This is a genomic window from Ralstonia sp. RL (assembly GCF_001683835.1).
GTDB classification, from domain to species: domain Bacteria; phylum Pseudomonadota; class Gammaproteobacteria; order Burkholderiales; family Burkholderiaceae; genus Ralstonia; species Ralstonia mannitolilytica.
In genome coordinates this window covers 1-44,081 of the sequence record NZ_LWRX01000116.1, presented here as the reverse complement: position 1 = coordinate 44,081, position 44,081 = coordinate 1, and the positions used below count along the sequence as shown (strand labels likewise).

Below are 44,081 nucleotides of genomic sequence, written 5' to 3'. Positions count from 1 at the left end.
TTTGTCTTGCCAAAGAAAGTAAGCAAAGAAAGGCGCGCCCGAGATGGCGAAAGACTCCTTGAATTTCCGTAACCGGGCGGAGAAGGACCGAAACTCGCTGCGCTCAGACAGCGGTCCTTCTTTTTTCCGCCCGCTTACGAAAATTCAAGGCGCCATCTAGGGCAAGGTACGGCCACACCTTCTGGATGCTCGCGTTGGCGCCAAGGCGAAGTTCTTAGGGCTTGGTCGGGTCGAAATGCTTTTTCAGGCCTTGCCAGCATTCGAAGTACTTGGCTTGCAGTTGCGCGGATTCCGCTGCGAAGCGCGTGGGGCGGATCACGGCTGGCGTTTCGAACATGAAGGCCATCGTTGCGTCGACCTTGTGCGGCTTGGTGGTGTCGCCGTTGCTGGCTTTCTCGAACGTGTCGGCGTCGGGGCCGTGGCCGCTCATGCAGTTGTGCAGGCTGGCGCCGCCGGGCACGAAGCCTTCGGCCTTGGCGTCGTACACGCCCTGGATCAGGCCCATGAATTCGCTCGCGACGTTGCGGTGGAACCAGGGCGGGCGGAACGTGTTTTCGGCGGCCAGCCAGCGCGGCGGGAAGATCACGAAGTCGATCGTGTCCACGCCTGGTGTGGCGGAGGGGCTCTGCAGCACCAGGAAGATCGACGGGTCCGGATGGTCGTAGCTGATCGAGCCGATGGTGTTGAACAGGCGCAGGTCGTACTTGTACGGCGCGAGGTTGCCGTGCCAGGCCACCACGTCCAGCGGCGAGTGGCCGATCTTCGCGGTCCACAGGCTGCCCTGGAATTTTGCGACGAGTTCGAAGTCGCCCTCGCGGTCTTCGTACCACGCGTGCGGGGTGAGGAAGTCGCGCGGGTTGGCCAGGCCGTTCGAGCCGATGACGCCGAGGTCGGGCAAGCGGAAGAGCGCGCCGAAGTTCTCGCAGATGTAGCCGCGCGCGTCGCCATCCGGCAGTTCGACGCGGAAGCGCACGCCGCGTGGGACGACCACAATCTCCAGCGGTTCGACATCGACCACGCCCATCTCCGTCAGCAGGCGCAGGCGGCCTTGCTGCGGCACGATCAGCAGTTCGCCGTCGGCGTTGTAGAAGAAGCGGTCGGTCATGTCGGCGTTGGCGGCGTACAGGTGGATGCCGCAGCCGGTCTGTGCGTCCGGCCCGCCATTGCCGGCGAAGGTGACGATGCCGTCGATGAAGTCCGTGCCGGGCGCCGGTGCGGGCAGCGGATCCCAGCGCAACTGGTTCGGCGAGGGCGGCACCTCGTTGAAGTTGCTGTGCAGGCGCGCTTGCGCAACGGCTTCGAACGGCAGGTGCACGGCGGCCGGCCGGATGCGGTACAGCCACGAGCGGCGGTTGTGCGCGCGCGGCGCGGTGAACGCCGTGCCGGAAATCTGCTCCGCATACAGCCCATACGGCGCCTTCTGGGGGGAGTTCTGGCCGTGCGGCAGCGCGCCGGGCAGGGCTTCGGTGGCGAACTCGTTGCCGAAGCCGCTCTGGTAGGCGGGCCGGTCCAGCGACGCGGGGGTGAATGCGTTCTTGACCGTCGGGGCGAGCATATTCATGGTGAAGTCCTTGGAGAAAAAGTCAGGAGCGTCTTCAGGGAAAGCGTAGTCGTTACCGGGCCATCAGGCGGGTTTGCCGGTTGTGCGACCTGAGGCAAAGCGGGCGGCGTCGGTGCCACTGGCGGCCAGCGTCAACGCCAGCACCATGCCGAAGGACACCAGCGCCGGCACCGCTGCCGCCTGGAACAGCGCCGGCCCGCTCCACTGCATGGCAATCAGTTGTCCGCCGATGACCGGGCCGATGACCGAGCCGATGCGCCCGACGCCCAGACTCCAGCCGATGCCGGTGGCGCGCAGTGTGGTCGGGTAATACGTGGCGGCCAGCGCATTCACGGCAGGCTGCCCGCCGACGATGCAGAAGCCGGCAATGAACACCACCGCCACCAGCATCGGCAGCGCCGCCGCCACGTGGCCGATCAGCGCCACGGTGGCGCAGGCGACGAGGAAGCACACGGCCAGCACGCGCACGAAGCCCAGGCGGTCGATCAGCCGGCCCAGCGTCAACGTGCCGATCACGCCGCCCACCTGCAGCGCGGTCGCCACCAGCACGGAGGTGTCGGTCGGATAGCCGGCATCCCGGATCAGCGTGGGCAGCCAGTTCGACAGGAAGTACAGGTCGATCAGGTTCATGAAGTTGATGACCCACAGCACGAGCGTGACCTTGGCGCGGCCTTCCGTGAACAGCGCGGAGACCGGCATGCCGCGCGCCGGTGCTTCCGGCACCACGAATTGTGTTTGCGCATCGACATGCAGCGTCGGATCAAGCTTGCCCAGCCAGCGTGCCAGCCGTCGATGGCGCGTTTGCGGATCGCCCTTGAGCGCCAGGTATTGCAGGGATTCGGGCAGCCACAGCACCATCATCACGGCAATGAGGAGCGGCACGAGGCCGCCCACCAGGAACACCGCCTGCCACCCGAAGCGCGACAGCAGCGCCGCGCTCACGAAGCCGCCCAGCGCCGCGCCCACGGTAAAGCCGCAAGACACCAGCATCATCCACGTCACGCGCGTGCGCGCGGGGCTGAACTCGCCGGCCAGCGCCATCGCATTCGGCATGATGCAGCCCAGGCCCAGGCCGGTGATGAAGCGCAGCACCAGCAGCGCCCGCACCGTTTCCACCTGCGTGGTGGCCAGCATGCAGGCGGCAAAAAAGAACGTGGCGACGATCAGCACCGGACGCCGGCCGAAGCGGTCGCCCAGCACGCCGAACACCAGCGAGCCGACCAGCATGCCGAAGAGGCCCGCGCCGAACACGGGCCCCAGGCTCGCCTTGGTGATGTTCCAGTCCTTGATGATGGCCGGCGCCACGTAGCCCATGGCCTGCACGTCAAAGCCGTCGATGATGAGGCACAGCCCGCAGATGGCGAGCAGCAGGATCTGGAAGCCGCCGACCTTGCCCTGGTCGATGAGGCGGGCAAGGTCGATCGAGGCTGACGATGCAGCGGGGGCAGGGCGCATGGTGGTCTCCGGTGGCGGCGGCGTCTGGCCGCTCTGTTGTTCTGGCTTGGGTCTGCCGTATTGTCCGGATTCGGTGAAAATTTGGAATATCAATGCGAGAATGCATAACATTGATAACCTGAATAATAAGGCCAGGCCATGCTGAACCTGCGGGATGTCGACCTGAACCTGCTGGTGCTGTTCCAGGAAATCCTGCGCGAGAAGCGCATTTCTGTCGTGGCGGAGCGGCTGGGCCTGTCGCAGCCGGCGGTGAGCAACGCGCTGGCGCGCCTGCGCCAGACGTTCGACGACGAGCTGTTCGTGCGCACCCCACGCGGCATGATGCCGACCGCACTTGCCGAGCAACTCTCCGAACCGGTGGCGATGGCGCTGGACACGCTGCAGCGTGCCTTCGGCCAGCGCGCACATTTCGATGCCGCCACATCCACGCGCAGCTTCACCGTGGCCATGAGCGACGTCGGCGAGGTGTACTTCATGCCGGTGCTGGCGCAACTTTGTGCGGAGCAGGCGCCCGGCGTGCGCATCCACACCGTGCGCGCGGGCGGGTTCGACATGAAGGCAGAGATGGAGGCCGGCGCCATCGACCTGGCCATCGGCGCGTTCGATGACCTGTCGGGCGAGAGCGTGTTCCAGCGCCGGCTGTTTCAGCAGGATTACGTGACGATGTTCCGGCGCGGCCACGCGCTGGCAGATGGGGCACTGACGCTCGAACGCTTTCGCGCCGCATCGCACCTCGTGGTGGCGAGCTCGGCCAGCCCGTACAACGCCATCGGGCCGCTGCTCGACAAGGCGGGGATCACACAATCGGCGCGCTTTTCGGTGCCGCACTTCGTGGCGGTGCCGTACATCATCAGCACGACCGATCTCGTGGTGACGGTGCCGCGCAAGCTGGCCGAGCGGGCAGCGCCGCCGTTCGGGCTGGAATTTGCAGCGCCGCCGCTCAAGCTGCCGGCGCTGCAGACCAACGTGTTCTGGCACCGGCGCTTTCATCAGGACGCCGGCAACCAGTGGCTGCGCAACCTCGTCGCGCAGCGCTTTGCCGAGCTGGACGGCTGATCCTTACGGTGCGGCGACGGTGCGCTGCAACTGCTCGCCGAGGCCGGCGATGCCCAATCGCATGGTCTGCCCGGGCTTGAGATAGACCGGGTTCGGCTTGATGCCCAGCCCCACGCCCGGCGGCGTGCCCGTCGAGATGACGTCGCCCGGCTGCAGGCTCATGCAGCGGCTCAGATACGCGACCAGCTTCGCCACGCTAAACACCATCGTCCGCGTGTTGCCGTTCTGGTAGCGGTGGCCGTCCACCTCGAGCCACAGGTCCAGCGCCTGCGGGTCGGGCACCTCGTCGCGCGTGACCAGCCACGGCCCAAGCGGGCCGAACGTGTCGAAGCCCTTGCCCTTGTCCCACTGGCCGCCGCGCTCGAGCTGCCATTCGCGCTCGGAAATGTCGTTGACGATGCAATAGCCGGCCACGTAGTCCAGCGCGTTGGCTTCGTCGATGTACTTGGCGGGCTTGCCGATCACCACGCCCAGTTCGACTTCCCAGTCGGTCTTGACCGAGCCGCGCGGGATTTCGATGTCATCGTTCGGGCCGCAGATGGCGCTGGTCCATTTGTTGAAGACGACGGGCTCGGACGGTACCGGCAGGCCGGACTCTGCAGCGTGGTCGGCGTAGTTCAACCCGATGCAGATGAACTTGCCGACACGCCCGACGCACGGGCCAATGCGGGGTTGGCCGCTGACGGCCGGCAGCGTGGCAGGGTCCACCTCGCGTAGCCGGGCGAGCGATGCGTCCGACAGCACGTTGCCCGCAATGTCGTCGACGATGCCCGACAGATCACGGAGAGTGCCGGTGGCATCGAGCAGGCCGGGTTTTTCTTGGCCCTGGGGGCCGAAGCGCAGCAGTTTCATGAAAAGCTCAAATCGGTTGGGGGGGAAAGGCATCAAGGTATCAATTTGACCAGCCGCCGTCGATCAGGTGGACTTGCCCCGTCGTAAAGGCGGCCTCGTCAGAAGCCAGATACGCCGCCAGCGCGGCAATCTCTTCCGGCTGCCCGAGGCGCCCCATCGGCTGGCGCGCGACGAACGCCGCTTCGACTTCCGCGCGCGGTTTGCCTTGCGTGCGGGCTTGCTCATCGATGCGCTGGGCGAGCGATGGCGATACCACCGTGCCGGGGCAGATCGCATTGCAGCGGATGCCGCGCGCCACAAAGTCTGCCGCCACGGATTTGGTCAGCCCGATCACCGCCGCCTTCGATGCGCCATACACAAAGCGGTTCGGCACGCCCTTGATGCTCGAGGCCGCGGATGACATGTTGATGATGCTGCCGCCGCCATGCTCGAGCATGGCAGGCAGGAACGCGCGAATCGTCCGATACATCGACTTGACGTTGAGGTCGAACGAGAAATCCCACGCCTGCTCGTCGCATTCGAGCACCGAGCCCGCGTGGACGAAGCCGGCGCAGTTGAATAGCACGTCGACGGCACCAAGCTCGGCGGCCAGCGCGTTGACCTGCTGCGTGCTCCGTACGTCAAGCCGGCGTACTTCGAAGGGCACATCGTTTAGCGCGTCGATGCGGATGTCGGTGGCGATCACGCGCGCACCTTCGCGGGCAAAGCGCTCGGCGCAGGCGCGGCCGATGCCCTGCGCGGCGGCGGTAACGAGCGCGGTCTTGCCGGCCAGTCGGCCCGGGAAAGCGGCGGCGCTCATTCTTTGGGCAGCAGGTAGGCTTGGCGGGCGAACAGGCGCCACCCGTCCGGATGCTTCTTCCAGACCTGCAGGACGCCGATGTGCGCGGTGCTGGTCTTGCCGTCGGCCAGGTTGTTGACGGAGTCGAACACGTGGCGCACCCAGGCGTTGTCGCCGTCGACCTTGACGGTCTGGTTGGACAGCGCAATCGACTGGAATGCGTGCGTGCCGTCCAGGGCCTTGAGGAAGGCCGCGCGGTCTTCGAGCTTGCCGGACGAATGGCCGTAGGTCAGGTCGTTTTCCACGAGCGAGCCGAGCGTGGCGCCGTCGCTGCCGACCATCGCCACGCGCATGCGCTCAACGGCCTGGGCGACCGCATCGGCATCGGTGGCCGCGTGGGCGGCGGCGGTGCCTGCAATAAGAGCGGCGGTCATGGCAACGCGTGCCGTGCGCCGTGCGAGCGTGTGCAGCAGCATGGGGAATCTCCTCTCGGGTCTTGTGTGGCGTGCATTGCCGACGTGGTCAGAAGTGGGCTTCGCGGTGCGCCGCATGCGGTGGCAGGTTCGCGGCCTCCGGCTCGGGCAACGGCGCAGCCCGGCCCACGCGCCGCACCCACATCGCCGTCAGGATCGGCACCAGGATCGCCGTGACGAGGCACGCCGTGGCCACGAGCGCGGTGGCGGCGGGCACCATGGGTTTGAACTTGGGGATCATCTCGCCGATGATCGCGGGGTTGGCCACAGCGGCCCCGGCCGTGGACGAAGCCGCCAGCCCGGCGCCCCCATTGCCGCCTGCGATGAACTTGTCGGCCAGGATGAGCGGCACGCCTGTCACGACGATCACCGTCAGGCCGAGCAACAACCCCGGGAAGCCGCTCTTGGCAATCACATGCAAGTCGATGCCGTTGCCCAATGCAAAACCGAAGAACGGGATGAGCGGGTGCACGCAGCGGCCGAACAGCTCGCGCAGTTCACTGTCGAGATTGCCGAGCGTAAAGCCGATCAGGAAGGGCAGCACCGCGCCCACGAACAGCCGCGTCTCGAACACGGCAATGCCGGTCGCCCCGAGGATCAGCATGCTCACCAGCGGCCCCGATTCGACCGACATCAGCACGAAGGCGCCTGCCTCCTCCTTGGTGCCGTATTGCTGCATGACGGCTGCATAGAGCCCGCCGTTGGTCATGTCCATCGACGTGGTGATCGCCAGCAGCGACAGCCCCGCCAGGATGCCCGTCTTGATGCCGTCGTCCGGAATGAACTGCGCGGCCACCAGCGTTGCCAGCCACGCCACGGCGATCTTGGTGACGAGCAACGTGCCCGATTTGCGCAGCACCACGCCCGTGGCATGCAGGTCGATCGTCGCGCCCATGCAGAAGAACCACACCGCCAGGATCGGCACCGTGCCGGCAATCAGGCCGTTGGTGAACGAGCCGAAGTACTTGCCCGCATCCGGCGCGAATGTGTGCACGCATGCACCGAGCAGCAGCGGCACGAGCATCAGCCCGCCCGGAATGCGGTCAATCGCCTTCTTGATCTTCACGTCTCCTCCAGGGGCGTCTGCGCGCCCGGTTGTTAGGGGTGTTACCTCGTGGCTGACTATAGCAGTTGATATGGAACGATGTTCCATTTTTGTACTTTTTTGCGATTGATCGTTTACCCTAGTGCTGAAATTGAAGCCAAATATAGGCCCGAGTGACTGGTGGTTGGCGTCAACAAAAATTCGGATCATCGTTCCGTATTGATGGGTTTTGTGCTTCAATCCAGAACACGACAGCCGGGGCCGTGCGGCCGGCCGGCGCATCAACCCACGGAGAAACGGCATGGAAGTACGGCAGGGGATTCACAGCGAACACGCAAAAACGCTCGATACGGCGGGCTTGCGCCGCCAGTTCCTGGTGGAGCAGGTGTTTGAGCGGGACGGGCTCAAGTTCACGTACAGCCACATCGACCGCATCATCGTTGGCGGTGCATGGCCGGCGACGCGGCCGGTGGAGGTGCCGACGTCGCTCGCCAAGTCGATGGGCGTGAGCCATCTGCTCGAGCGCCGCGAGCTGGGCGCCATCAACATCGGCGGCCCGGGCTGGGTGGAAGTGGAGGGCAAGCGTCACGCCGTCGGCAATGAAGAGGCGATCTACATCGGCCAGGGCGGGCAGAACCTTGTCTTCGGCAGCGACGATGCGGCGCGGCCGGCGAAGTTCTACATCAACTGCGCGCCGGCCCACACGGCCTATCCGACACGCACGATCACGCTGGCGCAGGCGTCGCCCGAAACGCTCGGCGATCCGGCCACCAGCAACCGCCGCACGATCTACAAGTTCATCGTGCCCGACGTGCTGCCGACGTGCCAACTCTCCATGGGCATGACCAAGCTCGAGCCCGGCAGCCTGTGGAACACCATGCCGTGCCACACGCACGAGCGCCGCATGGAGGTCTATTTCTACTTCAACCTGCCGGACAACGCGGCCGTCTTCCACATGCTCGGCGAGCCGCAGGAGACGCGCCACATCGTCGTGCACAACCAGCAGGCCGTGATCTCGCCAAGCTGGTCGATCCACTCCGGCGTCGGCACGCAGGCCTACACGTTCATCTGGGGCATGGTCGGCGAGAACCAGGTGTTCCACGACATGGACCACATCGCCATCGCAGACCTGCGCTGACACCATGCGCCTCGAGAATCCCTACCAGCAGGGCGCCGGCCTGTTCGACCTGACCGGCAAGGTGGCCATCGTCACCGGTTGCAACACGGGGCTGGGCGCCGGCATGGCGACGGCGCTGGCGGCAGCCGGCTGCGATATCGTCGGTGCCAACCGCTCAGCGCCCGCCGAGACGGCATTGCGCGTGGAGGCCGCTGGCCGCAAGTTTGTGGACGTGCGCGCCGACCTGTCTTCGCTGGCGCCGATCGGCAGCATCGTCGACGCTGCGATGGATGCCTTCGGGCGCATCGACATCCTCGTCAACAACGCCGGCATCATCCGCCGCTGCGATGCGCTGGCCTTTTCCGAGGCCGATTGGGATGACGTGATCGACGTCAACCTCAAGGGCGTGTTCTTCCTGTCGCAGGCGGTGGGGCGTGTGCTGGTGAAGCAGGGGCGCGGCGGCAAGATCATCAACGTGGCGTCGATGCTGTCGTTCCAGGGCGGCATCCGGGTGCCGTCGTACACGGCGTCGAAGAGCGGGGTGCTCGGACTCACGCGGCTGCTCGCCAACGAGTGGGCGGCGCGCGGCATCAACGTCAACGCCATCGCGCCCGGCTACATGGAGACCGACAACACGGCGCAGCTGCGCGAAGACCGCCAGCGCAGCGAAGAGATCCTCGCCCGCATCCCGGCCGGGCGCTGGGGCGTGCCGGACGACCTGGCGGGCGCGGTGGTCTTCCTGGCGTCGGCGGCGTCGGACTACGTGCATGGCCACACGCTCGCGGTCGACGGCGGCTGGCTGGCACGGTAGGCGCGGTGATGGAACGCGGCATCAGACCGGTTATGCTCTCGGCAGATTTCGACATCACGGAACCACGAGAGATGAAAGCCACACCCCGGCCGCGCAAGCCGGAAGACACGTCCGCCAATGAGCCGGGCGAAACCGGCGCAGACAAGGCCGAGTCCGTCTCGGCTGTCGACAAGGTGTTCACCATCCTGGCCGCCATGGGCGAGCTTGGCGCCGTCGGCCCGAGCGAGCTGTCGCAGCGGCTGGGCATGTCCAAGACGACGGTGCACCGCTTCCTGCAGACGCTCAAGAACCTCGGCTACGTGGCGCAGGAAGGTGACACGGATCGCTACCGCCTGACCATCCGCCTGTTCGAACTCGGCGCCAAGGCGCTGGAAAATGTCGACCTCGTCCGCGAGGCCGACACCGAAATGCGCCGCATCGCGCAGCTCACGCGCGAGGCCGTGCACCTGGGCGCCTTTGACGAAGACGCCATCATCTACATTCACAAGATCGACGCCGATTACGGCCTGCGCATGCAGTCGCGCATCGGGCGGCGCAATCCGCTGTACAGCACGGCCATCGGCAAGGTGCTGCTGGCTTACATGCCGCCGGACGAGGCACGCGACGTGCTGTCGAAAGTCGAGTTCAAGAAGTCCACGCAGAAGACGCTGGGCTCCGCCGAAGCCGTGCTGAGCATCCTGCCGCGCGTGCGCCAGCAGGGCTTTGGTGAAGACAACGAAGAGCAGGAAGACGGGCTGCTGTGCATTGCCGTGCCCGTGTTCGACCGGTTTGGCCGCGTGATCGCGGGGCTGTCGATCTCGTTCCCGACCATGCGGTGCGGGGCGGACACCAAGGCGCATTACGTGGCGCTGCTGCAGCAGGCCGGCGCGGCCATCTCCGTCCGGCTGGGCCACCATCCGACGTCTGGGTGATCCGCTGCAGGGCGCTGCCGTCCGTCCTATGCTCGGCGTTGTCGTTTCGCATCTGAGCCGCTGCGCGCGGCATTCCTCATCACCATCGGAGCTGATCACATGCGTTACAACGTGTTAGGGCGGACGGGCCTGTTCGTCTCGGAGCTGTGTCTGGGGACCATGACCTTCGGCGGGTCCGACGGCATCTGGCAGCACATCGGCGATCTGCAGCAGGCGGACGCCGAACGGCTGATCGGCCGCGCGCTGGATGCGGGCATCAATTTCATCGATACGGCCGACGTGTATGCGAACGGTGTGTCGGAGCAGATCACGGGGCAGGCGCTGAAGAACCTCAAGGTGTCGCGCGACAGCGTGGTCGTCGCCACCAAGGTGTTCGGCCAGACGGGCGACAGCGTCAACGCACGCGGCGCCTCGCGCTTTCACATCATGGACGGCGTCAAGGCGAGCCTGAAGCGCCTGCAGCTCGACCACATCGATCTCTACCAGATCCACGGCTTCGATCCGGCCACGCCCATCGAGGAGACCGTGCGTGCGCTCGACACGCTCGTGCAGCACGGGCACGTGCGCTACGTGGGCGTATCGAACTGGGCCGCATGGCAGATCGTCAAGGCGTTGGGCATTGCCGAGCGCCTCGGTTGCGCGCGCTTCGAAAGCCTGCAGGCCTACTACACGATCGCCGGCCGCGACCTCGAGCGCGAACTCGTGCCGATGCTCAAGAGCGAAGGGCTGGGGCTGATGGTGTGGAGCCCGCTGGCCGGCGGCCTGCTCAGCGGCAAGTACACGCGCGAACAGCATGGCGAACAGGACAGCCGCCGCAACAAGTTCGACTTCCCGCCCGTGGACCAGGCGCGGGCGTATACCTGTATCGACGCGATGCGTGTCATGGCCCGTGCGCGCGGTGTGTCCGTGGCGCAGATCGCCTTGGCGTGGCTGCTGCACCAGCGCGTGGTGACGAGCGTGATCGTCGGTGCCAAGAAGGTCGATCAGCTTGACGACAACATCGCCGCGACCCAGGTGGAACTGACAACGGAAGAATTGGCGCAGCTCGATGAGGTCAGCAGGCTGCCCGCCGAGTACCCGGGCTGGATGCTGGAGCGCCAGGGTGAGTATCGCCGTGGTCAACTCGCCGGGACGCGGCAGGGTGGGTGCTAATCCGCTGCGCCCGCCGGCAGGGCCAGTCGCGCAGCCGCCAGCGCCTCCCGCAGCACCGCCATGTCGCCGATATGGTTCGCGAGCAGCAGGATCAGCTGCGCGTTGAGCATCGCGCTGTGCGCGTCGCTCAGCCCGCGGTGCGTGTCGATCAGCGCCTCATAGAAGTCGTCCGGGCGCGGCAGGTTGGGCTGGGTGTTCAACGGCATGGCGGTCAGGCGGTGGCTGTAGCGGGCGATGGCGTGGTGGCGTCGGCATGGCCCATGGCGCGGCGCATGGCGGCCGCGAGCTTGGCGGTATCGACGCTGCGCCAGCGTGCGCAGACGTGCTGGTCCGGGCGGATGAGGTACAACGTGCCGGGCCGTGCGTCATAGCGTTGGGCGACCAGGCCGTCGATGTCTTCGAGCGCCGTGACGCCCGCCGACACCGTACCTGCGCCGCCGGCGGGAAAGATCGCCAGCGTGGGTACCGGCAACGCGTCGATGTGTTCTCCCGCGCGGCAGAAACGCAATGCCATGAAGCCGTCGCGCAGATGGCTGAGCAGCCACGCGGCACGCCCGTCGCGCGTTCGCACCGGCGCGTCGAGCGCGACACTGCCGGGCACCAGCGCACATCCGAAGTCGGCGTCGTCGGGCGTGCTGAGCGGGGAGCCTTCCAGCACCGTTGGCGTGGAAAGCCGCCCGCTGTTGACCAGCGTGCGCGCAAACGGATAGTGCTTGGCCAGGCGCAGCGCGGCATCGCGAAAGAGGCGGCTGACGGCGCTCTTGGGCGTGATGAAATCGGTCGAGCGGGTGGAGTGGCGGATGTTGTCGTCGGCGGCGAATTCGCGCTCGGTGGCGTAGGTGTCGAGCAGCGTATCGGGCGCATCGCCGGCCAGCACCATGCGCAGTTTCCAGGCGAGGTTTTCGGCGTCCTGCAGGCCGCTGTTGGCGCCGCGCGCGCCGAATGGCGAGACGCGATGCGCCGCGTCGCCGATGAACAGCACTCGGCCGTGGCGGAAGCGGTCCATGCGCTCGCATGAGAACGTGTAGACGCTCACCCACTCGAGTTCGAAGTCGACGCCCTCGCCGAGCAGCGCGCGCACGCGCGGAATGACGCGCTCCGGCTGCTTCTCGGCCACCGGGTCGGCGTCCCAGCCGAGCTGGAAGTCGATGCGCCAGACGTTGTCGGGCTGGTGGTGCAGCAGCACCGACTGGTTCGGGTGGAACGGTGGGTCAAACCAGAACCAGCGCTCGCTCGGGAAGGGCGCTTCCATGCGCACGTCGGCGATCAGGAAGCGGTCTTTGAAGGTCTGGCCGTGGGCTTCGAGGCCCATCATGCGGCGCACCGGGCTGCGCGAGCCGTCGGCGGCGACCACGTATTGGGCGCGCTGGGTATAGGCGCCGTCGGGCGTCTCCACGGTGAGCGTCACGCCGTCCGCATCCTGCGTGAGGCCCGTCACCTTGTTCTTCCAGCGCAGCTCGATGTTCGGCAGCGCCAGTGCCCGCTCGACGAGGAACCCCTCGACGTAGTACTGCTGCAGGTTGATGAACGCCGGACGGCGGTGGCCGGTTTCCGGCAGCAGGTCGAAACTGTAGAGCAGCTCGTTCTTCAGGTAGACCTTGCCGACGTTCCAGCTCACGCCTTTGTCGACCATGCAGTCGCCGCAGCCCAGCCGGTCGAAGATCTCCAGGGAGCGTTTGGAGAAGCAGATCGCCCGCGAGCCGGTCGACAGCGTGCAATCGTCATCCAGCACAACGACGGCCACGCCTTGCTGCGCGAGGTCGATGGCCGTGGCCAGGCCCACCGGCCCTGCGCCGACGATGACGACGGGGCGGGCCCCGGCCGTGCAGCCGGGCTGCTGCTCCGCGCAAGGCGCGTACGTGAAGACGCGGTTCTGGAAATCGGGGTTCATGTCTCGCTCGCACCTGCGGCAGTCGTGGCCGCCGCTTTGTCGGTGGATATCGTGGTCGAAGAAAGACGCCGGGGCGGATCAGCCCTGCAGCGCGGCCCACATCTCCTTGTCGCGCTCGGCCGTCCAGATGCGCGGGTGCTTGATGCCGCTGGCTTCGTCGTAGGCGCGCGTCACGTCAAACGGCAGGCAGTGCTCGTAGATGAAGACGTGGCCGAACTTCGGGTCCATGGCGGCGCGGGTGTGGGCCATGGCGGCTTTCAGGTCCATCTTCTGGGCGACGGCTTCCTTGCCGCGCTGGAGCAGCGTCGACACGAAGTCGCGCGTGTAGGCGAGGCCCTTGTCGACTTCCTGCGGGTTCAGCAGCGCCGGGCCGCGGCCGGGCACGAGTTTTTCGGCGCCCAGCGCACGCAGGGCGTCGAGCGTGGCGGGCCATTCTTCGAGTTGGGCATCGCCGCAGTAGCAGGCGGCGTCGTATTCGACCAGGTCGCCCGAGAACAGCACCTTTTGCGATGGAATCCACACGACCGTGTCGCCCTTCGTGTGGCCCGGGCCCAGGTGCAGGATTTTGACCTCGAGCTTGCCCAGGAACAGCGTGAGTTCGCGCTCGAACACCAGCGTCGGCCAGGTCAGGCCCGGCACGGTTTCAACGCCCGCGAACAGGCGCGGAAAGCGCTCGATCTCCGACTTCATATCGGCCTCGCCACGCTCGACGATCATCTCGTACGTGCCGCGGCTGGCGATGATGTTCTGCGCGCCCTCGGCAAAGTAGGCCGAGGCGCCCAGCACGCGCACCGCGTGGTAATGCGACAGCACGACGTGCTTGATCGGCTTGTCTGTGATGCCGCGGATGCGGGCGATCAGGTCTTGCGCCATCGCCGGCGTGGCGGTGGTGTCGACGATCAGCACCGCGTCGTCGCCGATGATGACGCCGGAGTTCGGGTCGCCCTCGGCGGTGTAGGCGTAGGCGTTGGGAGAGAGCTGCGTGAAGGTGACTTGTTTGGCCTCGAGGTCGGCCTGCGAGGCGAAGGCTTTGGCCATTCTGTCACTCCTGGTGTAGTTAATTACGGTGGGTGGAATTTCTTCTGCGGCCGGCTGGTGCCTGCCGTGTACGGTGCAGCGCACGCCATGCAGCAAGGGCCGCGTGCAGCGAATCATAGACCGGGCGGTCGGCAGTCGCGCCTAGGGTATACGAGAATTATGATTAGATTCATGATTTCTACAATGCGTAAGAACGACTGCGCGCCGCCAGGCGTGCGCGGCGTGCTACGCTCGCAGCACTTTGCCGGCCCGCCACGACGCCAAGAACATGGAGACCACTGAAGCAGCGAACGCCCCCCAACCCGATGGCGATGCGGATGACGCTCCGGCCAGCCGCGACCGCTCCGGCATCCAGTCCATCGAGGTCGGCTCCCATCTGCTGGTGGCGCTCACGCGGGCGATGCGCGCGATGGCCCTGGGTGATCTGGCGCGCGCCGCCGGCATGCATCCGTCCAAGGCGCACCGCTACCTGGTCAGCCTGCAGCGCGTCGGCGCGGTTTCGCAGGATCCGCTGACCGGCCGCTATGAGCTCGGCCCCTTTGCACTGCGCCTGGGCCTGGCAAGCCTGAACCGAAGAGAAGCCATTGCGCTTGCACGGCCGCTGCTGGGCGGCCTTCGGGACCAGACCGGCCACACCATCGGCATTGCCGTCTGGAGCGATCGCGGGCCGACCGTGGTGCACTGGGAAAAGGCGGGCGGCGCGCCCGGTGTGAACCTGCGCATCGGCGATGTCATGCCGATGCTCAACTCCGCCACCGGCCGCCTGTTTGGCGCTTACCTGCCGATCGAGCAGACCTTGCCGCTGGTCGAGCGCGAACTCCACGAGCGCGCCGCCGACGATCTGCCGGATCTGCCGCGCTCGCTCACCGACTACTACCGGCTGTGCGAAGAGATCCGTACCGAGGGCGCTTCATGGGTATCCGGTAGCCTGCTGCCTGGCGTGAGCGCGCTGTCGCTGCCGGTGTTCGGCATGCGGGGGCAACTGGCCCTGGTGCTGATCGCATTGAATCTGCATCCGCTGTTTCACGCGCAGCGCGGCGGCGAACTGGAGGCCACCCTGCGCGCATTCGTCAAGCGGCTGTCCACCTTGCTGCAGACGCCGCAGCCAGCGCGCACCAAGGCCAGCGGGCGGCGCGAAAAGGCGGCGCGTTAGGGTTGTCGCCAATTTCACCCTGTCGTAAAAGATTTACCCTCTCGTAACTCGTGGCGCGCCACGACCATCAGAGCAAGGAGACTCATGGACTTGTCGATTGCCGCCATCCTGGCGCAAGACGGCGTGACATCGGGCGCGATCTACGCGCTGCTGGCGCTGGCGCTCGTGCTGGTGTTTTCCGTCACGCGCGTGATCTTCATCCCGCAGGGCGAATTCGTCGCGTATGGCGCGCTCACGCTGGCGGCCATCCAGGCGAACAAGGCGCCGCTGTCTGCGAGCATGCTCGTGACGCTCGGCGTGCTGACCTTCCTCGTCGAGATGGGCCGCACGCTGCTGCAGCCGGAGCTGCGTCTGCACGCGCTGCGCACGGGCGCCGTCTACGCGGGCAAGTATCTGGTCTTCCCGATCGCGATGTATGCGGCGGCCGGCATGCTTGCGCCGATGCAGCTGCCGCAGGTCGTGCAGGTGGCGCTGGCGCTGCTGATCGTCATTCCGATGGGCCCGATGATCTACCGCCTGGCCTATGAGCCGCTGGCCGAGGCGAGCACGCTGGTGCTGCTGATCGTCTCGGTGGGGGTGCACTTCGCGATGGTCGGCCTGGGCCTCGTGATGTTCGGCGCAGAGGGCTCGCGCACGGATGCGTTTTCCGATGCGCGATTCGATCTGGGCGCGCTGTCGGTATCGGGCCAGAGCCTGTGGGTGGTGGCGGTATCGGCGCTGATGATCGCGGCGCTGTATTTCTATTTTGGCCGCACGGTGTCGGGCAAGGCGCTGCGCGCGACGGCGGTGAACCGGCTCGGCGCCCGGCTCGTCGGCATCGGCACCACGCAGGCGGGGCGCCTGGCCTTCACGCTGGCCGCGGCGCTGGGCGGGCTGTGCGGCATCCTCATCGCACCCATCACGACGGTGTACTACGAGTCGGGCTTCCTGATCGGCCTGAAGGGTTTCGTGGGTGCCATCGTGGGCGGGCTGGTGAGCTATCCGGTGGCGGCGCTGGGCGCGCTGCTGGTGGGGCTGCTGGAGTCGTATTCATCGTTCTGGGCGTCGGCGTTCAAGGAGGTGATCGTGTTCACGCTCATCATCCCGGTGCTGCTGTGGCGATCGCTCACCACCAGGCATGTCGAGGAAGAGGAGTAAGCCGATGAACACGCTCGCCAAATCTTCCGGGAACGCCGCGCAGCGCGGCTGGTTCTCGCGCAACCGCGTGCTGACGGCGCTCTTCGTGATCGTGCTGGCGCTGATCCCGGTCGTGCCGACGCCCGAGTTCTGGATCACGCTGCTCAATTACATCGGGCTGTACAGCCTCGTCGCGCTGGGCCTCGTGCTGCTCACGGGCGTGGGCGGGCTGACGTCGTTCGGGCAGGCCGCGTTTGTGGGGCTGGGCGCGTACAGCACGGCGTATCTCACCACGCAGTACGGCGTATCGCCGTGGGTCGGCCTGCTGGCGGGGCTTGTGATCACGATGGTGTCGGCATACGTGATCGGGCTGATCACGATGCGGATGTCCGGTCACTACCTGCCGCTGGCGACGATTGCGTGGGGCCTGTCGCTGTTCTTCCTGTTCGGCAACCTGGAGTTCCTGGGCAAGTACGACGGCCTCAACGGCATCCCGGTGCTGAACGTGCTCGGCAAACAGCTGAACACCGGCCGCGAGATGTTCTATCTCATCTGGGCCGTCGTGGTGGTGGCCGTGCTGGCGGTGCAGAACCTTCTGAACTCGCGCCCGGGCCGCGCCATCCGCGCGCTCAAGGGCGGTGGCACGATGGCCGAGGCGATGGGCGTGAACACCGCGTGGATGAAGGTCGTGATCTTCGTGTTTGCGGCGGTGCTGGCCTGCATCTCGGGCTTTCTCTACGCGCACCTGCAGCGCGCGGTGAACCCCACGCCGTTCGGCCTGAACTACGGCATCGAATATCTGTTCATGGCGGTGGTCGGCGGCGTGGGCCACGTGTGGGGCGCCGTGCTCGGCGCGGGTTTGCTGACCATCATGAAAGACAGCCTGCAAAGCATCCTGCCCAGGCTGCTGGGCTCCAACGGCAACTTCGAGATCATCGTGTTCGGCGTGCTGCTGGTGCTGTTGCTGCAATACGCGCGCGATGGCGTGTGGCCGTTCATCCGCAAGCTGTTCCCTTCTGCGCCGACAGCGCGCGCGCCGGAAGATGCACCTGCGCTCAGGCAGCGCGAGAAACCGCAGGCAGGCGAGCTGATTCTGGACGTGCGCGCCGCGCGCAAGGAGTTCGGCGGCCTCGTCGCCGTCAACGATGTCAGCTTCCAGGTGAGGGCTGGAGAGATCGTGGGCCTGATCGGCCCGAACGGCGCCGGCAAGTCCACCACGTTCAACCTTGTCACCGGCGTACTGCCGGTCACGCGCGGCGAGGTGCTGTATCGCGGCGAGCGCATCAGCGACAAGCCCTCGCGCGAGATCGTCAGGCGCGGCATCGGCCGCACGTTCCAGCACGTGCAATTGCTCTCGGGCATGACGGTGCTCGAGAACGTGGCGCTGGGCGCGCACCTGCGTGGCGACTTCGCGGCGCAAGGCGGCGTGCTGGCCAGCGTGGTGCGCATGAACCAGGCGGAAGAGCAGAAGCTGCTGTTTGAAGCGCGGCGCCAGCTCGAGCGCGTCGGCCTGGCCGATTGCATGTATCAGGAAGCCGGCAGCCTGGCGCTCGGCCAGCAGCGGATCCTGGAGATCGCCCGCGCGCTGTGCTGCGACCCGGCGCTGCTGCTGCTCGACGAGCCTGCTGCCGGCCTGCGCTACAAGGAAAAGCAGGCCCTGGCCGCGCTGCTCACCAAGCTCAAAGCTGAAGGGATGAGCGTGCTGCTGGTCGAGCACGACATGGACTTCGTCATGAACCTGACCGACCGTCTTGTCGTGATGGAATTCGGTACCAAGATCGCCGAGGGCGTGCCGCAAGAGGTGCAGCAGAACCCCGCCGTGCTCGAGGCCTATCTGGGCGGCGTGGAATAAACCTGCACGGTCCAACCTCGGGCAGCCCCCAGCGGAGCGTGAACAGGTTTGGAGAAGGAGAACAACATGTCAGTCATCCTCGAAGTGAAAGACCTGCACGTCCGCTACGGCAAGGTAGAGGCCCTGCACGGCGCAAACCTGAAGGTGGAGGCCGGGCAGATCGTCACCGTCATCGGCCCGAACGGCGCAGGCAAGTCGACCATGCTCGCCGCCATCATGGGCGCGCTGCCGACCACGGGTTCGGCCAACGGCGTGGTCTCCTATCTCGGCCACAACCTGACGGGGCTCCCGGTGGAAAAGCGCGTGGCGCGCGGCATGTGCCTGGTGCCCGAAAAGCGCGAGCTGTTCGCCACCATGAGCGTGGAAGACAACCTGGTGCTCGGTGCCTACCGCCGCAAGCGCGCGGGCGAGCGCAACTATCTGGACCAGATGGACGTCGTCTACGACCTGTTCCCGCGGCTCAAGGAGCGTCGCGTGCAGGAAGCCGGCACGCTCTCCGGCGGCGAGCGCCAGATGCTCGCCGTCGGCCGCGCGTTGATGGCCAAGCCGCAACTGCTGATGCTCGACGAGCCGAGCCTGGGCCTCGCGCCGCTGATCGTGAAGGAGATCTTCCACATCATCAGCGACCTGCGCAAAACCGGCGTGGCAACCTTGCTGATCGAGCAGAATGCGCGTGCCGCCCTGCAGGTGGCCGATTACGGTTACGTCTTGGAAACGGGCGACATGACGCTCGAAGGCCCGGCGCAGGAACTGGCCGTGAACCCGCGCGTGATCGAAACCTACCTGGGGCTGGCGAAGAAGGCGGCCTGACGATCAATCGTCGTCATCGTCGTCGTGGCGGCGGTGCTTCCAGTATTTGCGTTCCCATTTGCGCTGCTCGCGCCACTGCTTTTCCTGCCATTTGCGGGCACGCCAGTCGTCGTAGTAGCCGGGGGCGACCACGACGGGCTGCGGCTCAACGTAAACCGGAGCGGGCGCGTAGACGGGCGCCGGCGCATAGACCGGAGCCGGCGCCACATAGACCGGCGCCGGGATTCCGATACCGATCCCAACGTCGACGCCTGCCTGCGCGGCCTGGGACGATAATGCCGCGATGGCGGCCAGGGCGCACAGCGCCAGATGCTTTTGCATGGTGGAGTTCCTCGACACGGCCGCACTGTAGTCGAGTGGCGCGCCGGCGGTCTTGCGAAACCTATACGAACGTTACGAGATGTAACGGCCTGCCGTCAGACCAGCGCGCGCTCCATCAGCAGGGCGTCATTGCCGTACATCTCACGCAGCGGGTCGAGCGCCTGTGGGGCCATCGCCGCGGGGCGATAGCCGAGCCGACGCCAGAAGGCATCCGCACCTTGCACGGCGACGAGCCGCGAGTGCAGCAAGCCCTGTGCTTGCGCGACCGCGCAGGCCATCGCGTAAAGGCGTTCGCCCAGGCGCTGCCCGCGTCCCGACGGCGCAATGGCCATGTCATGGACAAACCAGAGCAGGTCGGCTGCATCCGAGGCAGGCAGCGGCACATGCAGTTTCGGCGGCGTCCATGCATGCCACGCATGCGAGAGCAGGTAGCCCACCACCTCGTCACCGCGCACTGCCGCCAGGCACAGGGTCGGGCTGCGCGCCCAGCGGCTGACGAGCGCCTCCGCCGGCTCCAGGAAGCCATCGCCATAACAGGCTTGTTGCACGGCCAGGATGCCGGGCAGGTCGTCTGCAGAAATGGGGCGAATGGTCAGCTCGGACATGGTCGCGCAGGCGTGGACAAGCCGCCGAGTTTACCCGACGCCAACCGGCCCTCATGCCGTTTTCGCATAACCTGGGCAGACATCGGCAGTCGCGGCGCAGCGCCCGTATCCTATGCAGGCGTCCACGGGGCAGTTCCGCTCCGGCGTTGAATTCTCTCCCTCTCCAGCATGTCTCGAATCGTCTTTCTGAACGGCCAATACGTGCCGGCCGCCGAGGCCACTGTCTCAATCATGGACCGCGGCTTCACCTTTGCCGATGGCATTTACGAAGTGACCGCCGTGGCGCGCGGCAAGCTCGTCGACAACGACGCGCACCTCGCCCGCCTGACGCGTTCGCTGTCCGAGATCGGCATCGATAACCCATACACCGCCGCCGAATGGACGCGTGTGTGCGAAGAGTTGGTGGTGCGCAACGGGCTGGAAGAGGGCGTGGTCTACATGCAGGTCACGCGCGGCGTGGCTGAGCGTGATTTCGGCATCCCGGCCGACATCACGCCGACGGCCGTGGCGTTCACCCAGGTCAAGTCCATCGTCAACAGCCCGCTGGCCAAGAAGGGCGCAACCGTGGTGACGGTACCCGACCTGCGCTGGAAGCGTTGCGACATCAAGAGCGTCGGCTTGCTGCCGCAGGTGATGGCCAAGCAGATCGCCGCGCGCGCCGGCGCGCATGAAGCCTGGATGACCGACGGCGACCGCGTGACCGAAGGCGCGTCCTCGACCGCGTTCATCATCACCGCCGATAAGCGCCTGATCACGCGTCCGCTGTCGAACGCCGTGCTGCCGGGCATCACGCGTGTGTCGATCCTGGCGCTGGCGCGTGAACATGGCCTGACGCTGGAGGAGCGCACCTTTACCGTCGCCGAAGCTCAGCAAGCCGCCGAAGCGTTCTACACGAGCGCGTCGACGTTTGTGATGCCGGTGGTGTCCATCGACGGCGTGCAGATCGGCAGCGGCCAGCCGGGGCCGCTCACGCAGGCGCTGCGCACGCTGTATCTGCGTTTTGCCGGCGTGGACGTTGCCGAGCCCGTCGACCCGATGTGACGTAAGCGGTTGCGCCAGCGCGGTAGAATCGCCCGCTGAGTTTTTTGCAGCAAGGCGAGACACCCCATGAAGACAGGAGGCTGGCGCTGGCAAAGCGCCATCGCAGCGACCGCTCTGGTTGCCGCGCAGTGGGCAGCGATGCCCGTATCCGCAGAAACCATTTCTGCGTCGGCCCCTGTGCCGGCAGCCGCAGCGCAAGCCGCTTCGGCCAATGCGGCACCTGCCCTCGAATCCACCGGCGCCGATTCCCGGTGGCGCCGGTTCGAGAGCATCCACGGCATCGTTTCGTACATCGACCGGCAATCGGTCAAGCCGCAGCCCGGCGCCGCGGCGGATGCCAATTCGCCCACCGTGCACTTCCGGCTGTTGCGCAACGTGCTGCCCGACTTCACGATCAAGACAGCCGATGGGCAGCCCATCCGCTCGTCGGTCAAACAGGTCGTGCTCGATTGCGCGCGACATAGCTACACGGTGATTGCGCAAACGCTCTATCGCGCGCGCAACGCCACCGGCAAGCCGCTCTACCAGATCCACTACGGCGACGAAGCGCAAAGCCGCTCGCTGCGCGAAGGCAGCGTGTTCGAGTGGATCGCCGGGCGCTTTTGCGGCGCGGGCCACTAACGCCTGGGTCGGCAGGGGCGGCGTAAATGCCGCCCGGGGCGTTCCCGTTCAGATGGGCGCAGCTTCGCGGCTGTCGCTTCCGTTCTCGCTTTCGTCGCGGCCCCGCGCGTAGGGCTGCCGCTCCTGCTCAAGCTCCGGATAACGGCGTGAGGCGAAGCCCATGGCGGCTTCGTACGAGCCAAACTGGTTCGATTCGGCGGCCACACCGTCGTTGACCAGGATTGCGTACCACTTCCCGTAGAGCGGGCCGTACACCACGACCTTGCTTTTCATTGTCTTGTCCCTGTTTCTTGTATCGATGGCCGGCAATGCGGTTTGCGCGAAGCGGCGGCTCGAGCCGTCCGGGCGCCAGGTCATGGCGCGCCGTCAGCGTTGTGGCGGACGATGATTACAGTGTGTTACACGCGCGTCAACGTTTGCGTTGGGCGCAATCTTCTAATGCGGAGCGTTGAATATGTGCTCCAGCAGTTAAATTTTGTGAAATTGACATCACCGATGTGTCGCTTCTAACGTCCACGGGCGTGTTGCGCACATATGGCGTGGCGCCTTACGCGATGTCTGTTTGTCTGCTCAACCAGACAAACCTTTAAGACTTTCCGGAGAGTCGCTGCCCATGGATTGGATTCACACCGTGTTCAAAAGCGTGCCGGAGACGGCGCTCTTTCTGTCGCTTGCCATTGGCTACGCAGTCGGCAAGATCAATTTCGGCAAATTTCAAATCGGCGGCGTTGGCGGATCGCTGATTGCTGCGGTGCTGATCAGCCAGTTTGGCGTGACGATCGATTCCGGTGTGAAGAGCATCATGTTCGCGCTCTTCATCTACGCGGTCGGCTACGAAAGCGGGCCGCAATTCTTTAGCTCCCTCAATCGCAGCACACTGCGCGAGATCGCCATGGCGGTGTTTCTCGCGGTGAGTGGCCTGGTCACCATTCTCGTGTGCGGCAAGCTGTTCGGCTTCGACAAGGGCTTGACCGCCGGCATTGCGGCGGGCGGCATGACACAGTCGGCAGTCATTGGCACCGCGGGCGATGCCCTCTCACGCATGGGCCTGGCGGCCGACGAGGTGGCGCATCTGCAGTCGAATGTGGCTATTGGCTATGCAGTGACGTACGTGTTCGGCAGCCTGGGCGCCATCATCATGTGCGTGAACATCCTGCCGCGCCTGATGGGCCGTGAGCTGCGCGATGATGCCAAGAAGGCCGAGCTGGAAATGGCCGGAGGCAAGCGCCCGCTGGAGCAGGGCGAGGTGGCCTCTCTGCCGGCACTGGTCGGACGCGTGTATGACGTGACCACGGGCGCAGGCAAGACCGTGGAGGAAGTCGAGACCACGCTGGACGACGGCATCACCATCGAGCGCATCTTGCGCAACGGCGAGGAAATCGCCATTGAGCCGAAGTCGAAATTGCAGCGCGCCGATCGCGTTTTGCTGATCGGCCGTCGCGAAGCCGCTGCCAAGGCCTGGACGCTGCTGGGCGACGAGTCCACCGTGTCTTCCGACATGGACCAGCCGCTGCAAGTGCGCGATGTCGTGTTCACGCGCAAGGGCGCAAGTCACAAGACGTTGGGCGAGCTGAAGGCACAGGCCACACGCGACATGAAGCACGGCGTGTACATCGCACGCATCACCCGCATGGGCAAAGCCGTGCCGCTGTTGGACGGCACGGTCATGCTGCACGGTGATGTCGTCACCCTGCACGGCGCACCTTCCGATATCAAACGCGCGGCCGCCGAAGTCGGCTATCCCGTGCCGCCGGGCGACAAGACGGACTTCGTCTACCTCGGGCTGGGCGTGCTGGTCGGGTTGTTGATCGGTACGCTGGTGGCAAAGGTGGGCGGCATACCGCTGACGTTGGGCAGTGGGGGCGGGGCGCTACTTTCCGGGCTCGTGTTTGGCTGGCTGCGCGGCAAGCATCCCACCTTCGGCCAGTTGCCGAATGCAGCGTCGCAAATCCTCAAGGACATGGGCTTGGCCGCCTTTGTCGCCTGTGTGGGCCTGGGTTCTGGCGCGCAGGCGTGGGCGACGCTGCAAAAGAGCGGCGTGTCGATCTTCATTGCCGGCGTGATCGTCACGATGGTGCCGTTGATCCTGACTTACCTGTTCGGCCGTTATGTGCTCCGCTACGACAACGTTGCCGTGCTGGCGGGCGCGCTGTCTGGCGCCCGTTCGGCCAACCCCGCGTTTGGCGGCGTGTTGGAGAAAGCCGAGAGCAGTGTGCCGACCATTCCCTTTGCCATTACCTACGCGCTCGCGAACGTGCTGCTGACCCTGCTCGGTCCGCTTGTGATCGCCTTCGCCTGAGCGTCTCCTCAGCCTGCTACCCGCGTGGCGGGCTCTCCTTCGCCAACGCTGCATCCACGGGAATCTGCGATGACCACCAATCCGACGCAAAAATCCAAGGAACTGGAAGCCCTTGGGCAACTGAGCCCGTTTGAACTAAAGGACGTGCTGATCCAGCTCGCGCAGAGCGACTCGCAACGCATGATGCTCAATGCCGGGCGCGGCAATCCGAACTTCCTCGCTTTGGAGCCGCGTCATGGTTTCTTCCAACTGGGCCTGTTCGCACTGGAGGAGTCCGAGCGCTCGTTTTCCTATCTGGCCGAGAGGATTGGCGGCATCCCGACCAAGCAAGGTTTTGAGGCGCGCTTTGAGAGCTTTGCACGTCGCAACGCAGATGTGCCCGGCGTGAAGTTTCTGCATCACGCGGTGTCGTACGTACGCGATCAACTTGGCCTTTCCGCCGAAGACTTTCTGGCGGAGATGGTGAACGGCATTCTCGGTTGCAACTATCCGGTGCCAGACCGCATGCTGAAGATCAGTGAGCAGATTGCCGCGCGCTATCTGAAGCAGGAAATGATCGGCAGTGCGCCGTTTGTCGGCCAGTTTGATCTGTTTGCCGTCGAGGGCGGTACGGCGGCGATGACGTATCTGTTCAGCACGCTCCGGGAGAACTTCCTGCTCAATGCTGGCGACAAGATCGCGCTGGGCATGCCGATTTTCACGCCGTACATCGAGATCCCGGAACTCAACAGCTTCCAGCTCGTCGAGGTCAAGCTGAATGCAGACCCATTCAACGGCTGGCAATACACCGACGAAGAACTCGACAAGCTGCGCGATCCGAGCGTGAAGGCGTTCTTCCTGGTCAACCCCAGCAACCCGCCGTCAGTCAAGATTTCCAAAGACGGCTTGAAGAAGCTCAAAGCCATCGTGGACGAGCGTCACGAGGCCGGCAACGATCTCATCATCCTGACCGATGATGTGTACGGCACGTTTGCGGACGACTTTGTCTCGCTGTTTGCGGTGGCGCCGTACAACACGATCCTGGTGTATTCGTACTCCAAGTACTTCGGGGCGACGGGTTGGCGCCTGGGCACCATCGCCACGCATGAAAACAACGTGCTGGACGATAAGCTGGCCGCGCTGCCCGAAGACAAGCGCAAGATCCTGCACCAGCGCTATGCGTCGATCACGACCGAGCCGGACCAACTCAAGTTCATCGATCGTCTGGTTGCGGATAGTCGAACCGTGGCGCTGAACCACACGGCAGGTCTGTCGACGCCGCAACAGGTGCAGATGGCGCTGTTCTCGCTGTACGCGCTCATGGATCAGCCGAATGCCTACAAGGCGGCGGTCAAGCGCCTGGTGCGCGGGCGCAAGGCTGCTCTGTACCAAGCCATCGGTATCGAGTGTGAGGCTGACGAGAATGACGTCGCCTACTACAACATCCTTGATGCCGAAGTGGTGGGCCGCAAGACCTATGGCGAGGCGTTCGTGCAGTGGTTCAAGACGAAGACCAAACCGGCGGATGTGCTATTCCGCCTGGCCAAGGAGAGTGGCGTCGTGCTGCTGCCCGGCAATGGCTTTGGTGCACTCAACCCGTCGGTGCGCGTGTCGCTGGCCAACCTGAACGAGCCGGACTACATCCGCATCGGTGCAACGCTGCAGCGCTTGCTGGAGGAGTATCACCAGCGCTGGCTGGACGAAGGCGGAAAGTAACGCGCTGACAAGATCAGGCCGGCCCCCGCGTGCCGGCCACGCGGGCCTGCTGCAGTTCAGCGGGCTCCTGGCCGGATTCGACATAGTCGGCGAAGCGGCGGATGTAGTCGGCCACCCACTCGGGGCGACGCAGGGGCAGCCAGTGGCCGGCGTCGACCTCGTGGCGCCAGTAATGCGACACCCAGGCCTCCACAGCGCGCGTCACGGCGGGGCTGACGTAGCGATCGCGCGTCGGCACGATGAGCTGCACTGGCGCATGCGGCGCACGCGCCTGCGGGCGGGCGAGACGGTCGCGAAAATTTGCGCGGTACATTCGCACGCCGTTGCAGGCATCGCGCACAAGCGTCGGTCGCTGGGTTTCGATGCGGATGCCCTCCGTTCTGTGCAGCCACCACGGCCAGGCGCGCGCGACCCACAGCCGCCACGACCATTCCGGCACCAGCGGCAAGTGGAAATACCCCACATACCAGGATTGCAGCCGCTGTTTCCACACCGCACGTTTGGCGGCCCATGTGCCGGTATCGAGCTGTGCGCGCATCCAGTGGCCGACGTGGTCCAGGCACGGGCCCGAGATCGACGTGTAGGACGCGATGCGCCCGCGCAGCCGATCGGTCGTCACCGATTCCCAGCTGTGGATGGAGCCCCAGTCATGCCCGACCAGATGAAAGCGCTCGCCGGGCAGCAGCGCGTCGGCCACGGCGGCCAGGTCGTCGACAAACTGCGGGATGCGATAACCGGCGGTGTCTGCGGGCGCATCTGACAGGCCGGCACCGCGCACGTCGAATGTGAGCACGCGGCGGTCGCGCGCCAGGGTATCGCGCACGCCGTGCCAGACGGAACTGTCGTCCGGATAGCCATGCACAAGCACGATGGCGGGGCGCCGTCGCGCAGAGGCGTCGGCGGGCAGGGTCATGCGGGCATGCAGGCGAAGGTCGCCGGAGCGCACCACGTGGCTGCTGTGCATCGGGTCTCCAGTGAAATGGGCGCGGGAATCTCCAGCCTACGGGCTGATGGGCTGACGCGGCAACGCGTGTTTTTACCCGTTTCAAGCAGTGCCTGAGGCACTCGGGGCGGGTTCGGCCTGCAGCAGCGGCGTGGCTGCCGTGAAGGCTGCCAGATGCTCCAGCAACGTCCGCACCTTGCGTGGCAGCTGTTGCTGCGGCCACACCGCATAGATGGGCCGCTGCGGTGTCCGCCATGCCGGCAGCAGGCGTATCAGCCGGCCCGCCTCCAGCGCCTGGTGGCAGAGCGTGTGCGGACAGTAGAGCAGGCCGAGGCCCGTTTCAGCCAGCGTCACGCCCAGTTCGATGTCGTTCAGGTCGCAGCGTCCATGGGGCTGCAGTTCGATGGTTTCCTCACCGTCGGGTGAGGTGAAGCGCCATGTCGAGAGCGGCGACGACACCAACAAGCGATGCGCTTGCAGGTCATGCGGATGGGTCGGCGCGCCATGCGCGGCCACATACGCCGGCGACCCGACCAGCACCATCCCGATCACGCCGAGCCGCCGCTGCCGCAGCTTCGGGTCGTCTTGCTGGCCGACGCGGATGGCCAGATCGGCGCCATGCCGCCACACGTCTTCATTGCGGTTGCTGAGCGAGAGCTCCAGCCGGATCTCCGGCCATGTCGCCATGAAGCTCGCATAGGCGGGCGCCAGCAGCCCGCGCGACAGGTTCAGCGGTGCCAGCACGCGCAGGGTGCCCTTGACCTGGTTGAGATCGTCGTCCAGCGTGGCCGTGGTTTGCGCAAGCGCGGTCAAGAGCGGGCGGCACTGCTCGTAGTAGAGCTGGCCCTCCGGCGTCGGTTTCAGGCTGCGTGCGCTGCGCAGCAGAAGCTGGCAGCCCAGCGAAGCCTCCAGCTTCTGCAGGCGTCGCGTCAGCGTGGCGGGCGGCAGGTTGGCGTGGCGTGCCGCGGCCTGCAGGCTGCCGTGATCCACGATGGAAACGAAGAGGGCCAGATCGTCAAGCATGATTCCATTTTTGGAATTTAAGTTTCAGTATACGTCTATAGTTTCTGGAAAAGCGGTTGTCTAGTATGCCGTTCATCACATTGATGGCTTTGTCAGGAGAACCGCCATGTCGTTGCCCACTCGCCTTCGTGTCACGTTTGCGTGGTTGATGTCCGGCCTCATGTCGTTGCTGATGACGGGCTGGATCGGCTGGATCAACGCCGGCATCAGCGCCGACTTCCTCGCCCGCTGGGCACACGCCTTCGTGCTGGCGTGGCCGGCCGCCTTCACCATCGTCCTGATCGCCGGGCCTGCGGTGCAGCGGCTGACGCAAGCGCTGGTGACGGCCAACACGGTGCAGCCCTGAAAAGAAAGACGGCCCACCAGGAGGGCCGGCGGGCCGCAAGGTTGACAGCAGGAAAGACCGACGTAGACGGCGCGCGGGATGGATATCGCATCCCGGCGCCGGGGCTGAAACACCCGACCCTTCATCATGATGGCGGCAGCGGCCGCATTTCCCGATGCGGGGTCGCAGCCGGGCCATGGCGCGCACTGTAGAGGGCGCCGGCTTTCAGCAAACTTTCTTCGCCTGCCGAGTCGCATCCGGACTAATCCCAGGAGCGGCTGGGCCCCAAGGCGCCGCATGGCGCGACTGGCACAATGCCAGCTCGCCGATACGGACCGCCATCATGCCCGCCGACCTGCTCATCCGCCCCATCCACCCAGACGACTTTGCCGCCTGGAAACCGCTCTGGGACGGCTACAACGCCTTCTATGGCCGCGCAGGGGATACGGCGTTGCCCGACATCGTCACGCAGACGACGTGGCGGCGCTTCTTCGATGCGTACGAACCGGTCCATGCCATGGTGGCCGAGCGCGATGGGGCATTGCTCGGCATCGTGCATTTCCTCCTCCACCGCAGCACGACGCAGATCCAGCCGACCTGTTACCTCCAGGATCTCTTTACCGCCGGGGTGGCGCGCGGGCAGGGCGTGGGCCGTGCCCTCATTGAAGCGGTGTACCGGCGGGCCGCCGCAGCAGGCGTGCCGCGCGTGTACTGGCAGACACACGAAACCAACGCGACGGCCATGAAGCTGTACGACACCGTGGCCGAAAAGTCCGGCTTCGTCGTCTATCGGAAGTTTTTATAAGCCCCGGAGCGCAGAGCGTCTGACGCCACGGTGGCCGGAAGACCCGCGCCGGATGGGCGATCCGGCCGCATGCCGCCTGAGCGGGTGGCGCTTTTGTACCGCACCATAGGGTAATCCCGCATCTTCGATTTCGAGGACGCGGTCTATAGTGCTACCTGTGTTCCAGATATTAACAGACGTTTCATAGGTAAAACAAGCGAAACGTGATGGAGTCGACAACCATGCAGCCGCAATACAACCCCGACCTGGTTCCCTGGGAGCCGGTTTCTCCGAACAACGTGGCCGGCAAGGGCCGCATCGAGCGCCCGGGCCGCGTTGCCAATCTGGTCTGGCAGACGCGCGCCGCCGAGCCCACCGCCTATGAGAACCAGCTTGGCGATTCACTCGAGGCTGCGTTTCTGGCCGGCGCGCAAACGCCTGCAGACATCGTCGCCGTGTTGAACGAACGCGGCCCGCGCCTGCCCTCCGGGCAAGGCTGGACGGAAGACGCGTTCCTGGCCGAGATGCGCCGCCTGGGCGCGTAAGCCGCAGGGCTGCTCAACACCGATTCGACGCCGCATCGCCCGCAGAAGCGTTCGGCGCAACCCCATCAGACGAGGCAAGCAATGGAAGGCAACAAGGAAGCGCAGAAAGAAGCGCGCATCAATACCGGTCTGCGCAACTACTGGTATCCGGTGGCCGCATCGTGGAATGTGAAGAACGCCCCGGTGGGCATCACGCGCCTGAGCCAGAACATCGTGCTGTGGCGCGATACCGAAGGCCAGGTGCACGCGCTGGAAGACCGCTGCCCGCACCGCGGCGCGCGCCTGTCGATGGGCTGGAACCTGGGCGACCACGTTGCGTGCTGGTACCACGGCGTCGAGGTGAACGGCGAGGGCACCGTGACGAGCGTGCCCGCGGTCGACAACTGCCCGATGGAAGGCAAGACCTGCGTGCGCAGCTACCCGGTGCAGGAACGCGCCGGTGCGATCTTCCTGTGGTTTGGCGACAAGGCCCCGTCGGAGTTTGACGATGCCGTCGGCACGCTGCGCCTGCCCGAAGAGCTGACCAGCGAGGAGCACAGCCACTTCCTCTGCTACGCACACTGGAACGTCAACTACCGCTACGCCATCGACAACGTCATGGACCCGATGCACGGGGCTTATCTGCATGCCGTATCGCACTCGATGGCCAGCGGCGAGAAGAAGGCCGTGATGGAAGTGGTTGAAACCGAGCACGGCATCCTGTTCCAGAAGACCGGCCAGCGCGGCGTGAACTTCGACTGGACCGAGTTTGGCGAGACCGGAACGATGTGGCTGCGCCTGTCGATCCCGTATCAGCCGAAGGTGGGCCCCGGTGGCCCGTTCACCATCATCGGCATCGTCACGCCGGTGGATGAGGCGCACTGCATCGTCTACTTCTGGCGCACGCGCCACGTGCAGGGTTGGCAGCGCGACGTCTGGCGCTTTCTGTATCGCAATCGCCTGGAAGGGCTGCACTGGGACGTGCTGGAGCAGGACCGAGTGGTGCTGGAGTCGATGGCACCCGAGGCGCGCGACCACGAGACGCTGTATCAGCACGACATCGGCATCACGCGCATCCGCCGCATTCTCGCGCGCCGCGCCGCCGCCGAACTGGCCGATGCGCCGGTCGCCATGCTCAAGCCCGTTGCCGCGGAAGCCCAACATGCCTGAGCGTCAATCCACCGCCGCACTGCTGGGCGGCCGCAAGGTGCTCGTCACGGGCGCGGCGCGCGGGCTGGGGTTGGCCTTCGCCAAGGCCATCGCTCAAGCGGGCGGTGCGGTGGCGATGGCCGACATCCTCGGCGAGCGCGTGCAGGAAGAGGCCGCAGCACTGCGCGCGGCAGGCTTCGATGCGCATGGCTTCACGCTTGATCTTGGCGATCCGGCATCCATCCAGGCATGCGCGGCGGCGTCCGTGCAGGCGCTGGGCGGGCTCGACGGGCTGGTCAACAACGCGGCCATCACGAACTCGGGCGGGCGCGACGCCTCGTCGATCGACATCGAGACCTGGGACCGCGTGATGAACGTCAACGTGCGCGGCACCTGGCTGATGACAACGGCCTGCCTGCCCGCGCTGAAGGCGTCCGGCCGTGGGGCCATCGTCAATCTGTCGTCGGACACCCCGCTGTGGGGCGCGCCGAACCTGCTGGCGTATGTGGCGAGCAAGAGCGCCGTCATCGGCATGACCAAGTCTCTGGCGCGCGAATGCGGCGCAGACGGCATCACCGTCAACGCCATCGCGCCGGGCCTGACGCTCGTGGAGGCGACCGAATACGTGCCGGCGCATCGCCATGCGCTGTATCGCGACCAGCGCGCCATTTCGCGCGACCAGTTGCCCGACGACGTCTGCGGCGCCGTGCTGTTCGCGCTGTCGGACCTTTCCCGATTCGTGACGGGCCAGACGCTGGCCGTCAACGGCGGTTTCGTCATGCAGTAATGCACTGACCGCCTCCATCCAGCAACCACACCATTGAGAAGAGGACTTCGATGAGCGATCTCTCCGAACAACAGCAAGTGCAACGCACGTGGGACCGCCCAGAAGGCGCATCGTTTGAAGCGTGGATGAACAGCCGCGTGGCACGTTTCTCCACCCGCCGTTACGACTGGGATGCCCTCAAGTTCCAAGCCGACTACGACCCGAAGTACCGCCGCGCGCAGATGCGCTACCTCGGCACGGGCGGCACGGGCGTCGCCGCTGACACCAATACGGTGCCGGCCGAGCATTTCACGTTCTCCACGATGATCATCCCGGCCGGCCACGAGGGCCCGTCGCATGTGCACACCGACGTGGAGGAGGTGTTCTTCATCCTGCGCGGCAAGATCAAGCTGATCCTCGAGAAGGACGGCGAGCGCTACGAAACCGTGCTGACCGACCGCGATCTCGTTTCCGTGCCGCCCGGCGTGTACCGCGAAGAAATCAACATCGGCGAGGAAGACGCGCTGATGTGCGTGATGCTCGGCGCCAAGAAGCCGGTCACGCCGACGTATCCGCCCGAGCATCCGCTGTCGAAGATCAAGCGTTGATGCCATGAGCGCGCAGGCTGCCATGTCTTCCCGTCCGTTTCGCGTGGCCGATGCACTGGCCGTGCTCGAGGCCGAGTTTGCCGAACGCAGCGTCACGATCAACGCCCAGCGCGATCGCATCGGCTATCGGCAGTGGGGCGGTCGCGGGCCGGTGGTGGTGCTGTTGCACGGCATCAGCTCCAGCGCCGCGTCGTGGCTGCCTTGCGCGCAGGTTCTCTCCCACACCATGCGCGTGTTCGCGTGGGATGCGCCGGGCTATGGCCGATCCACGCCGCTCGAACAAGCCGAGCCGCGCGCTGCCGATTACGCGGTGCGCCTGCAGGCATGGCTGGACGCGCTGCAGGTGAAGCCGGACGTGATCGTCGGACATTCGCTGGGCGCGCTGATGGCTGCGGCCTATGTGGCGCAGGCGCCGGAAGCGCTGCAACCCGGCTGCGTGCTGCTGCTGAATCCCGCGCAGGGTTACGGGCAGCCCGGTCACGAAGACCAGTCCCGCAGTGTGCGGGCCCAGCGCCTTGCCACGCTCGACCGGCTTGGTATCGAGGGCATGGCGGAATCGCGCCACGCGCATCTGCTGCGCCCGGATGCCGGCAGCGAAGAGCGCGCCTGGGTGCGCTGGAACATGCTGCGCCTGAACGACGCCGGTTACCGCCAGGCCGTGGTCATGCTCAGCGGCGACGACATCGGCGCGTATCTGCGCAAGCGCCCCGCCTCAACGCCCGCTGGCGTGGCCTGTGGCGATGTCGACGGCATCACGCCCCCGCAGGGCTGCGAAGCGTTGGCCGACGCCTTCGGCCTGCCTTTCGCGCGGGTGACCGCCGCCGGGCACGCGTCGTACATCGATGCGCCGGATGCCGTTGCCGGCTGGATCGCGCAAGCCGCTTTCTCCCCACTCCAAAACGCCTAAAGCGCCAAGACGTATGAGCAACGACCTCATTCCCGAAGACGTGCAGGAAAAGTACATCGTGCCCGGGCTCGAACGCGGCCTGCGCCTGCTGTGCGAGTTCAGCCACAAAGACCGCGTGCTGTCTGCGCCGGAACTGGCGCGCCGGCTGAAGGTGCCGCGCTCCACGGTGTTCCGCCTGCTGACCACGCTCGAGGTGATGGGCTTCATCGAACGCGTGGACGGCGGCCGGGATTTCCGCCTCGGCATGGCCGTGCTGCGCCTCGGGTTCGAATATCTCGCCTCGCTCGAGTTGACCGAACTTGGCCGTCCGCTGCTCGACCGCCTGCGCGACGACATTCACTATCCGTGCAACCTTGTCGTGCGCGATGGCCGCTCGATCGTCTACGTGGCGAAATCGGTGGCGCCGACGCCGTTCACCAGTTCGGTCAACGTCGGTACGCGCCTGCCCGCGCACGCCACGGTGCTGGGGCGCGTGCTGCTGGCAGACCTGTCGCTGGCCGAGCTGCGCCAGCTGTATCCGGAGCCCCAGCTGGAGGCATTCACCGCCAACACGCCGCGCACCGTGGAAGACCTGTTCGAGATGGTGCAGCGCGACCGCGAACACGGCTACGTGCTCGAAGAGGGCTTCTTCGAGGCCAACATCTCGACGATCGCGGCGCCGGTGCTCGACCGCGCCGGCAAGATCGTCGCCGCGCTCGGTACGACGATCCCGTCGCCGCGCATCGACCCCGCGCAGCTCGATCCCATGATCGACAAGGTGCGCGCCGCCGCAGACGAGCTCTCTTACCTGCTCGACTACCGCCCGGCCAGCGGCAAGGTTGTCAACCTGTTCGGGGAGTGACCATGCCGATGATCGACCTGACCGGCAAGACGGCCGTGGTGACGGGGGGCTCCTCCGGCATCGGCCTTGCCACCGTCGAGCTGCTGCTGGAAGCCGGCGCCGCCGTGGCGTTGTGCGGACGCAATGCCGAGCGATTGGCCGCGGCCGAAGACACGCTGCGCAGCCGCTTTCCCGCCGCCCGGCTGCTTGCCGCCGCGTGCGACGTGCTCGACGCCGCGCAGACGGCTGCCTTTGCGCGGTCGGTCGAGCAGGAACTCGGTCCCGTCGACATGCTCGTCAACAACGCCGGCCAGGGCCGCGTCTCGACCTTTGCCGACACCGACGACGCAGCGTGGACGCAAGAGCTGCACCTGAAGTTCTTCTCCGTCATTCATCCGACGCGCGCATTCCTGCCGCAACTGGAGCGCTCGCCTCACGGCGCGATCGTCTGCGTGAATTCGCTGCTGGCGCAGCAGCCCGAGCCGCACATGGTGGCCACGTCGGCCGCGCGCGCGGGTGTGCTGAACCTCGTGCGCTCCATGGCGACCGAGTTTGCGCCCAAGGGCGTGCGGGTCAACGGCATCCTCATCGGGCTGGTGGAGTCCGGCCAATGGCGGCGCCGCTTCGAGGCGCGCCCTGAAGAAGACCGCCACCTCGACTGGGCCGCGTGGACGCGCCGCCTGGCCGTGCAGAAACACATTCCCCTCGGCCGCCTGGGCCTGCCCGAAGAGGCAGCCCGCGCCATTCTGTTCCTTGCCTCGCCGTTGTCTTCGTACACCACGGGCACCCATATCGATATCTCCGGAGGACACTCCCGTCATGCGTAACGAACAACAACTGGTCACGGTGGGCTGCGCGATTGCCGCCTTCCTGGAAGCCTGCGAGGTCAAGGCCGCCTTCGGCGTGATCTCGATCCACAACATGCCCATCCTCGACGCGATGGGCGAGCGCGGCAAGATCCGCTTCATCCCGGCGCGTGGCGAGGCGGGCGGCACCAACATGGCCGATGCCTATGCCCGCACCACGGGCGGTCTGGGTGTGTGCCTGACCAGCACCGGCACGGCCGCGGGCAACGCGGCCGGCGCGATGGTGGAAGCGCTGACCGCGGGCACGCCGCTGCTGCACATCACCGGCCAGATCGAAACGCCGTACCTGGACCAGAGCCTGGCCTACATCCACGAGGCGCCGGATCAGCTCACCATGCTCAAGGCCGTGTCGAAGGCGGCGTTCCGCGTGCGCAGCGCCGACACCGCGATCAGCACGATGAAGCTCGCCGTGCAGACCGCGCTGACGGCCCCGACCGGCCCCGTGAGCGTGGAGATTCCGATCGACATCCAGGCCGCGCTGATCCCGATGCCGGACGACCTGCGTCCGCTGCAGGTGCCGCAGCACGTGCCGTCGGCGCATGCTCTGGATGAGCTCGCCGAGCGCCTGTCGCGCGCGCGCCGCCCGATGTTGTGGCTGGGCGGCGGCGCCCGCCATGCCGCCAGGCAGGTCAAGCGCCTGCTGGACCTCGGCTTCGGCGTAGTGACCAGCACGCAGGGCCGCGGCATCGTGCCGGAAGACGACCCGCGCTCGCTGGGCGCCTTCAACCTGCACAAGCCGGTCGAAGCGTTCTATCAGACCTGCGACGCCATGCTCGTCGTCGGCTCGCGTCTGCGCGGCAACGAAACGCTCAAGTACGAGCTGAAGCTGCCGCGCCCGCTGTACCGCATCGATGCCGATGCTTCGGCGGAAGGCCGCTGCTATGCCAGCGACTACTTCGTCTGCGGCGACTCCGCCCTCGCACTGGACGGGCTGGCCGACCGGCTCGAACAGAAGATGCAGATCGACGCCGCGTTTGCAGGCGACCTGCGCGCGGCGCACGACCAGGCGGTGGGCGCGCTGGTCGATGGTCTCGGTCCGTATGCCGCGCTGGTGGAATCCTTGCAGGTCGCGGTGGGCCGCGAGTTCAACTGGGTGCGCGACGTGACGGTGTCGAACAGCACGTGGGGCAATCGCCAGCTGCGCATCTTCGACTCGCGTGCGGGCGTGCATGCGCTGGGCGGCGGCATCGGCCAGGGTCTGGCGATGGGCATCGGCGCGGCCATCGGTGCGGCCGCCACCGGATCGGGCAAGAAGACCTTCTGCCTCGCGGGCGATGGCGGTTTCATCCTGAACCTCGGTGAGCTGGCAACGGCCGTGCAGGAGCGCGCCGACCTCGTCATCGTGCTCATGAACGACAAGGGCTACGGCGTCATCAAGAACATCCAGGACGCGCAGTACGGCGGCCGCCGCCATTACGTCGATCTGCACACGCCCGACTACGCGGAGCTCGCCAGGTCGTTGCGGCTGCGCCATCGCCGCGTGTCGAACCTCGCAGACGTGGGCGCTGCGCTGAACGAGGCCACGACGGGCGAGGGCCCGTTCCTGCTCGAGATCGACATGCTCTCCATCGGCAGCTTCAAGACAGCGTTTGCCGGCCCGCCGGTCAACCAGCAGGCGCCGAGCGGCCAGGGCGAACGCGCCGCCGAACGCATCACGGTGGTGGCGTGAGCCCGCAAGCGAGCCGAACCAAGGAGCCGGACATGCTGCATGTATCGATGGTCGGTTGCGGCGCGATCGGGCAGAGCGTGCTGGAGCTGCTCAAGAGCGATCCGGACGTCTGCTTTGACGCGGTCATCGTGCCCGAGCACGCGATGGACAAGGCGCGCGAGGCCATCGCTCCGTTTGCGCCTCATGCACGCGTGACGACGCACCTGGGCGCCGATGCGCATCCCGACCTGCTGGTGGAGTGTGCGGGGCACGATGCGCTCGAAGAGCACGTGTTGCCGGCGCTGGAGCAGGGCATCGACTGCCTCGTGGTATCGGTGGGCGCGCTGTCGGAACCGGGGCTGGCGGAACGTCTCGAGGCTGCGGCGCGGCGCGGCCACGCGCAGGTGCAGTTGCTGTCGGGTGCCATCGGCGCCATCGATGCGCTGGCCGCCGCACGCGTGGGCGGGCTGGACGCCGTCACCTACACCGGCCGCAAGCCCCCGCGCGCGTGGAAGGACACGCCGGCCGAGGGCGAGTTCGACCTCGATGCGCTGCGCGAGCCTACCGTGATCTTCGAAGGCAACGCCCGTGAGGCCGCGCGGCTGTTCCCGAAGAACGCCAATGTGGCGGCCACGCTGTCGCTGGCGGGCCTCGGGCTCGAGCACACGCACGTGAAGCTGCTGGCCGATCCCACCGTCGACGAAAACATCCATCACGTCGAGGCGCGCGGCGCCTTTGGCGGCTTCGAGCTGACCATGCGCGGCAAGCCGCTGGCGGCCAACCCCAAGACTTCCGCGCTGACGGTGTTCAGCGTGGTGCGTGCGCTGGGCAACCGTGCGCACGCCGTTTCGATCTGAGCCCCATCATGAACGCAATCACAACGACGTTGCTTCCCATCTGCATCGCAGGCGAATGGCGCCTCGGCACGGGCGAGCGCTACGCGACGCGCTATCCGGCCACGGGTGAAGTCGTGGCCGAGCTGAACGCAGCCAGCGTGGCCGATGTGGAAGAGGCCGTCGCCGGCGCCTACCGCGCATTCCTCTCGAGCGGCTGGGCGCAGCGCAAGCCCCACGAGCGTGCGGCCGTGCTGTACCGCGTGGCTGAACTGATCCGCTCGCGCAGCGAAGCCCTGGCCCAGCGCCAGCGGCTGGACAACGGCAAGCCGATCAACGAGACGCGTGCGCTGGTGGCCAGCGCGGCCGGTACGTTCCAGTTCTTTGCCGCGGCATGCGAGACGCTCGAAGAATCGCTCACCCCGCCGCGCGGCGACTGCCTGACGATGAGCGTGCACGAGCCCATGGGCGTGGTGGCCGCCATCACGCCGTGGAATTCGCCCATCGCCAGCGAGGCGCAGAAGATGGCGCCCGCGCTGGCAGCCGGCAACGCCGTCGTCGTGAAGCCGGCCGAGGTGACGCCGCTGATGGCGCTGGAGCTCGCCGCGATCTGCGAAGAGGCCGGCGTGCCCAAGGGCCTGATCAGCGTGCTGCCGGGCAAAGGTTCGGTCATCGGCGATGCGATCACGAAGCATCCGCTGGTGCGCCGCGTGTCGTTCACGGGCGGCACGACCACGGGCAAGCACATCGCGCACATCGCCGCCGACAAGATGATGCCGGTGTCGCTGGAGCTGGGCGGGAAGTCTCCGACGATGGTGTTTGAAGACGCCGATCTGGACCACGCCGTCAACGGGGTGCTGTACGGCATCTTCAGTTCGTCGGGCGAGTCGTGCATCGCGGGCTCGCGCCTGTTCGTGGCGCGTTCGCTGTACGAGCCGTTCATGGACCGCCTGGCTGCCGCCACCGCACGCCTGCGCGTGGGCAACCCCGCCGACGAGGCCACGCAGATGGGGCCGCTGATCACTGAGCGCCATCGCCAGACCATCGAATCGTACGTGGCGATGGGCGTGGAAGAGGGTGGCCATCTGCGCACGGGCGGGCTGCGTCCGCAGGTTGCCGGCTGCGAGTCGGGCTATTTCTACATGCCGACCATCATCGAAGGCCTCACCAACCGCGCACGCATCTGCCAGGAAGAGATCTTCGGCCCCGTGCTCGTGGCCATGCCGTTTGAAGACGAGGACGAACTGATCGAGCAGGCCAACGACAGCGTCTACGCGCTGGCCGCGGGCGTCTGGACGCGCGACTACAAGCGCGCCTGGCGCATCGGCCGCGCCGTGCAGGCCGGCAACGTGTGGATCAACACGTACAAGCAGTTCTCGATTTCCACGCCGTTTGGCGGCTGGCGCGACAGCGGCCTCGGCCGCGAGAAGGGGCGCCTGGGCATCCTGCAATACATGGAGCAGAAGAGCCTCTACTGGGGCCTGAACGAAGAACCGCTGGCCTGGGCCAACTGACGCCCGGCAGTGTGGAGGAGACCAAGATGAAAACGATTCTGACGCAAGCATCGGTCACGCAAGGGAGCGTGCAATGAACTCGAACGCGCAACGGTGGCTCGGTGTGATCACGCTGTTCCTGGTGGTCGCCATTTCATATGTCGACCGCATCAACATCGCCGTGCTCATCACGCAGCACGACTTTCTGCAGCACATGGGCATCGCCGCCAATGACCGCAGCAGCCAGGGCCTGCTGGCCACGGCATTCATGGCCGGTTACGGGTTGTCTGCCATTGTGTTCACGCCTTTCTGCGCCGCGCTGTTCGGCGTGCGCCGCAGCCTGATCTACGGGCTGACCCTGTGGGGCGTGATCACCATCGCGTCGCCGTGGTTCCACAGCTATATGGAACTTCTCGCGTCGCGCTTCATTCTCGGCTTCGCCGAAGGACCGTTGTTCTCGCTGGGTGCGTCCTACATCAAGGCCCATTTCGACAGCAAGGAAAGCGGCAAGCCGAATGCGATCTTCAACATGGGCACGGGTATCGGCCTGGCGGTCGGGTATCCGCTGGTCGGCTACGCCATTGCCAGCGCTGACTGGGAGTCCTCGTTCCACCTGCTGGGCCTGTGCAACCTGGTGCTCGGCATTCCGCTGGTGCTGGCCTTTGTTCGCATGCCGGCGCGCTATGCGGCGCTGCCGCGGCCGGAGTCGTTTCCGGCGGCGCTGAGCACGGTGGGCGACATGTTCCGCGGGGCCTTCCACACGCGGCATATCTTCACGATGACGGTGCTCACTGCGGCCTTCCTGGCGTACCTGTGGGGCAGCAGCAACTGGATGCCGACGTATCTGAAGGAAGCGCGCGGCTTTTCGCTGCGCGAGATGGGGTGGATGGCGTCGATGCCGCAGTACGCGGCGGTGCTCGGCGTGCTGCTCGGCGGCCTGTTGCTGGATGTCATTCCGCGCCGGCGTGTGCCCCTGGTGTTCGTGCTGGGCAGCCTGGGCGTGGCGGTGGCAGTGCTGCTGGCCATCAACAGTACCGACCGCTATGCCGCGGCCTATTGGCTGACCGCGGCCAGCCTGTTCTGGGGCCTGCAGAGCCCAGCCATTCCGAGCACGGTGCAGTTCAACGCCGCGCCGCAGCACGTTGCCTGCGCCTTCGGTGTCGTCAACGGCGTGGGCAGCCTCGTGGCAGGGTTCATGCCGGCCGTCATGGGCGTCGTGATCGGGCTTGGCAGCGGCGGCGGCCTTGCCGCCGGCTTTGGCAGCCTGGTGGGCACGCAGCTGATCGTGCTGCTCTGCGGTCTGGCCCTGCTGCGCGGCGGAGCGCAGGCCGCACCGGCCGTTCCGGGCGCCGTGCATCCCGTCACCGGCAAGTGACGCGATCCGGCTTCGCATGGGGCGCGTTGCGCCATCGCAGTGCGGAGCACGGCGCATCCAATGAATCACAGTCACTGGTGGCCGCTGAAGGCCACGCGGTGCACAGCAGGAGATGAAGATGAACACCATTCGTGGCATCGACGAGATCGTCTACGGTGCAGACGACCTCGCCGCATGCAAGCAGTTCTTTCTCGATTGGGGCCTCGCGCTGCAATCCGAAGACGCCAGCGGGCTGCTGTTCGAAACGCTCAATGGTTGCCGCGTGCGCGTCAAGCGCAGCGATGACGCCGCATTGCCGCCCGCCATGGAAGCCGGCCCGACGCTGCGCGAAGTGGTGTGGGGTGCCGATTCGCAAGCCGTGCTCGACCGCCTGGCCGACGCACTTGCAGATCAGCCCGGCTACGTCCATGCCGACGGCCGCGTCGGCTGCACCGACCCGAACGGCCTGGCGGTGCGTGTGCAGGTCAGCATCAAGCGCGACGTCGACGTGCAATGCGCGGCGATGAACACCTGGAACGACAAACCGCGCCGCAACCAGCCGAGCCCGATCTACGAACGCGCCACGCCCATCGAGGTCGGCCACGTGGTGTTCTTCGTCAAGGACGTGGCGGCCACCGAGCGCTTCTACATCGACAAGCTCGGGTTCGTGCCGTCAGACCACTACCCGGGGCGCGGCGCGTTCCTGCGCTGCGAGCCGGAAGGCGGCCATCACGATCTGTTCCTGCTGCAGACGCCGCAGGCCAGGAGCGGGCTCAACCACGTCGCGTTTACGGTGCGCGACATCCACGAAGTGTTCGGCGGCGGCATGCAGATGTCCCGCTGCGGATGGGATACGCAGCTCGGCCCGGGCCGGCACCCGATTTCTTCCGCGTACTTCTGGTACTTCAAGAACCCGGCCGGCGGCCTGATCGAGTACTACGCCGACGAAGACCAGCTCGACGCCGAATGGCAGCCGCGCGATTTCGAGCCGGGCCCCACCGTCTTTGCCGAGTGGGCCATCGAAGGCGGTATCGACGGCAACACGCGCCGGCAGAAGAACGCCGCCGGCCCGGAGGGCAAGTTCCTCACGGAAAAGCGCTGAACTGGAAGCAGAGAGACGTGCCATGAGTACCCATCCTCCCCTTACGTTGCGCGTGCAGGCCATGCGCCACGAAGCCCAGGGCATCGTCAGCGTGGAGCTGCGCGATGTCGATGGCAGGACGCTGCCGGAATATGCGCCCGGTGCGCATATCGACCTGCACCTGGGCAACGGCCTGGTGCGCAGCTATTCGCTGTGCGGTGCGCCGGAAGTGCGCGACCGCTATGTGGTCGGCGTGCTGCTCGATCGCAACAGCCGTGGCGGTTCGCGCTACGTGCACGAACAATTGCGCGTGGGGTCGACGCTGAAGATCGGCGGTCCGCGCAACCACTTTGAACTCGATGAGAGCGCACCCCGCACGGTGCTGGTGGCAGGCGGCATCGGCGTCACGCCGATCGTCTGCATGGCGCGGCGCCTGGCCGAGCACGGCAGGCCGTTCTCGATGCTGTACTGCGCGCGCTCGCGCGCCGAGGCCGCGTTTGCCGATGAACTGGCCGCGCACGGCGATGCGGTGCGCTTCCATTTCGACGCCGATGCCGGCGGCCCGCCTGACCTGAAGGCGCTGCTGGCAGGCCACCCGGCCGACACGCATTTTTACTGCTGCGGCCCGGGCCCGATGTTGCGCGCCTTTGAAGCTGCGTGCGAGGCGCTCGGCTACACCAACGTCCACATCGAACGCTTTGCGGCTGACGCGTCCGTCTCTTCGGTGCAAGAAGGTGAATACGCGGTCAAGCTCGCCCGCACGGGCACCGAGCTGCACGTGCCGGCCGGCAAGTCGCTGCTCGATGCGCTGCTGGAGATTGGCGTGGAAGTGGAGCACAGCTGCAAGGAGGGCGTGTGCGGCTCGTGCGAGACGCGCGTGCTGGAAGGCGAGCCCGACCACCGCGACAGCGTGCTCTCCAAGAGCGAGCGCGAATCGAACCAGACGATGATGGTTTGCGTTTCCGGCTGCAAGGGCAAGCGGCTGGTGATTGATCTGTAACCGTTGGGGCGCCGGCCTGACCAGCCGAGCGCTCTTTTTTTTTGCTCACGGTCTTTTCTTAAACAGCGTTTCATATACGAAACAACCACAACCAGCTCGTCCACCAAGACGGCAACAACGGGTGGGGCCGGTACCCCAGCCACCGGAGGAAACAACATGAGGAAGACACTGTTTGTCATGGCCGCAATGGGCCTGGCCGGCACGGCAGCCGCGCAGGGCAGCGTGACGCTGTACGGCAGCATCGATGAGGGCGTGGCCTACATCAACAGCTTGAAGAGCGGCACCACCAGCGGGTCGGCCATGCGCCTTGATCCGGGCACGATGCAGCCGGACCGCTTCGGCTTGCGCGGTACGGAAGACCTGGGTGGCGGCACGCAGGCCATCTTCCAGCTGGAATCGGGCTTCCTGGGCGACAGCGGCAACAGCGTGGTGGCAGGCAAGCTGTTCAACCGCACCGCGTGGGTGGGGCTGAGCAACGAGCGACTGGGCAACATCCAGCTCGGCCATCAGGCAGACTTCATGTTCGATTACCTCGGGCGCCTGAGCAACGGCTTCCAGCTGACCAACTTCTATCTGTTCCACCCGGGCAACTTCGACAACCTGGCCAACCAGTTCCAGATCGATAACGCCGTGCGCTATGTCTCGCCCATCTTTGGCGGTCTGCAGCTCGGGGGCATGTACGGCTTTGGCGAGGTGCCGGGCTCCGCGTCCAGGAGCCGCAGCTACAGCCTGGGGGCGTACTACAGCAACGGCGGCTTCCGCGCGGCGGCGGCTTACACGGCCTCCAACGATCGCGCGCTGGACATCGCAGGGCGCCTGGGCATCACGAATACACTCGGCACGACGCTGGCGCCGGGCATGACGCCGATGAGCTCGGTCAAGTCGTTCGGCGGTGGCGCGCTGTACCAGCTCAGCGGCCTGCCGCTGCAGGTCAACGCGGTGTACACGCAGACGCGCATCACGCTCGGCGGCGCCAACGCCCGCGCCCAGAACGTCGACCTCGGTACCGCGTGGCACTACAGCGCGGCCAACACGCTCAACGTGGGCTACACCTTCAGCAAGTACGAAGGCGCCCGCTGGAACCAGTTCAGCGTGGGCAACGTGTACGCGTTCTCCAAGCGTACGCAGGTGTATCTGCAGGGCACGTACCAGCGCGCATCGGGCGATGCCCAGTACGCGACCATCAACGGCGCAGGCGTTTCGGGCCGGCGCAACCAGCTCGTCGTCAGCACGGGGGTGCACCACTCGTTCTGATCCGCACCGCATGCGCCGTCGGCAAGTTGTCCGGCGGCGCATTGCATTGGCGCACAGGCGCGCGCGATCAGGCGACGCTGTGATTGGCCATCAGTTCCAGCGCACGCACCATGGCGGAGTGGTCCCATGCCTTGCCGCCGTTCGCTGCGCATACGCTGAAGAGCTGTTGCGCGCTGGCCGTGTTCGGCAGCGCGATGCCGAGCTTGCGCGCGCCTTCCAGGGCAAGGTTCAGGTCCTTCTGATGAAGCTCGATGCGAAAGCCCGGGTCGAACGTGCGCTTGATCATGCGCTCGCCATGCACTTCAAGAATGCGCGACGAAGCAAAGCCGCCCATCAGTGCCTCGCGCACGCGTGCCGGATCGGCGCCGGCCTTGGATGCAAACACGAGCGCTTCGCCCACCGCTTCGATCGTCAGCGCGACGATGATCTGGTTGGCGACCTTGCACGTTTGGCCGGCCCCCGATTCGCCCACATGCGTGATGTTCTTGCCCATCAGCGCGAACAGCGGCCTGGCGCGCTCGAACGCCGCGGCCTTGCCGCCGACCATGATGGTGAGCGTGGCGTCGCGTGCGCCCACCTCGCCGCCGGAAACGGGCGCATCGAGGTAGTCGGCGCCGAGCGCCTCGATGCGCTTGGCAAAGGCCTGCGTCTCGATGGGCGAGATGGAACTCATGTCGATGAAGAGCTTGCCGGCCGTGAGGCCCTGGGCGACGCCGTCTTCGGCAAACAGCACGTTCGCCACGTCGGCCGTGTCCGGCACCATGGCGATGACGATGTCGGCCGCCTGCGCAACCGCGGCCGAGCTCTCGACGACGGTGGCGCGTGCGCGCAGGTCGTCGGGCACGGAATGTCTGCCGCTCACGACAAGCGTGTGGTCGCCCTTGAGCAGGTTGCGGGCCATGTGGGCGCCCATGATGCCCAGTCCGATGAATCCGATGGTTGCCATGATGTGTTTCCGAGTGAGGACGTCTGCGAGTCAATGTGGATGCGAACGCATGGCAAGCATAGTGCGTCACCCCGTTCCCCACGATCAAGCGGCGCACGATGCCC

General features: G+C 66.2%; 44 protein-coding genes. 29 read left to right on the top strand and 15 right to left on the bottom strand.

Annotated elements, in window-relative coordinates; genetic code table 11:
• Window positions 1-214: 214 nt before the first annotated feature.
• Together hmgA and A6M56_RS11005 are read right to left on the bottom strand one after the other, a co-directional pair.
• Window positions 215-1,561 carry a homogentisate 1,2-dioxygenase gene (gene hmgA / locus A6M56_RS11010; RefSeq protein WP_045218429.1) on the bottom strand — a complete coding sequence of 449 codons (1,347 nt, stop codon included), beginning with the start codon at window positions 1,559-1,561 and terminating at the stop codon, window positions 215-217.
• A 63-nt stretch (window positions 1,562-1,624) separates the two neighbouring features.
• Window positions 1,625-3,016 carry an MFS transporter gene (locus tag A6M56_RS11005; RefSeq protein ID WP_102079314.1) on the bottom strand — a complete coding sequence of 464 codons (1,392 nt, stop codon included), beginning with the start codon at window positions 3,014-3,016 and terminating at the stop codon, window positions 1,625-1,627.
• Between the two features lie 138 nt (window positions 3,017-3,154).
• Between A6M56_RS11005 and A6M56_RS11000 the strand changes: the two genes are divergently transcribed.
• Window positions 3,155-4,072 (top strand): LysR family transcriptional regulator, encoded by a 918-nt coding sequence (locus tag A6M56_RS11000; protein ID WP_045218425.1) that lies wholly within the window; start codon window positions 3,155-3,157, stop codon window positions 4,070-4,072.
• Window positions 4,073-4,075: 3 nt separating this feature from the next.
• On the opposite strand, the gene A6M56_RS10995 is transcribed toward A6M56_RS11000, so the two are convergent.
• The 4 genes from A6M56_RS10995 to kdgT are packed head-to-tail and all read right to left on the bottom strand — an operon-like array spanning window position 4,076 to window position 7,241.
• Window positions 4,076-4,924: an ureidoglycolate lyase gene (locus A6M56_RS10995; RefSeq protein WP_102079315.1), complete on the bottom strand. Its 849-nt coding sequence runs from the start codon at window positions 4,922-4,924 to the stop codon at window positions 4,076-4,078.
• Window positions 4,925-4,964: 40 nt separating this feature from the next.
• Window positions 4,965-5,723, bottom strand: a complete 759-nt coding sequence (locus A6M56_RS10990; RefSeq protein ID WP_102079316.1) for an SDR family oxidoreductase — start codon at window positions 5,721-5,723, stop codon at window positions 4,965-4,967.
• Window positions 5,720-6,178 carry a nuclear transport factor 2 family protein gene (locus A6M56_RS10985; RefSeq protein ID WP_102079317.1) on the bottom strand — a complete coding sequence of 153 codons (459 nt, stop codon included), beginning with the start codon at window positions 6,176-6,178 and terminating at the stop codon, window positions 5,720-5,722. Before A6M56_RS10985 ends, A6M56_RS10990 begins: the two co-directional genes overlap by 4 nt.
• A 46-nt stretch (window positions 6,179-6,224) precedes the next feature.
• Window positions 6,225-7,241: a 2-keto-3-deoxygluconate transporter gene (gene kdgT, locus A6M56_RS10980; protein WP_096746131.1), complete on the bottom strand. Its 1,017-nt coding sequence runs from the start codon at window positions 7,239-7,241 to the stop codon at window positions 6,225-6,227.
• Between the two features lie 280 nt (window positions 7,242-7,521).
• Here kdgT and kduI point away from each other — a divergent pair, with 280 nt between their 5' ends.
• From kduI to A6M56_RS10960, 4 genes are all read left to right on the top strand, one after another.
• The gene (gene kduI, locus A6M56_RS10975) at window positions 7,522-8,358 is read left to right on the top strand and encodes a 5-dehydro-4-deoxy-D-glucuronate isomerase (RefSeq protein WP_102079318.1); all 837 of its coding nucleotides are present in this window, start codon (window positions 7,522-7,524) and stop codon (window positions 8,356-8,358) included.
• A gap of 4 nt (window positions 8,359-8,362) precedes the next feature.
• The gene (gene kduD / locus A6M56_RS10970) at window positions 8,363-9,148 is read left to right on the top strand and encodes a 2-dehydro-3-deoxy-D-gluconate 5-dehydrogenase KduD (RefSeq protein WP_102079319.1); all 786 of its coding nucleotides are present in this window, start codon (window positions 8,363-8,365) and stop codon (window positions 9,146-9,148) included.
• A 71-nt stretch (window positions 9,149-9,219) separates the two neighbouring features.
• Window positions 9,220-10,059: a DNA-binding transcriptional regulator KdgR gene (gene kdgR / locus A6M56_RS10965; protein ID WP_096746617.1), complete on the top strand. Its 840-nt coding sequence runs from the start codon at window positions 9,220-9,222 to the stop codon at window positions 10,057-10,059.
• Window positions 10,060-10,158: 99 nt separating this feature from the next.
• Complete coding sequence (locus tag A6M56_RS10960; protein WP_102079320.1) at window positions 10,159-11,211, top strand: aldo/keto reductase; 1,053 nt, start codon at window positions 10,159-10,161, stop codon at window positions 11,209-11,211.
• Here the strand turns inward: A6M56_RS10960 and A6M56_RS10955 are convergent.
• From A6M56_RS10955 to A6M56_RS10945, 3 genes are all read right to left on the bottom strand, one after another.
• The gene (locus A6M56_RS10955; protein ID WP_045218418.1) at window positions 11,208-11,417 is read right to left on the bottom strand and encodes a DUF2783 domain-containing protein; all 210 of its coding nucleotides are present in this window, start codon (window positions 11,415-11,417) and stop codon (window positions 11,208-11,210) included. The genes A6M56_RS10960 and A6M56_RS10955 overlap by 4 nt on opposite strands.
• 5 nt (window positions 11,418-11,422) lie before the next feature.
• Window positions 11,423-13,102, bottom strand: a complete 1,680-nt coding sequence (locus tag A6M56_RS10950) for an FAD-dependent oxidoreductase (RefSeq protein WP_045218415.1) — start codon at window positions 13,100-13,102, stop codon at window positions 11,423-11,425.
• Window positions 13,103-13,180: 78 nt separating this feature from the next.
• Window positions 13,181-14,140: an MBL fold metallo-hydrolase gene (locus A6M56_RS10945; RefSeq protein ID WP_062738174.1), complete on the bottom strand. Its 960-nt coding sequence runs from the start codon at window positions 14,138-14,140 to the stop codon at window positions 13,181-13,183.
• A 268-nt stretch (window positions 14,141-14,408) separates the two neighbouring features.
• On the opposite strand from A6M56_RS10945, the gene A6M56_RS10940 reads away from it, so the two are divergent.
• From A6M56_RS10940 to A6M56_RS10925, 4 genes are all read left to right on the top strand, one after another.
• Window positions 14,409-15,293 carry an IclR family transcriptional regulator gene (locus A6M56_RS10940; protein WP_062738267.1) on the top strand — a complete coding sequence of 295 codons (885 nt, stop codon included), beginning with the start codon at window positions 14,409-14,411 and terminating at the stop codon, window positions 15,291-15,293.
• 84 nt (window positions 15,294-15,377) lie between these two features.
• The gene (locus A6M56_RS10935) at window positions 15,378-16,430 is read left to right on the top strand and encodes a branched-chain amino acid ABC transporter permease (protein ID WP_102079321.1); all 1,053 of its coding nucleotides are present in this window, start codon (window positions 15,378-15,380) and stop codon (window positions 16,428-16,430) included.
• Between the two features lie 4 nt (window positions 16,431-16,434).
• Complete coding sequence (locus A6M56_RS10930) at window positions 16,435-18,261, top strand: branched-chain amino acid ABC transporter ATP-binding protein/permease (RefSeq protein ID WP_102079322.1); 1,827 nt, start codon at window positions 16,435-16,437, stop codon at window positions 18,259-18,261.
• A gap of 66 nt (window positions 18,262-18,327) precedes the next feature.
• Window positions 18,328-19,071, top strand: a complete 744-nt coding sequence (locus tag A6M56_RS10925; RefSeq protein ID WP_102079323.1) for an ABC transporter ATP-binding protein — start codon at window positions 18,328-18,330, stop codon at window positions 19,069-19,071.
• A 3-nt stretch (window positions 19,072-19,074) separates the two neighbouring features.
• Here the strand turns inward: A6M56_RS10925 and A6M56_RS10920 are convergent, their stop codons facing one another.
• Window positions 19,075-19,392: a hypothetical protein gene (locus tag A6M56_RS10920; RefSeq protein ID WP_062738176.1), complete on the bottom strand. Its 318-nt coding sequence runs from the start codon at window positions 19,390-19,392 to the stop codon at window positions 19,075-19,077.
• A 95-nt stretch (window positions 19,393-19,487) separates the two neighbouring features.
• Window positions 19,488-19,997, bottom strand: a complete 510-nt coding sequence (locus A6M56_RS10915) for a GNAT family N-acetyltransferase (RefSeq protein ID WP_045218404.1) — start codon at window positions 19,995-19,997, stop codon at window positions 19,488-19,490.
• Window positions 19,998-20,165: 168 nt separating this feature from the next.
• Between A6M56_RS10915 and A6M56_RS10910 the strand changes: the two genes are divergently transcribed.
• Window positions 20,166-21,038, top strand: a complete 873-nt coding sequence (locus tag A6M56_RS10910) for a D-amino-acid transaminase (protein ID WP_045218402.1) — start codon at window positions 20,166-20,168, stop codon at window positions 21,036-21,038.
• Between the two features lie 66 nt (window positions 21,039-21,104).
• Window positions 21,105-21,659, top strand: a complete 555-nt coding sequence (locus A6M56_RS10905; RefSeq protein ID WP_102079324.1) for a surface-adhesin E family protein — start codon at window positions 21,105-21,107, stop codon at window positions 21,657-21,659.
• Window positions 21,660-21,707: 48 nt separating this feature from the next.
• Here A6M56_RS10905 and A6M56_RS10900 read toward each other — a convergent pair whose 3' ends face one another.
• Complete coding sequence (locus A6M56_RS10900) at window positions 21,708-22,016, bottom strand: hypothetical protein (RefSeq protein WP_257983858.1); 309 nt, start codon at window positions 22,014-22,016, stop codon at window positions 21,708-21,710.
• 256 nt (window positions 22,017-22,272) lie between these two features.
• Between A6M56_RS10900 and aspT the strand changes: the two genes are divergently transcribed.
• Together aspT and A6M56_RS10890 are read left to right on the top strand one after the other, a co-directional pair.
• The gene (aspT, locus tag A6M56_RS10895; protein WP_102079326.1) at window positions 22,273-23,958 is read left to right on the top strand and encodes an aspartate-alanine antiporter; all 1,686 of its coding nucleotides are present in this window, start codon (window positions 22,273-22,275) and stop codon (window positions 23,956-23,958) included.
• A gap of 69 nt (window positions 23,959-24,027) precedes the next feature.
• Window positions 24,028-25,653 (top strand): bifunctional aspartate transaminase/aspartate 4-decarboxylase, encoded by a 1,626-nt coding sequence (locus A6M56_RS10890; RefSeq protein WP_102079327.1) that lies wholly within the window; start codon window positions 24,028-24,030, stop codon window positions 25,651-25,653.
• Between the two features lie 13 nt (window positions 25,654-25,666).
• On the opposite strand, the gene A6M56_RS10885 is transcribed toward A6M56_RS10890, so the two are convergent.
• Window positions 25,667-26,617 (bottom strand): alpha/beta fold hydrolase, encoded by a 951-nt coding sequence (locus A6M56_RS10885; RefSeq protein ID WP_286758129.1) that lies wholly within the window; start codon window positions 26,615-26,617, stop codon window positions 25,667-25,669.
• An 81-nt stretch (window positions 26,618-26,698) separates the two neighbouring features.
• The gene (locus A6M56_RS10880) at window positions 26,699-27,619 is read right to left on the bottom strand and encodes a LysR family transcriptional regulator (protein ID WP_045218392.1); all 921 of its coding nucleotides are present in this window, start codon (window positions 27,617-27,619) and stop codon (window positions 26,699-26,701) included.
• Between the two features lie 106 nt (window positions 27,620-27,725).
• Here A6M56_RS10880 and A6M56_RS10875 point away from each other — a divergent pair, with 106 nt between their 5' ends.
• From A6M56_RS10875 to A6M56_RS10800, 16 genes are all read left to right on the top strand, one after another.
• Window positions 27,726-27,965, top strand: coding sequence for a DUF2798 domain-containing protein (locus A6M56_RS10875; protein ID WP_102079329.1), 240 nt, complete (start codon window positions 27,726-27,728; stop codon window positions 27,963-27,965).
• 322 nt (window positions 27,966-28,287) lie between these two features.
• A complete protein-coding gene (locus tag A6M56_RS10870) occupies window positions 28,288-28,749 on the top strand; it encodes a GNAT family N-acetyltransferase (RefSeq protein WP_102079330.1) in 462 nt (153 codons plus the stop codon).
• A 206-nt stretch (window positions 28,750-28,955) separates the two neighbouring features.
• Entirely contained in the window at window positions 28,956-29,273 is a 318-nt protein-coding gene (locus A6M56_RS10865; protein ID WP_180964194.1) for a recombinase-like helix-turn-helix domain-containing protein, read from the top strand.
• A gap of 81 nt (window positions 29,274-29,354) precedes the next feature.
• Window positions 29,355-30,422: a Rieske 2Fe-2S domain-containing protein gene (locus A6M56_RS10860; RefSeq protein ID WP_045218384.1), complete on the top strand. Its 1,068-nt coding sequence runs from the start codon at window positions 29,355-29,357 to the stop codon at window positions 30,420-30,422.
• The gene (locus tag A6M56_RS10855) at window positions 30,415-31,188 is read left to right on the top strand and encodes an SDR family oxidoreductase (RefSeq protein WP_045218382.1); all 774 of its coding nucleotides are present in this window, start codon (window positions 30,415-30,417) and stop codon (window positions 31,186-31,188) included. The genes A6M56_RS10860 and A6M56_RS10855 overlap by 8 nt, the downstream gene beginning before the upstream one ends.
• Window positions 31,189-31,238: 50 nt before the next feature.
• Window positions 31,239-31,775, top strand: a complete 537-nt coding sequence (locus A6M56_RS10850) for a cupin domain-containing protein (RefSeq protein ID WP_045218380.1) — start codon at window positions 31,239-31,241, stop codon at window positions 31,773-31,775.
• 4 nt (window positions 31,776-31,779) lie between these two features.
• Window positions 31,780-32,682 (top strand): alpha/beta fold hydrolase, encoded by a 903-nt coding sequence (locus A6M56_RS10845; RefSeq protein ID WP_062738184.1) that lies wholly within the window; start codon window positions 31,780-31,782, stop codon window positions 32,680-32,682.
• Window positions 32,683-32,695: 13 nt separating this feature from the next.
• Entirely contained in the window at window positions 32,696-33,523 is an 828-nt protein-coding gene (locus A6M56_RS10840; RefSeq protein ID WP_045218376.1) for an IclR family transcriptional regulator, read from the top strand.
• Between the two features lie 2 nt (window positions 33,524-33,525).
• The gene (locus A6M56_RS10835) at window positions 33,526-34,329 is read left to right on the top strand and encodes an SDR family oxidoreductase (protein WP_102079332.1); all 804 of its coding nucleotides are present in this window, start codon (window positions 33,526-33,528) and stop codon (window positions 34,327-34,329) included.
• Window positions 34,322-36,037, top strand: a complete 1,716-nt coding sequence (locus tag A6M56_RS10830; RefSeq protein ID WP_102079333.1) for a thiamine pyrophosphate-binding protein — start codon at window positions 34,322-34,324, stop codon at window positions 36,035-36,037. The genes A6M56_RS10835 and A6M56_RS10830 overlap by 8 nt, the downstream gene beginning before the upstream one ends.
• A 32-nt stretch (window positions 36,038-36,069) precedes the next feature.
• Window positions 36,070-36,873: an aspartate dehydrogenase gene (locus A6M56_RS10825; protein WP_045218362.1), complete on the top strand. Its 804-nt coding sequence runs from the start codon at window positions 36,070-36,072 to the stop codon at window positions 36,871-36,873.
• An 8-nt stretch (window positions 36,874-36,881) separates the two neighbouring features.
• A complete protein-coding gene (locus A6M56_RS10820; protein ID WP_045218360.1) occupies window positions 36,882-38,363 on the top strand; it encodes an aldehyde dehydrogenase in 1,482 nt (493 codons plus the stop codon).
• Between the two features lie 73 nt (window positions 38,364-38,436).
• A complete protein-coding gene (locus tag A6M56_RS10815; RefSeq protein ID WP_102079334.1) occupies window positions 38,437-39,717 on the top strand; it encodes an MFS transporter in 1,281 nt (426 codons plus the stop codon).
• Window positions 39,718-39,835: 118 nt separating this feature from the next.
• A complete protein-coding gene (locus A6M56_RS10810; protein ID WP_045218356.1) occupies window positions 39,836-40,798 on the top strand; it encodes a VOC family protein in 963 nt (320 codons plus the stop codon).
• Between the two features lie 22 nt (window positions 40,799-40,820).
• Window positions 40,821-41,777 (top strand): PDR/VanB family oxidoreductase, encoded by a 957-nt coding sequence (locus A6M56_RS10805; protein ID WP_062738188.1) that lies wholly within the window; start codon window positions 40,821-40,823, stop codon window positions 41,775-41,777.
• A 156-nt stretch (window positions 41,778-41,933) separates the two neighbouring features.
• A complete protein-coding gene (locus A6M56_RS10800; protein ID WP_045218352.1) occupies window positions 41,934-43,031 on the top strand; it encodes a porin in 1,098 nt (365 codons plus the stop codon).
• Between the two features lie 67 nt (window positions 43,032-43,098).
• Here the strand turns inward: A6M56_RS10800 and A6M56_RS10795 are convergent, their stop codons facing one another.
• On the bottom strand, window positions 43,099-43,977 hold the full coding sequence (locus A6M56_RS10795) for a 2-hydroxy-3-oxopropionate reductase (RefSeq protein ID WP_062738189.1): 879 nt from the start codon (window positions 43,975-43,977) through the stop codon (window positions 43,099-43,101).
• Window positions 43,978-44,081 lie beyond the last annotated feature (104 nt).

Bases quoted from the DNA above. Each gene is read 5' to 3' on its own strand.
- hmgA (WP_045218429.1), bottom strand. From the start codon at position 1,561: ATGAATATGCTCGCCCCGACGGTCAAGAACGCATTCACCCCCGCGTCG.
- A6M56_RS11005 (WP_102079314.1), bottom strand. From the start codon at position 3,016: ATGCGCCCTGCCCCCGCTGCATCGTCAGCCTCGATCGACCTTGCCCGC.
- A6M56_RS11000 (WP_045218425.1), top strand. From the start codon at position 3,155: ATGCTGAACCTGCGGGATGTCGACCTGAACCTGCTGGTGCTGTTCCAG.
- A6M56_RS10995 (WP_102079315.1), bottom strand. From the start codon at position 4,924: ATGAAACTGCTGCGCTTCGGCCCCCAGGGCCAAGAAAAACCCGGCCTG.
- A6M56_RS10990 (WP_102079316.1), bottom strand. From the start codon at position 5,723: ATGAGCGCCGCCGCTTTCCCGGGCCGACTGGCCGGCAAGACCGCGCTC.
- A6M56_RS10985 (WP_102079317.1), bottom strand. From the start codon at position 6,178: ATGCTGCTGCACACGCTCGCACGGCGCACGGCACGCGTTGCCATGACC.
- kduI (WP_102079318.1), top strand. From the start codon at position 7,522: ATGGAAGTACGGCAGGGGATTCACAGCGAACACGCAAAAACGCTCGAT.
- kduD (WP_102079319.1), top strand. From the start codon at position 8,363: ATGCGCCTCGAGAATCCCTACCAGCAGGGCGCCGGCCTGTTCGACCTG.
- kdgR (WP_096746617.1), top strand. From the start codon at position 9,220: ATGAAAGCCACACCCCGGCCGCGCAAGCCGGAAGACACGTCCGCCAAT.
- A6M56_RS10960 (WP_102079320.1), top strand. From the start codon at position 10,159: ATGCGTTACAACGTGTTAGGGCGGACGGGCCTGTTCGTCTCGGAGCTG.
- A6M56_RS10955 (WP_045218418.1), bottom strand. From the start codon at position 11,417: ATGCCGTTGAACACCCAGCCCAACCTGCCGCGCCCGGACGACTTCTAT.
- A6M56_RS10950 (WP_045218415.1), bottom strand. From the start codon at position 13,102: ATGAACCCCGATTTCCAGAACCGCGTCTTCACGTACGCGCCTTGCGCG.
- A6M56_RS10945 (WP_062738174.1), bottom strand. From the start codon at position 14,140: ATGGCCAAAGCCTTCGCCTCGCAGGCCGACCTCGAGGCCAAACAAGTC.
- A6M56_RS10940 (WP_062738267.1), top strand. From the start codon at position 14,409: ATGGAGACCACTGAAGCAGCGAACGCCCCCCAACCCGATGGCGATGCG.
- A6M56_RS10935 (WP_102079321.1), top strand. From the start codon at position 15,378: ATGGACTTGTCGATTGCCGCCATCCTGGCGCAAGACGGCGTGACATCG.
- A6M56_RS10930 (WP_102079322.1), top strand. From the start codon at position 16,435: ATGAACACGCTCGCCAAATCTTCCGGGAACGCCGCGCAGCGCGGCTGG.
- A6M56_RS10925 (WP_102079323.1), top strand. From the start codon at position 18,328: ATGTCAGTCATCCTCGAAGTGAAAGACCTGCACGTCCGCTACGGCAAG.
- A6M56_RS10920 (WP_062738176.1), bottom strand. From the start codon at position 19,392: ATGCAAAAGCATCTGGCGCTGTGCGCCCTGGCCGCCATCGCGGCATTA.
- A6M56_RS10915 (WP_045218404.1), bottom strand. From the start codon at position 19,997: ATGTCCGAGCTGACCATTCGCCCCATTTCTGCAGACGACCTGCCCGGC.
- A6M56_RS10910 (WP_045218402.1), top strand. From the start codon at position 20,166: ATGTCTCGAATCGTCTTTCTGAACGGCCAATACGTGCCGGCCGCCGAG.
- A6M56_RS10905 (WP_102079324.1), top strand. From the start codon at position 21,105: ATGAAGACAGGAGGCTGGCGCTGGCAAAGCGCCATCGCAGCGACCGCT.
- A6M56_RS10900 (WP_257983858.1), bottom strand. From the start codon at position 22,016: ATGACCTGGCGCCCGGACGGCTCGAGCCGCCGCTTCGCGCAAACCGCA.
- aspT (WP_102079326.1), top strand. From the start codon at position 22,273: ATGGATTGGATTCACACCGTGTTCAAAAGCGTGCCGGAGACGGCGCTC.
- A6M56_RS10890 (WP_102079327.1), top strand. From the start codon at position 24,028: ATGACCACCAATCCGACGCAAAAATCCAAGGAACTGGAAGCCCTTGGG.
- A6M56_RS10885 (WP_286758129.1), bottom strand. From the start codon at position 26,617: ATGCACAGCAGCCACGTGGTGCGCTCCGGCGACCTTCGCCTGCATGCC.
- A6M56_RS10880 (WP_045218392.1), bottom strand. From the start codon at position 27,619: ATGCTTGACGATCTGGCCCTCTTCGTTTCCATCGTGGATCACGGCAGC.
- A6M56_RS10875 (WP_102079329.1), top strand. From the start codon at position 27,726: ATGTCGTTGCCCACTCGCCTTCGTGTCACGTTTGCGTGGTTGATGTCC.
- A6M56_RS10870 (WP_102079330.1), top strand. From the start codon at position 28,288: ATGCCCGCCGACCTGCTCATCCGCCCCATCCACCCAGACGACTTTGCC.
- A6M56_RS10865 (WP_180964194.1), top strand. From the start codon at position 28,956: ATGGAGTCGACAACCATGCAGCCGCAATACAACCCCGACCTGGTTCCC.
- A6M56_RS10860 (WP_045218384.1), top strand. From the start codon at position 29,355: ATGGAAGGCAACAAGGAAGCGCAGAAAGAAGCGCGCATCAATACCGGT.
- A6M56_RS10855 (WP_045218382.1), top strand. From the start codon at position 30,415: ATGCCTGAGCGTCAATCCACCGCCGCACTGCTGGGCGGCCGCAAGGTG.
- A6M56_RS10850 (WP_045218380.1), top strand. From the start codon at position 31,239: ATGAGCGATCTCTCCGAACAACAGCAAGTGCAACGCACGTGGGACCGC.
- A6M56_RS10845 (WP_062738184.1), top strand. From the start codon at position 31,780: ATGAGCGCGCAGGCTGCCATGTCTTCCCGTCCGTTTCGCGTGGCCGAT.
- A6M56_RS10840 (WP_045218376.1), top strand. From the start codon at position 32,696: ATGAGCAACGACCTCATTCCCGAAGACGTGCAGGAAAAGTACATCGTG.
- A6M56_RS10835 (WP_102079332.1), top strand. From the start codon at position 33,526: ATGCCGATGATCGACCTGACCGGCAAGACGGCCGTGGTGACGGGGGGC.
- A6M56_RS10830 (WP_102079333.1), top strand. From the start codon at position 34,322: ATGCGTAACGAACAACAACTGGTCACGGTGGGCTGCGCGATTGCCGCC.
- A6M56_RS10825 (WP_045218362.1), top strand. From the start codon at position 36,070: ATGCTGCATGTATCGATGGTCGGTTGCGGCGCGATCGGGCAGAGCGTG.
- A6M56_RS10820 (WP_045218360.1), top strand. From the start codon at position 36,882: ATGAACGCAATCACAACGACGTTGCTTCCCATCTGCATCGCAGGCGAA.
- A6M56_RS10815 (WP_102079334.1), top strand. From the start codon at position 38,437: ATGAACTCGAACGCGCAACGGTGGCTCGGTGTGATCACGCTGTTCCTG.
- A6M56_RS10810 (WP_045218356.1), top strand. From the start codon at position 39,836: ATGAACACCATTCGTGGCATCGACGAGATCGTCTACGGTGCAGACGAC.
- A6M56_RS10805 (WP_062738188.1), top strand. From the start codon at position 40,821: ATGAGTACCCATCCTCCCCTTACGTTGCGCGTGCAGGCCATGCGCCAC.
- A6M56_RS10800 (WP_045218352.1), top strand. From the start codon at position 41,934: ATGAGGAAGACACTGTTTGTCATGGCCGCAATGGGCCTGGCCGGCACG.
- A6M56_RS10795 (WP_062738189.1), bottom strand. From the start codon at position 43,977: ATGGCAACCATCGGATTCATCGGACTGGGCATCATGGGCGCCCACATG.